Genomic DNA, 53,657 nt, shown 5'->3' on the forward strand with positions numbered 1-53,657 from the left:
CTCTCCACGGGGGGCGAGTCGAACGAGGCCGCCATCCGCCTCGCGAAGCTCGTCACCGGCCGGCACGAGATCGTGGCCTTCTCGCGCTCCTGGCATGGCGTGACCGGGGCCGCCGCCTCGGCCACCTACAGCAATGCCCGGCGCGGCTATGGCCCGGCCCATGTCGGGGCCTATGCCATCCCGGCGCCGCATGCCTACCGGCCGCGCTTCACCCATGCCGATGGCAGCCTCGACTGGCAGACCGAGCTCGACGACGCCTTCGAGCTGGTCGACGCCCAGTCCACCGGCTCGCTCGCCGCCTTCATCGCCGAGCCGATCCTCTCCTCCGGCGGCATCATCGAGCTGCCCGTGGGCTACCCCGCCGCGCTGAAGCGCAAGTGCGAGGAGCGCGGCATGCTGCTCATCCTCGACGAGGCGCAGACCGGCATGGGCCGCACCGGCCAGATGTTCGCCTTCCAGCGCGACGGCGTGACCCCGGACATCCTCACCCTGTCCAAGACCCTCGGCGCCGGGCTGCCGCTGGCCGCCGTGCTCACCAGCACCGACATCGAGGAGACGGCGCACCACCGCGGCTTCACCTTCCTCACCACCCATGTCTCCGACCCGCTGCCGGCGGCGGTGGGCCTCACCGTGATGGACGTGCTGGAGCGCGACGGCCTCACCGAGCGGGCCCGGGTGGCGGGCGCCCGGCTGCGCGCGGGGCTGGAGGCGCTGAAACAGCGTTTCGACTGCGTGGGCGACGTGCGGGGCGCCGGCCTGCTGCTGGGCCTCGAGATCGTGACCGACCGCGCCAGCCGGCGCCCCGACCTCGTGACGGGCGACCGCATCGGCGCGGAGGCGATGGCCCGGGGCCTGAGCATGAACATCGTGAAGCTGCCGGCCATGGGCGCGGTGTTCCGCATCGCCCCGCCGCTCACCGCCAGCGACGCGGAGATCGACGAGGGCCTGCACATCATGGCCGAGGCGATCGAGGCCGCCCGCGGCTGAACGCCCGGCGCGGCGCACCCTGCCTCGCCGCACCGGGGCGCCGCTCCATGGCCCCCCATGAGCGAAATTCATCCTGAATTCACCCGCCGGCGGATTTCGGGTTGAGGATCGGCCGCCGCGATGCCATGCGATGATGCCAGCGGCCCCGCCGCTCCGGGCCCCGCCGGCGCATTCGGGGCGTGTCGCGATGGAGCCGGGCATGGACCGTGAACTGCTGGGAGACCTGGCCACCTTCCTCACCGTGGCCGAGGAGGGGAACTTCACCCGCGCCGGCGTGCGCCTCGGCGTGTCGCAATCCGCCGTGAGCCACACCATCCGCCGGCTGGAAGACCGCATCGGCGTGCGGCTGCTCAACCGCAATTCCCGCCGGGTGACCGCGACGGACGCGGGCGAGCAGCTCCTCGCCTCGCTGCAGCCGAGCTTCCGGCATGTCGGCGCCCGGATCGAGGAGATCCGCACCCTGGGCGAGCGCCCCTCCGGGCTGGTCCGGGTGACCGCGAGCGCGCCGGCCGCGCGGCAGATTCTCTGGCCCGTGGCCCGCGCCCTCGTGCGGGACTACCCGCAGGTGCGCATCGAGATCAGCACGGACGGCCGGCTGACCGACCTCGCGGAGGACCGGTTCGACTGCGCCATCCGCCTCGGCGAGCACCTGAGCCCGGACATGATCGCCGTGCCGGTGGGCCCGCCGCTGGAGATGGCGGCCTTCGCCAGCCCCGACTACCTCGCCCGGCACGGCACCCCCGAGCACCCCGACGATCTCGACGGCCATGCCTGCCTGGTGATGCGGCATCGCATCGACGGCCCGGTCTACGACTGGGAGTTCGAGGCAGAGGGACGGGAGATGGTGAAGAAGCTCACCGGCCCCTTCATCCTCAACGATCCGCTGATGGTGCAGACCGCGGCGCTGGCGGGATGCGGCATCGGCTATCTCACCCTGCCCGAAGTGCAGCCGGAGCTGGAGGACGGCCGGCTGGTGCGGCTGCTCGCCGCCTGGTGCCCGCCCTTCGACGGCTACCACCTGTGCTACTCCGGCCGGCGCAACCTCAGCTCGGCCCTGCGCCTGCTCATCGACCGGCTGCGCTACCGGCCAGCATGAACCTCTCTCATGCTGCCAATGCACGGCGCGGGGCTGATGCCGGGCCGCCTCCTGCCCTAGTCTGGCCCGGCACCCCGACACTGGCTGTCGGAAACCCACCTCTCCCCGCCCGGCGCTGAGCCGCGGCGGGGCGCATCCTTTCGAGATACCAGCATGACATCACATCCCGACCTCGCGCGGGGCGACGCGCCGCCCGCGGCCTGGGGCGCCGTTCTCGCCCTTTCGCTGGGGGCCTTCGCCCTCGTGGCCTCCGAGTTCATGCCCGTGAGCCTGCTCACCCCCATCGCCTCCGACCTCGCGATCAGCGAAGGCCAGGCCGGGCAGGCGCTCGCGGTCTCCGGCGCCTTCGCGGTGCTGAGCAGCCTCTCGCTCGGCGCGGTGACCGGCGGGCTCGATCGCCGGCACGTGCTGCTGGCGCTCATCGCCCTCATGGTGGGCTCGGGCACCGCGGCCGCGCTCGCGCCCGACTTCGGCGTGTTCCTGCTCGGCCGCGCGCTCATCGGGGTGGCCATCGGCGGGTTCTGGTCCCTCTCCGCGGCGGTGGCCATGCGGCTGGTGCCGGCGTCCGACGTGCCGCGCGCCCTGGCCATCTTCAACGGCGGCAACGCGCTCGCCACCGTCATCGCCGCGCCGCTGGGCAGCTTCCTCGGCGGGCTCTTCGGCTGGCGCGCCGCCTTCCTGTGCCTGGTGCCGGTGGCGGCGCTGGCGCTGGCCTGGCTCTGGGCCAGCCTGCCGCGCATGGCGCCGGTGCCGCGCCCCGAGGGCCGCAACCCCTTCGGCCTGCTGCGCCACCCCGTGGTGGCGCTGGGAATGGCGGCAACGGCGCTGTTCTTCATGGGGCAGTTCACGCTGTTCACCTACCTGCGCCCCTTCCTCGAAACCGTGACCGGGCTGGACGTGTCCACCCTCACCGCGATGCTGCTGATGCTGGGCGTGGCGGGCTTCCTGGGCACCGCGCTGATCGGCCGGCCGCTCGCCCGCGGGCTCTACCGCACGCTGGTGCTGCTGCCAGCCCTGCTCGCCGCGGTCGGGCTCGGGTTTCTCGCGCTCGGCCACGACATGGCGGGCACCGGGGCGCTCATGGCCTGCTGGGGGTTCATCGCCACCTCCGCGCCGGTGGGCTACTGGACCTGGCTGGCGAAGACCCTGCCCGGCGATGCCGAGGCCGGGGGCGGGCTCATGGTGGCGATCATCCAGCTCTCTATCACTCTCGGCGCCACGCTGGGCGGGGTGCTCTACGATGCCGGGGGCCCTGTGCCGACCTTCCTTGCCAGCGCCGCCATCCTGCTCGCCTCCGCCGTCGCGGCGGCCCTGGCCGGCACGCGACCGGCCACGCCCGGCTGACGACCCGATGTCCACGCGCCCGGCTGCGGCAGCGCGGCAGCCGGGCGCATGCCCGGCACCGCGAGAGGTGCAACACCGGCCGGACGCCGGGCCTGACAGGATGATGTGGGAAATGTGGTGGGCGAGGAGGGGATCGAACCCTCGGCCAAGTGATTAAGAGTCACCTGCTCTACCGCTGAGCTACCCGCCCCACCGTGGCACCCGCGGTCTCAAACCGGGGAGGGTGCCGACCCCCGGAACTCCGAAATGGCTTCTACGGCGCAACAACCGGTCTCCCGGCGCGCCGCTCACCTGCGGAACGTGTGGGTGTTTACAGGCCGCCAGAGGGAATGTAAAGCCGAAAGCTGCGGCATTTTTTTCCCCTTTATTACAGCAAGATAGGCGAAACCGGGGCAGCCCGGCCCGCCGCGCGCGCCGGCAGCCGGCGAGAATCCCGGGCAGGAGCGCCCTGCGCGCGCCTCCGGTGCGTTGCAGCGATGTCACGATGTGCGCTTGCGGCAGACAGGATGGAACGATGTGACGTCCGTTACAGTTTTCCCTCCGTGCCCGGCGCAGAATGCCCGGGAGAGACACGAACCGACAACCGAAGGTTGGGAGAAAATGTGCAAGATCTCTGACGCCGCAGCGGAACTGACCGACGAGGAAAGAGCCGCGTTGCAGAAGCTGGAAACCGGCAACAGCCTGTCCGCAGCACGGGCATTCGCCCTGCTGGAAAAGGGCATTGCCGACCTCACGCTGGGTGAGCTGCACCTGACCTGGTTCGGCCGACGCGTGGCCGCCCTGCTCGCGTCAGGAACCGGCGCCGCAGCCCCTGCGGCGGCCTGACACCGCGCCGCCGCCGTTCCGGCCGGCCCGTCAGCCCCGGGAGGCCTTCTCCGCAATGCCGGAGGTGCCCTCGCGGCGCTCGAGCTCGGCCAGGACCGCGGAGAGCGGGATATCGCGGGCGGCGAGCATCACCAGCAGGTGATAGAGCACGTCGGCCGCCTCGTAGGTGAGGTTGTCGCGGTCATCCGCCGCGGCGGCAACGATGGCCTCCACCGCTTCCTCGCCGAATTTCTCGGCGCATTTCAGCGGGCCCTTGGCGAAGAGCTTCGCCGTGTGCGAGCTCGCGGGGTCCGCGCCGCGCCGGGCCTCGATGGTGGCGGATAGCCGCTCCAGAACGCTCATCGACATCTCCCTCAGACCAGGCGCACGGGAATGCCCGCCGCCTTCATGTGCGCCTTCGCCTCGCCGATGGTCGCCTCGCCGAAATGGAAGATCGAGGCGGCGAGCACGGCGGAGGCATGGCCGTCGCGCACCCCCTCGACCAGGTGGTCGAGGTTGCCCACGCCGCCCGAGGCGATGACCGGGATCGACACCGCGTCGGCGATGGTGCGGGTGAGCGGGATGTTGAAGCCCGCCCGCGTGCCGTCACGGTCCATCGAGGTGAGCAGGATCTCGCCCGCGCCCTTGGCCTCCATCAGCCTGGCGAATTCCAGCGCGTCGATGCCGGTGCCCTTCGTGCCGCCATGGGTGAAGATCTCCCACTTGCCGGGCGCGACGGTGCGCGCGTCGATGGCCACCACGATGCACTGGCTGCCGAATTTCTCCGCCGAGCGGGCGATCACCTCGGGGTCGGCCACGGCGGCGGAGTTGAAGCTCACCTTGTCCGCGCCGGCCAGCAGCAGGGCGCGCACGTCTTCCGGGCTGCGCACCCCGCCGCCCACTGTGAGCGGCATGAAGCATTGCTGCGCGGTGCGGTGGGCGAGGTCGTAGATGGTGCCGCGGTTTTCGCGCGTGGCGGCGATGTCGAGGAAGCACAGCTCGTCGGCGCCGGCGGCGTCATAGGCGCGGGCCGCCTCCACCGGGTCGCCGGCGTCGATCAGGTCGACGAAGTTGACGCCCTTGACGACACGGCCGTCCTTCACGTCGAGACAGGGGATGATCCGGGTCTTGAGCATCGCGCGCCCTCCAGCAATGACGCCTTCCTCCTAGCGCCTTTCCCGCAGCGCTTCAACGCGCCCCTACCATCCGGCCGCGATCCGTGCTTTCTGAGCCCTGACCGACCGGAGGACCCCGACCATGACCTGCATCTTCGTTCAGCTTCGCTGCCAGCCCGGCAAGACCTACGAGGTCGCCGACGAGATCTACCGCCGCGAGATCGTCTCCGAGCTCTACTCGACCAGCGGCGATTTCGACCTGCTGATGAAGGTCTATCTCGAGGAGAGCGTCGATGTCGGCAAGTGGATCAGCGACAACATCGCCAACATCCCCGGCATCACCCGCTCGCTCACCACGCTGACCTTCCGCGCCTTCTGAGCCTCAGCCGGCCGGGGTGCCGGCGAGGCTGCGCACTTCCCTTTCCAGCGCTTCCAGCTCGGGGTCGGCGATGCCGATGCCGCGCAGGTGCTCGAGGGTGGAGAAGAGATAGTCACGGTTGAGCCCCGCGGGCCCTTCCGAGATCGCGATGATGCGCGCCTGCTCGGCGAGGCTGAGGCCGCCGGCGTATTGCGGGTGGTCGGGCGCGACGGAATAGGCCAGCCCCTCCACGTCGCGGCCATCATGCAGGCGCAGGGGGTGGAGCGATTCGAGATAGGCGCCGGTGACCATCTCGCGCTGGCGCAGGTAGCGGTAGACCTCGGAGGCCACCGAGGCCGACACCCGGTAGGCCATGCCGGTGCACACCGCGTGCTCGTCATGGTCGAGCGCGAGCACAAGGCCCGGGGCCTCCGGCGTGCCGCGGTAGCGGATGGAGCGCAGGCAGAAGCGGCGCTGGTAGCCGTGCAGGTCGGCCACGACACGTTCGACATATTCGAACTCCGGCTTCCACATCAGCGAGCCATAGCCGAAAACCCAGAATTCATCGCGCATCTTCTCGATCCTTTCCCCGGCAGCCTATATGTCGGACAGACGTCATATGTAGAGGCCGGGCATGAAATTTCCCACACCGAGACTGCGCACGCTCCTTGTTGTGATCCTGCTCGTGGCGCTCGGCTGGTCGGGCTGGTGGTTCTTCGCCGCCGGGGCACAGCAAAAGGCCTACGAGGGCTGGCTGGAAGACCGGCGCTCCGAGGGCTGGCTGGCGGAGGCCGGGCGCATTTCCGTCACCGGCTTCCCGTTCCGCTTCGACACTCTGGTGGAGGACCTCTCGCTGGCCGAGCCGCAGGAGGGCTGGGCCTGGCACGCGCCGGAGTTCCAGGTGATGGCGCTGGCCTACCGGCCCAACCACATCATCGCCGCCTGGCCCGGCGAGCAGCGCATCTCCACGCCCGAGCAGACCGTGACGGTGAGCGGCGAGACCCTGCGCGGCTCGGTGCGCTTCCGGCCCTCGACCGACCTCGACCTGGAGGGCAGCACCATCGAGATGGACGGGGTGTCGGCCCGCTCCTCCCTCGGCTGGGAGGCGCGGCTGCAGCACGGGGTGCTGGCGGTGCGCCGCGCGGCCGACGGCAGTGCGCCGGAGAATTCCTACGATGTCTCGCTGGAGGCCCGGCGGCTGGAGGTGCCGGACATGCTGCGCGGGCTGATCGAGGGGCAGGGGGTGCTCGCCCCGCTGCTGGACCATGTCTCGCTCGACACCACGCTCGCCTTCGACAGCCCGTGGAACCGCCGCTCGGTGGAGGGGCGCAAGCCGGTGCTGAGCGCGATGGCGCTGCGCAAGGCCGACATCCTGTGGGGAGACCTGCGCTTCTCGGCCCGCGGCCGGCTGCGGGTGAACCAGCTCGGCCAGCCGGAGGGCGAGCTGGAGATCACCGCGCAGAACTGGAAGCGCATGCTGCAGACCGCGGTGGAGGCCGGGCTGGTGCCGCGCGACCTCTACGGCACGCTGGAAGCCGGCCTCGGCGTGGTCGCCATGCTCTCGGGCGACCCCGACACGCTGCGCGCGCCGCTCACCTTCTCCGGCGGGCAGGTGCGCATCGGCCCGGTGCCACTGGGCGAGACACCGGTGCTCGACGTGCCGAACGCCGGCTGAGCCTCAGCAAAGATCGGTCAGCAAAGATCGGGGGGCGTCTTCCCGGCAAAGAAGGCGTCGAGATTGTCGACCACCTTCATGCCCATGGCGTGGCGCGTCTCGTCGGTGGCCGAGCCGAGATGCGGCAGCAGGCTCACCATCGGCAGGCCGGCGAGCTCGGGGTGCAGCTTCGGCTCGTTCTCGAACACGTCGAGCCCGGCCCCGGCCAGCGCGCCCGCCTTCAGCGCCGCCACCAGCGCCGCCTCGTCCACCACCTCGCCGCGGGCGGTGTTGATGAGATGCGCGGTGGGCTTCATCTTCGAGAGCGCCGCGGCGTCGATCAGGTGGCGGTTTTCCGCGCCGCCGGGCAGGTGGAGCGAGAGGAAATCGGCCGCGGCCAGCACCTCCTCCAGCGGCAGCTGCCGCGCGCCGGGAATGCCGGTCTCCGCCACTTTCGAGCGGTTGTGGAACACCACGTCCATGCCGAAGCCGTAATGCGCCCGCCGGGCCATGGCGATGCCGATGCGCCCCATGCCGACGATGCCGATGGTCTTGCCCGTCACGTGGCTGCCGATGAGCTGGGTGGGGGTCCAGCCCTGCCACTTGCCGGCCCGCACCAGCGCCTCGCCCTCCGAGGCGCGGCGGGCGGACATCAGCAGCAGGGTCATGCCGATATCGGCGGTGGCATCGGTGAGCACGCCGGGGGTGTTGACCACCGAAAGCCCGGCCGCCTTCGCCGCCGCGAGGTCGATATGCGAGATGCCGACGCCGAAATTCCCGAGGATCTTCGCGCGGATGCCGGGCTTGAGCACCCCGGCGTCGAGCTTGTCGGTCACCGTGGTGAGGACGGCGTCGGCCCCCTCCAGCGCGGCGCGCAGCTCGGGCGCGGAGAGCGGCCGGTCATCGGGGTTGAGGACGGCGTCGTAGCGCTCGGAGAGAACGGCTTCGACGGTGGCGGGCCAGCGGCGGGTGAGGACGATGCGTTTCATGCCCGCCACTCTTCCCCGGCCGCCCCGCACCCGTCAAGCGCGCGCCGGCGTGACGGTGCCCGAGCCCGGGGGCCCGGGGGTGTCCGCCGGGCCGGCACCGCGCCAGGGCCCGGGCGCCTCAGGCCTTCCAGGAGGGCTTGCGCCGCGCGAGGAAGGCGCCCACGCCCTCCTGCGCCTCGGCACCTTCCCAGGTGTCGGCCAGGCGGCGGATGGTATCGTCGATCACCGCGTCGTCGATCACCGGGCCCAGCGAGCGGGCCAGCGCCTTGGAGGCGGCCACCGCCTCGGGCGCCACGGAGAGATAGGGCGCCACCTCGGCCTCGATCGCGGCGTCCAGATCGGGGGCGGGCACCACGCGGCCCACCAGCCCCAGCGCCACCGCCTCCTCCGGGCCGAAGATGCGCGAGGACATGAACACCTGCCGCGCCCGGCCCTCGCCCATGCGGGCGATCACGTAGGGCGAGATGGTGGCCGGGATCAGCCCCAGCCGGGTCTCGGTGAAGCCGAAGCGCGCCTCCTCGGCCGCCACCACCATGTCGCAGACCGAGATCAGCCCCAGCCCGCCGCCATAGGCCGCGCCGTGCACCCGGGCGATGAGCGGCTTGGGCAGGTCGTTGAACGCGCCGAAGGTGCGGGCGAGGCGCCGGCCCTCCTTCTCGCGCTGCTTGCGCGAGGCGGCGAACTGCTCCTTCATCCAGGTGAGGTCGCCGCCGGCGCAGAAGCTCGCGCCCTCGCCGGCCAGCACCACCACGCGCACCGCGCTGTCCATGCCGAGGCTCTCGGCGGCGGAGGCGAGATCGGACATCATTTCCGCCGAGATGGCGTTGTGCTTGTCGGGCCGGGTGAGGGTGAGGGTGGCGACCCCGCGCGCATCGGTCTCGATGCGGATCGTGCTCATGCGCGCGCCTCCTCGCTGCGCAGGGAGCGGGCGAATTGCGCCGCTTCCCCAAGCCGTTGCGCGTCGAGCCCGGTGGAGAGGCCGAGGCTTTCCATCAGGCCCTGCACCGCCTCGGTGGCCACATTGCCGCGCGCGCCGGGGGCATAGGGGCAGCCGCCCAGGCCACCCACCGCGGCGTCGAACACGCGCAGGCCGCGCTCCAGGCTCACGCGGATGTTGTCGAGCGCGCGGCCCTTGGTGTCATGGTAATGGCCGGCGAGGCGCTCGGCCGGCAGCACGGCGAGCACGGCGTCGAGCATGGCGCCGATGCTCTCGGGCGTGCCGTGGCCGATGGTATCGCCCAGGCTCACCTCGTAGCAGCCCATCTCGGCCAGCGCTCCGGCCACGCGGGCCACGGCGGCGGGGGCCACCGGGCCGTCATAGGGGCAGTCGGTCACGCAGGAGACATAGCCGCGCACCGGCACGCCGGCGGCCAGTGCTGCCTCGGCCACCGGGCGGAAGCGCTCCAGGCTTTCCTCGACCGAGCAGTTGATGTTGGCGCGCGAGAACCCCTCGGAGGCGGCGCCGAACACCGCCACCTCGTCGGCCTTCGCCGCGAGCGCGCCCTCGAGCCCGCGCAGGTTGGGGGTGAGCACGGTGTAGGCCACGCCGGGGCGGCGGGCGATGGCGGCCATCACCTCGGCCGCGTCGGCCATCTGCGGCACCCATTTCGGCGAGACGAAGCTGGTGACCTCGATCTTGGCGAAGCCGCAGGCGCTCAGCATGTCGACCAGCGCCACCTTGTCGGCGGTGGCGATGGGGCGTTTCTCGTTCTGCAGCCCGTCGCGCGGGCCCATCTCGAACAGGGTGACGTCGCGGCTCATGCCTCGGGCTCCAGCCGCATCAGCAGGGCGCCGTCGGCCACCTGCGCGCCTTCGGCGACCAGCACCTCGGCGATGATGCCGTCGCGCGGCGCGGTGAGGGTGTGTTCCATCTTCATTGCCTCCAGAATGGCGAGCGGCCGGCCCTTCTCGACCGTGGCGCCGGCGCGCACGCCCACATGTTTCACAAGGCCGGGCATCGGGGCCAGCACGGAATCGCCTCCCGCGCCGGCCTCCGCCGCGGCGGTGAGCGGGTCGGGCAGGGCAGCGTAGCAGGCGCGCCCGCCGCTCCACACGCTCACGCCCCCGGCATGGCGCAGGATGCGCACCGCCCGGCGGTGGCCGTCGATCTCGGCCTGGTCCGGGCCGGGCAGGGCGATGGCAAGGCGGTGGCCCGCCACCTCTGCCGTGAAGCGTCCCGGGCCCTCCACCTCGATGATGACCTCCACGGGCTCCGCGTCAACTATCAGCGCGACGCTGCGGCGCAGCGGCCCCCAGAGGGTGAAGCCCTGCCGGGGGGCGGGCGCCTCGAGCCCGGCGGCGCCGATGGCGGCGAGGGCGAGCAGCCAGGCCGGCGGCGGCCCCTCGGGCGGCAGCAGGGCGGCGAGATCGCGCTCGATGAGCCCGGTGTCGACCGCGCCGCGCCCGAAGCCTTCGTGGCGGGCGAGGGCGGCGAGGAAGGCGATGTTGGTCACCGTGCCGGCCACTTCCGTGGCGTCGAGCGCGCGGGCGAGGGCGGTGAGCGCGGTTTCCCGCGTCGGGCCGTGCACCACCAGCTTGGCGATCATCGGGTCATACCAGGGGCTGATCTCGTCGCCCGCGCGCACCCCGGTGTCGGCGCGCACGCCGGGCGGGAAGCGCAGGTGGGCGAGGCGGCCGGTGGCGGGCAGGAAGCCGCGGCCCGCGTCCTCGGCATAGAGCCGGGCCTCGAAGGCATGGCCGGTGAGGGTGATCTCGCCTTGCTCACGCGGCAGCGCCTCGCCGGAGGCGACGCGGATCTGCCATTCCACCAGGTCGAGCCCGGTCACCGCCTCGGTCACCGGGTGTTCCACCTGCAGGCGGGTGTTCATCTCCATGAACCAGAACCGGTCCGGGCGCAGGCCCTCGGAGCCGTCGACGATGAACTCGATGGTGCCGGCGCCGGAATAGCCGATGGCCTGTGCGGCGCGCACGGCGGCGGCGCCCATCGCCTCGCGCATCTCGGGGGTCATGCCGGGGGCGGGGGCCTCCTCGATCACCTTCTGGTGGCGGCGCTGCAGCGAACAGTCCCGCTCGCCGAGGTGCACCGCGTTGCCATGGCTGTCGCCGAAGACCTGGATCTCGATGTGCCGCGGGGCGGTGACGTATTTCTCTATCAGCACCGCGGGGTCGCCGAAGGCGGCACTCGCCTCGCGCTGCGCGCCCTCGAGCGCGGCGGCGAAACCCTCGGGCGCGTCGACGCGGCGCATGCCCTTGCCGCCACCGCCGGCGCGCGCCTTCACCAGCACCGGGAAGCCGATGCGGGCGGCCTCGGCGGCGAGGAACTCCGGCTCCTGCCGTTCGCCGTGATAGCCGGGAACCACGGGCACGCCCGCCTCCTCCATCAGCCGCTTGGCGGCGTCCTTCAGCCCCATGGCGCGGATGGCCGCCGCCGAGGGGCCGATGAAGGTGAGGCCGGCCGCCTCCACCGCCTCCACGAAGCCGGGGTTTTCCGAGAGGAAGCCGTAGCCGGGGTGGATGGCATCCGCCCCCGCCGCCCGCGCCGCGGCGATCACGAGGTCGCCGCGCAGGTAGCTCTCGGCGGCGGGCGCGGGCCCGAGGCGCAGCGCCTCGTCGGCCATCTCCACGTGCAGGGCGGCCGCGTCGGCGTCCGAGTAGACCGCCACGGTGGCGATGCCGAGCCGGCGGGCGGTGGCGATGACACGGGTGGCAATCTCGCCGCGGTTGGCGATGAGGATCTTGCGGATCATGACGGCAACCTCACATGCGGAACACGCCGAAGCGCGTCTCTTCGATGGGGGCGTTCAGCGCGGCGGAGAGCGAGAGGGCCAGCACGTCGCGGCTGCGGCGCGGGTCGATGATGCCATCGTCCCAGAGCCGAGCCGAGGCGTAGAGCGGGTGGGACTGGCGGGCGAACATCTCCAGCGTCGGGGCCTTGAAGGCGGCCTCCTCCTCGGCCGACCAGGTGCCGCCCTTGCGCTCGATCCCCTCGCGGCGGACGGTGGCGAGCACGCCGGCCGCCTGCTCGCCGCCCATCACCGAGATGCGGCTGGTGGGCCAGGTCCACAGGAAGCGCGGCTGGTAGGCCCGGCCGGCCATGCCGTAGTTTCCCGCACCGAAGGAGCCGCCGACCAGCAGGGTGATCTTCGGCACCGCGGTGGTGGCGACGGCGGTGACCAGCTTGGCGCCGTGGCGGGCGATGCCCTCGGCCTCGTATTTCCGGCCCACCATGAAGCCGGTGATGTTCTGCAGGAACACCAGCGGGACATGCCGCTGCGAGCAGAGTTCGACGAAATGCGCCCCCTTCACCGCGCTCTCGGAGAACAGCACGCCGTTGTTGGCGATGATGCCCACCGGGCAGCCCTCGACATGGGCGAAACCGCAGACCAGCGTGGTGCCGAAGCGCGCCTTGAACTCGTCGAAGCGCGAGCCGTCGACCAGCCGGGCGATCACCTCGCGGATGTCGTAGGGGGTGCGCAGGTCGGCGGGCACCACGTCGAAGATCTCCGCCGGGTCGTAGAGCGGCGGCTCGGGCGCCTGCAGGGCGATGCGCGCGCCGGCCCCGGCGCCGAGGTTCGACACCGCCTGCCGGGCGAGGGCGAGGGCATGGGCATCGTCCTCGGCGAGGTAGTCGGCCACGCCGGAGAGCCGGGTGTGCACGTCGCCGCCGCCGAGATCCTCGGCGGTCACCACCTCTCCCGTTGCGGCCTTCACCAGCGGCGGGCCGGCGAGGAAGATGGTGCCCTGCTCGCGCACGATGATTGTGACGTCGGACATGGCGGGCACATAGGCGCCGCCGGCGGTGCAGGAGCCCATGACCACGGCGATCTGGGCGATGCCGGCGGCCGACATGCGGGCCTGGTTGTAGAAGATGCGGCCGAAATGGTCGCGGTCGGGGAAGACCTCGTCCTGGTTGGGCAGGTTGGCGCCGCCGGAATCCACCAGGTAGACGCAGGGCAGGCGGTTCTCGGCGGCGATCTCCTGCGCGCGCAGGTGTTTCTTCACCGAGAGCGGGTAGTAGGTGCCGCCCTTCACCGTGGCGTCGTTGCACAGCACCATCACCTCGCGGCCCGAGACCCGGCCGATGCCGGCGATGAGCCCGGCGCAGGGGGCGGCGCCGTCGTAGAGCCCGTGCGCCGCGGTGGCGCCGATCTCGAGGAAAGGGGAGCCGGGGTCGAGCAGGTTTGCCACGCGCTCGCGCGGGGGCATCTTGCCGCGCGCGACATGGCGGGCGCGCGGGCCCTCGCCGCCGCCCTCGGCCGCGAGGCGGGCGGCCTCGGCCACCTCGGCCAGCGCGGCCTCATGGGCGGCGCGGTTGGCCCGGGCGGCTTCCGAGCCCGGGGCAAAGGCGCTCTGCAGGACCGCCATCAGGAGGTGATCCGCATCAGCTCGCGGCCGCAGAGCATGCGGCGGATCTCCGAGGTGCCGGCGCCGATCTCCATCAGCTTCGCGTCGCGCATCAGCCGCGAGACCGGGCTTTCGTTCATGAAGCCGGCGCCGCCCATGGCCTGCACCGCCTGCACGGCCTGTTCCATCGCTCGCTCGGAGGCGTAGAGCACGCAGGCGGCGGCGTCCTGCCGGGTCACCTGCCCGCGGTCGCAGGCGCCGGCCACGGCATAGACATAGGCGCGGGAGGTGTTCATGGCGGTGTACATGTCGGCGATCTTGGCTTGCATGAGCTGGAAATCGCCGATCTTCTGGCCGAACTGCTTGCGCTCATGCATGTAGGGCATCACGTGGTCCATGCAGGCGGCCATGATCCCGCAGCCGATGCCCGAGAGCACCACGCGCTCGTAGTCGAGCCCGGACATCAGCACGTTCACGCCGCGCCCCTCCTCGCCCAGCACGTTCTCGAAGGGGATCTCCACATCCTCGAAGATCAGCTCGGCGGTGTTGGAGCCGCGCATGCCCAGCTTGTCGAAATGCGGGCTGGTGGAGAAACCCTTCATGGTCTTCTCGACGATGAAGGCGGTGAGGCCGCGGGCGCCGGCCTCGGGGTCGGTCTTGGCGTAGACCACGAGCGTGTCGGCGTCCGGGCCGTTGGTGATCCAGTATTTCGTGCCGTTGAGCACGTAGCGGTCGTTCCGGCGCTCGGCGCGCAGGCGCATGGAGACCACGTCGGAGCCGGCACCGGCCTCGGACATCGCCAGCGCGCCCACGTGCTCGCCCGAGATCAGCCCCGGCAGGTATTTCCGCTTCTGCTCCTCCGAGCCGTTGAGGCGGATCTGGTTCACGCAGAGGTTGGAGTGCGCGCCGTAGGAGAGCGAGACCGAGGCCGAGGCGCGGGCGATCTCCTCCACCACCACCGTGTGGGCGAGATAGCCCATGCCGGCGCCGCCGTAGGCCTCGTCCACCGTCACGCCGAGGATGCCGAGCGCGCCCATCTCCTCCCACAGCTCGGGGGGAAAGGCGTTCGAGCGGTCGATCTCGGCGGCCATCGGCGCCACGCGCTCCTGCGCCCAGCGGTGCACGAGTTCGCGCAGGGCGGCGATGTCCTCGCCGAGGTCGAAGCTCATCGATGCGGTGAACACGGCATTCCTCCCCATGATTCGTTTTGTGTAAAAGTGAACGCGTGTTCAGTTATACGCAAACGAAAACCGCCCTCAGCCCACCACGCGGCAGGTGAGGTTGATGCGCCCCGGGGCGGGCAGGAGGGTGGAGCTGCCGGGCAGGATGCGCGAGATGCCGTGATGGGCGAGGCGCGAGGGGCCGGTGAGCAGCAGCGCGTCGCCGCTGGCGAGGTCGATACGGTCGGTCCGGCCACCGCGGGTCTCGGCGCCGATGCGGAACACGCCGGTGTCGCCGAGCGAGAGCGACAGCACGGGGGCGGAGAAATCCGCCTCGTCGCGGTCCTGGTGCAGGCCCATGCGGGCGCCGGGGTCGTACCAGTTCACCAGGCAGCAGTCCGGCGGGGCGGGCCAGCCGGAGATCGCCTCCCAGGCGGCGGCGACGGTGGGGGGCAGCGGCGGCCAGGGCATGCCGTCGGGGTGGCGGGGCTCGTAGCGGTAGCCGCGCCGGTCCGACACCCAGCCGCAGCGGCCGGCCGAGGTCATGCGCACCGACAGCGGCAGGCCCCGGCGGGTGACCGGGGTGAACAGCGGCGCCGCGGCCACCACGGCGCGGATCTCCTCCACCAGCCGCTCCTGCGCCTCGCGGCTGAGGAAGCCGCGGAACCAGAGCGCGCCGCGGACGGAGATCGGGCTCACAACTCCAGCTCCATCCCGTCGCGCGCGAACTGCCAGCGCACCGGTGCGGCGGCGAGGGCGAGGGCGGCGGCATCCAGCATCTCGTCGGTGGAATGGGGGGAGTGGTGGACGAGCAGGGTCTGCTTCACGGCGGCGGCCTCGGCCACCTTCAGCCCGACTTCCCAGGTGGAATGGCCCCAGCCGCGGCGCAGCGGGTACTCGGCGTTGGAATAGGCGGCATCGTAGAGCATCAGGTCGGCGCCGCGGGCCATGGCGATGACCTGGGCGTCGATCTCCGGCACGCCGTGCTCATGGTCGGTGACCGAGACGATCACCCGCCCGCCGAGCTCGATGCGGAAGCCGGTGCAGCCGCCGGGGTGGTTGAGCGGGAAGGTCTGCACCCGGGCGCCGCCGATCTCGGAGCGCGGCTCGAGCTGGCACAGCGGCAGGCGGTACTTGTCGGGGATGCGGATGGGCCAGAGCGGCGGGCCATAGAGCCGCTCCAGCGCCTCGCGCACCGTGCCGGGCTCCTGGCCGGTCCAGATGGTCACCTCGGACTGGCCGGTGACCAGCGGCATGAAGAAGCCCAGGCCGATCAGGTGGTCGAAATGGCTGTGGCTTAGCAGGATGTCGGTGCGCGCCTTCGGGGCGGAAAGCATGGACTGGCCGAGCCCGCGCAGGCCCGAGCCGCAGTCGATCACCAGTCCCTTGCCCTCCGGCCCGACGAGCTCGAAGCAGGTCGTGTCGCCGCCGTAGCGGCGCATCGCGGGGTCGGGCACGGGCAGGGAGCCGCGGCAACCCCAGACCCGCAGGCGCACCGGGCCCGGCTTCGACTGTCCGCTGGTTCCGGCGCTTTCCTGGCTCATGCCGGAGACCCGGAGCTGCCCGAGGCGGCGCAGGCGAGGGCGGCGCGGGCGTTGGCGAGCTCGGCCGTGGTGTGTTCCAGCCGGTCTGTCATCACCCGCAGCAGCTCCAGCCCCATTTCCGGGAACTGCTTGAGCAGCTTGAGGAAGGTGGTGCGGTCGATGCGCAGGGCCTGCACGGTGCCGAGCGCGCGCACCGTGGCGCTGCGCGGCCCCTCGGTGAGCAGGGCCATCTCGCCCACCACCTCATGGGCGCCCACCCGGGCCACGGCCGTGTCCTTGCCATGCGCCTCGACCAGGATCTCGGCGTCGCCGTTGAGCAGCACGAAGGCGGCGTTGCCGTCCTCGCCCTGGCGCATCAGGCACTCGCCGTCATGGAAGGTGCGGTTCTCCGCCATGAGCACCAGCAGCTTGAGCTGGGCAAGGTCCACCCCGGCGAAGAGGGGTGAGTGCCGCAGTATCTCGCATTCCCGGGACAGGCTCATGCTGAACAACCTCCTGTACTCATGCCGCGTCGTCCGACGCGAAGATTTCCGACGGTGGCCCGGAGGCCACGACCTTGCCCCGGGACAGGCGGACCACAAGGTCCGCCTCGCGCGCCAGGGCCTCGTTCTGGGTGCCGAAGACACGGGTGCCCCCGGGCTGGATCTTCTCCATCGCCTCGCGCAGGGCGCGATGGTTGTCCGAACTGTCGTCCGCCACGCCGTCGAGCACCAGCAGGGCCGGCTTGGCCGCCAGCGCCCGGGCCAGCGCCACCCGGCGCGCCTGCGAGGGCGAGAGCGTGCTGCCCGCCAGCCCAACTTCCGTGCGCAGCCCGGCCGCGATCACGAACTGGTGGATGTCATGGCTCAGCATCGCCTGGCCCAGCCGCTGCTCCACGGGCGGCTGCGCGTCGCGGCGGTCGATGCGGGGGCGGCCGCCGAGCACGTTCTCGATCAGCGGCAGGCCGGGCAGGTAGCCCGTGTCGTCGAAGTAGTGCAGCCAGCCCTCGGCGTCGATGCGCGCGCGCAGCGGCCGGCGGGCCTTCACGATGCGCTCGCGCCGCTCCGGGCTGTCGAGCACGCCGAGCCGGTGGCGCAGCGGCACGATCTCGAAGGCGAGGCGCATCAGCATCACCTTGTCGCCCCGCGACAGCCAGCGCAGCGAGCGCCGGCGCTGCGCGGCCACGATGCGGGCGTAATCCTCGATCTCGGCGTGCTCGATGAGCCCGAGCTGCTCGACCAGCGCACCGTCGCGCCCGAGCGAGCCCAGCAGCTCGACCAGCATTTCCGCCGCCTCGAGGCCGATGCGCAGCACCTCCTCCTCCATGCCCGTCGCCACCAGCGCCTTGCGGACATCGGTCCGCCGGGCCAGGGTCGCCGAGCGCATCTTCGGGGAATCCGGAACCCCGAAGAACAGGTTTTCGGCCAGCGTCGCATTTTCCAGATAGGCATCGCGCTGCCAGCGTTCAACGAGCCCGCTGAGGCCGGCATCCGCGTCCCGCGTCACGAGCTGGCGCGCCGCCATCGCCTGCTCGGCGAGCTGCGGCTCGCGCCGGGGGTCGAGCCGGGTCCAGAGCCCGCGGATGAACAGCTCGCGGGTGAGGCCGAGCGCGCCGAGGATCTCGAGCACGTAGGCGTCGAAGGCCTCGGCGTCGCGGATGCCGATGCGCTCGTAGTCCACCCAGTCCATCTCGGGGTTCTCCGGCGTGGCGCCGGTGAGCCGCGCCTCGCGCTCGCGGCGGGCCCAGTCCTCCGGCTTCTCGCCATGGCCCTGCTGGCCGAGCAGCGAATAGGCCACGTTCTCGCGGAAGGTGCCGGAGAGGATGTGCGGCGCCCGGGTGACATGCGCGAGGTCGCGGTAGGCGCGGGTGAGCACGTCGCGCCCGCGCTCCGAGCCCACGCGCACCGTGCCGCGCGCCGGCAGGGCCAGCCCGGCGATGAGCTTGAGCAGCACGGTGCGGCCGCCCTCCTCCTCGCCCAGCACCACCACGGTCTGGCCCGGGCGGATGGTGAGGGAGACCTCCTCCACCCCGCCGGCCTCCAGCGGCACGTCGGAGCCGATGTTGTCCAGCACGATCTCCTCGCCCTGCAGCCGCACCGGCTCGGGCCGGCCCACCAGGCGCTCGCGGCCGTAGGCGTCGTAGACGGCGTCGTAGCGGGCGGAGATATCGGAGTAGGACTGGTAGTAGTTCAGCAGCTCGCGCCAGGGCGAGGCGATGTCCTTGTAGGCGGCGAGGATGGCCACCAGCGCGCCCAGCTCCATCCGGCCCTGGATCACCAGGTAGCCGCCGAAGGAGTAGAAGAAGAACGGCGTGATGTTGTTGATCACGTTGTTCGCGAACTTGATGGCGTATTTGAGCAGGAAGATGCGGTAGCGGATGCGGAAGTTGGTGTAGAGCCGCTCCGACATGCGCGCCAGGTGCCATTCCCGGGCGTCGTTGATGCGCATCGCCTCCATGCCGCCGACGGCCTCGTTGATCTCGGCGGTCATCGAGCGCACGTTGCGGATGCGCTTCTGCACCAGCCGCACCACGATGCGCTGCACCTTGGGCACCACGTAGGCCTGCACGGGGAAGAGGAAGATGGCAGCAAGGCCGAGGAACGGGTCCTGCGCCAGGATGAAGCCGATGTAGACCAGCAGCTGGCCACCCTGGTAGACCGGTGTCGCCACCATCTCGCCGGCGAAACCGCCGATGGGCTCCACCTCGGCGGCGACGATCTGCACCACCTCGCCGGGCGAGGTGTTGCGCAGCCGGGGCAGGGGGAAGAGCGTCACCCGCTCGAACACCACGTAGCGCAGCCGGCGCAGCAGGCGCTCGCCCGTGAGCCCCTTCTGCACGTTGATGAAGTACTTCACCCCGTTGTTGACGATGATCAGCGCCAGCAGCGAGGCGCAGAGCGCGATCAGGAAATCGAGCTGTTCCAGCTCCATGCCCAGGTAGGACTTGGGGAAGTTCTCGCCGCGCAGGGCCTCGTCGACGATCAGCTTCGGGATGTAGAGCGTCGCGAGGATGATCGGGAAGGAGACGAGCGAGGCGATGACGATGATCAGCTGATCCCGCCAGGAGCTCTTCCACACGAATTGCAGCAGGGTGCGGTCCATTCACTCCCGTCCGGTTTGCGCCACCTCGGTGGGGGATCGTAGACCGGCGCATGCGCGCTGTGCAAACGCCCTTTCCGATACGAGTGTGATCCGCGTCACAGACAGCGGTGCCGAAATCGGGCAGACCGCCTGCCGCGGCACGATCAGAGACCGGGTTTCAGAGGCCCGGGCCGTCGGCGCCGGGGCGCAGGTCGAGGGCGAAGCAGATCACGTTGCCGTCGCGGTCGGTCACCTCGACCTCGCGGGTGCCGTAGGGGCGGGCCTCGGGGCCGGACACGGCGAAACCGCCGGCGCGGCCGAGATCGGCGATCGCCTCCACGTCATCGACATAGACATAGGCGGCCCAGCCCGGCGCGGGGGCCACCGCCTCGACCCGGCGCAGGCCCAGCGTCACCAGCCCGAGCCGCAGGATGGAGAACTGCGCCGCGCCGTCATCCCCGCGCCAGAACCCGGCCGCCTCGAAGCCGAAGCCGCGGGCAAGCGCATCGGCACTGGCCTCGACATCGGTGACCGAGAGCATCGGCATGGCGCGCAGGCCTGTGGGCATGGCAAGTCTCCCTTCGCAACGGAACGCCCTGCGCATAGCACGGGCCGCCCGCGGGGCGGGAGTTATTTCTCGGTGCGAGAGAGTCCGGCCCCGGCCGGTTCAGGTTCAGGTTCAGCTTTCGGGGGGCGTCGCGCGGGAGCGGACCTGTCCCGGGCGGGGAACCCGGATCACCCCCGGCCGGCGTGGGCCGCCCGGAGATGCACCGCCCGGGGGCGCGGGATCACGCCTCCGGCGGGGCAGGCGCCGGCCCCGGGGTGCTCCGCCGCGGCCGGTCGCTCGGGATGGCGCCGCCCGGGCGGGGCGGCGCCGGAGGGGCTCAGCCCTCGGCCCGGGCCTCGGCGGGCAGGGCGGCGGCGACACCCACCTGGGCGGGGCGCAGCAGGCGGTCGGAGATGGTGAAGCCCTCGACCATCACCTGGATGACCGAGCCGGGCTCGGCGCCGGGCACCGGGGCCTCGAACATCGCCTGGTGCAGCTTGGGATCGAACTTCTCGCCCACGGCGGGGCTGATCTTCTCGATCTTGTGCTTGGCGAAGGTGGAGACCAGCTCGCGCTGGGTGAGCTCGAGCCCCTCGACCACGGCGCTGAGCTTCTCGCGCATCTCGTCGTCGATCATGCCGAGGGCACGGCCGAGGTTGTCATGCACCGAGAGCAGGTCGCGGGCGAGCTTGGTGCCGCCGTAGGCCTCGGCGTCGCGGCGGTCACGCTCGGCGCGCTTGCGGATGTTCTCGTTCTCGGCGAGCGCGCGCAGCAGCCGGTCCTTCAGCTCGTCACGCTCGGTGGTCACGGCGAGGAGCTCTGCCTCGCGCGGGTCGAGCGCGTCTTCCTGCTCGGCCGCAGTCGCTTCGGCGGGCTGCTGCTCGACGTCGTCGCGCATGTCGTCCTGAGGATTGGTCGTCATGTTTGCGTTCATCCCGTGTTTGTCCGACCGGACATCAGCCGGCCCACGAGCCGGGCCGTATAATCCACGATCGGAACGATCCGTCCATAGTTGAGCCGGGTGGGGCCGATCACGCCGACGGCCCCGATGATCCGGCGGTCGGCGTTCATATAAGGAGAAATAACCAGAGAGGAACCGGAAAGTGAGAAGAGTTTGTTCTCCGATCCGATGAAAACCCGCACACCGTCGCCCTCCTGCGCGAGGTCGAGCAGCTGGGTGATGTCCTGCTTGCGCTCCAGATCGTCGAAGAGCTGGCGGATGCGGTCGAGGTCGCCGGCGGCGACATTGTCGAGCAGGTTGGAGCGGCCGCGCACGATCAGCCGGTCGGGCGTGGGGCTGCCCTGGCCGTCCCAGATCGCGAGGCCCTGCTCGACGAGGCTCTGGGCCAGGGTGTCGAGCTCCTGCCGGCGCTCGGCGATCTGCCGGGCGATGACGGTCTTGACCTCGGCCAGCGTGTGGCCGCGCAGCACGGCGTTGAGGAAGTTCGACGCCGCCTGCATCGCCGAGGGGGTCATGCCCGGCGGCGGGTTCATCAGCCGGTTCTCGACATGCCCGTCCTCCATCACCAGCACGGCGAGCGCGTTGTCCCCCGAGAGGGGCACGAACTCGATATGCTTGATCGGCGCCTCGTATTTAGGCGCCAGCACCAGGCTCGCGCCATGGGTGAGGCCGGAGAGCAGGGCGCCGGCACGGTCGAGCACGCCGGCCATGTCGGGCTCGGGCTGGCCGAGGTTGCGCTCGATCTCGCTGCGCTCCTCGCCGGTCACGTCGCCGATCTCGAGCAGGCCGTCGACGAAGAGGCGCAGGCCGGAATGGGTGGGGATGCGCCCGGCCGAGACATGCGGGCTGTCGAGCAGGCCGAGTTCCTCCAGGTCCTGCATCACGTTGCGGATCGAGGCGGGGGAGAGCGACTCCGCCAGGCTGCGCGACAGGGTGCGCGAGCCCACGGGCTCGCCGGTCTCGAGGTAGGTCTCCACGAGCTGGCGGAACACCGCGCGGCTGCGCTCGTTGAGGCTGGCGAGAGTGGAATTGTCCTTGTTCATCCGATCCGTCCGAGGGTGGGCCCCAAGGATACCGTGCGGGCACGTGCGGTCAATGGCGGCTGGTGGCCTTTCCGGGCGTTTCGCCGGCCTCCATGCGCCGCACCATGCCGTCGTAATCCGGGTGGACGGTGCCCAGCAGCCGGTCCCAGATGGAGAAGATGTTGCCGAAATTGTAGCGGAACTGCGAGTGGTGCAGGTCGTGGAAGGTGGAGCAGATCATCGGCGAGGGCGCGCGGGAGGAGGAGCCGGCGAAATACTCGAACCCGGCGTGGCCGATCATCCCCGAGATCTGGTCGAACAGCCGCAGCGCGAACACCGAGAGCGCGGGCACCGGCAGCACGAACCACACCACGAGGTAGAACCCGTGCTCGATGAGCGTGTCGACGAGGCCCGAGCTGTCGTTGCTCCACACCGTGGGCGCCACCGATTTGTGGTGCAGGGCGTGGAACCGGTAGAAGGGCTTCCAGTGCAGCAGGCGGTGGCCGAAGTAGAACCAGGCGTCGAAGATCACCAGCGACACCACGAAGCCCAGCGGGAAGGACCACCAGGACAGCTCCAGCGGCGCCGGTGTCCAGCCCTGGCCTTGCGCGAAATACCCGGTGGCGAGCAGCAGCGAGGACAGCGCGAGCGCGGCGAGTGAATGGCGGATCTCCTCCACCATGCGCTTCTCGCCGCGGCGGTTTTCCTGGATGCGCCGGTCGGGGTGGCGGGCGTTCCACCAGGTGAGCGCGAGGCCGGTGGCGAAATAGACCGCCACCATGGCGATGTAGGCGACACCCCATGTGGCGAGGAACTCGAGCAGCATACGTGATCTCCTGTGCCCTGCGGGCCTGTGGCGAACATGGGCCCGTGCGGGCCCGGGGGCAATGGTGCATCGGGCCGCGGACCCCCCGCGGCTGGACGCGGGCACGGCCGCTCTGATATGCGGAACCCGAGAAAACACAGGAGTTCCCATGCGCCCTTCCGGCAGAGCGGCCGACGCTCTTCGTCCCGTCAGCATCGAGACCGGCGTCTCGCTTCACGCGGAAGGCTCCTGCCTGATCCGCTGCGGCAACACGCAGGTGCTGTGCACCGCCTCGCTGGAGCCCCGGGTGCCGCCCTTCCTGCGCAACACCGGGCTGGGCTGGGTGACGGCCGAATACGGCATGTTGCCCCGGGCCACCACCAGCCGCAACCAGCGCGAGGCGAAAAAGGGCCAGACCGGCCGCACGCAGGAGATCCAGCGGCTGATCGGCCGCGCCCTGCGCGCCGGGCTCGACCGCGCCGCCCTCGGCGAGCGGCAGATCACCATCGACTGCGACGTGCTGCAGGCCGACGGCGGCACCCGCTGCGCCTCGATCACCGGCGGCTGGGTGGCGCTGCGCCTCGCGGTGAACCGGCTGATGAAGTCCGGCGAGGTGAAGATGGACCCGCTGACCGACCATGTCGCGGCCGTGTCCTGCGGCATCTTCGGCGGCATGCCGCTGCTCGACCTCGACTATGCCGAGGACAGCGAGGCCGGCACCGACGCGAACTTCGTGATGACCGGCCGCGGTGGGCTGGTGGAGATCCAGGCCTCGGCCGAGGGCGCCACCTTCAGCCGCGCCGAGCTCGACGCCATGATGGCGCTGGCCGAGGCCGGCACCGCGCAGCTGGTGGAGGCCCAGAAGGCCGCCATCGCCGGCTGAACCCTTCCTGAAGGGCCCCCGCGCCCGACCCTTCCGGGCCCCGCGACGGCGGCCCGGAGCCCCCCTTCCGGGCCGCCCCCGCTCTCCCCGAGTTGCCGCGCGGCCGCATGCCCCCCACATTCCCGGTAACGCAGAGCCACACGAGGACAGGATGCGGAAATTCACTGAGACACGGCTGGTCATCGCCTCGCACAACGCCGGCAAGGTGGACGAGATCGGCGCGCTGCTCGCCCCCTTCGGCGTGGAGGTGGTCTCGGCCGGCGCGCTCGGCCTGCCCGAGCCCGAGGAGACCGAGGACAATTTCGCCGGCAACGCCCGGCTGAAGGCGCATGCGGCGGCGAAGGCCACCGGCCTGCCCGCGCTCTCCGACGATTCCGGCATGGAGGTCGACGTGCTCGACGGCGCGCCGGGTGTCTATACCGCCAACTGGGCCGAAACGCCGGAGGGCCGCGACTTCACCATGGCGATGCACAAGGTGCACGACGAGATCGCCGCCCGCGGCGCCGCGGAGCCTGCCACCGGGCGCTTCGTGTGCACGCTCTGCCTCGCCTGGCCCGACGGGCATGACGAGATCTTCCGCGGCGAGGCCGAGGGCCATGTCATCTGGCCGATGCGCGGCCACATGGGCCACGGCTTCGACCCCGTGTTCCGCCCGCTCGGCCAGGACCTGACCTTCGCGGAGATGGACCCGGTGCGCAAGAACGCCATCAGCCACCGCGCCGACGCTTTCGCAAAGCTCGTCGCCGGCCCCTTCGCGAAGGAATGACCATGGCCTCCGAACGCCGCCTGATCTCCACCGGCTCGCCCATGGAGCGCGACATCGGCTATTCCCGCGCCGTGGTGCAGGGCGACTGGTGCTTCGTCTCCGGTGTCACCGGCTACGACTATGCCACGATGACCATGCCCGAGGGCGTGGCCGCACAGGCGCGCAACTGCATGGCCACCATCGCCTCGGTGCTGGCCGAGGCGGGCTTCGGGATGGAGAACATCGCCCGGGTGCAGTACACGGTGACCGACCGCGCGCTGGTGCCCGAACTTACCCCGGTGCTTGGCGAGGCGCTGGGGGAGATCCGCCCCGCGGCCACCATGGTGATCGCGGAGCTGATCCGGCCGGAAATGCTGGTGGAGATCGAAGTCACGGCGTTCCGGGGGTGAGCATGGACTGGCAGCAGGGCGGCTTCGGCGTCTACGTGCACTGGCCGTTCTGCCTGGCCAAGTGCCCCTATTGCGACTTCAACAGCCATGTGCGCGCGGGCGTCGACCAGGCCGCCTGGCGCAGGGCCCTCACCGCCGAGATCGCCCGCGTGGCGGCCGAAACTCCCGACCGGCAGGTCGACACGGTGTTCTTCGGCGGCGGCACCCCGAGCCTGATGGAGCCGGAGACCGTGGCAGCGGTGATCGAGGCCATCGGCACGCACTGGCGCCTCGCCTCCGGGGCGGAGATCAGCCTCGAGGCCAACCCCACCTCGGTGGAGGCCGGGCGCTTCCGCGGCTACCGCGACGCGGGCGTGAACCGCATCTCGATGGGCATCCAGTCGCTCGACGACCGGGCGCTGAAGGCACTCGGCCGCATGCACTCCGCCGCCGAAGCCCGCGCCGCCTTCGACGTGGCCCGTGGCCTGTTCGACCGCGTGAGCTTCGACCTGATCCACGCCCGGCAGGGCCAGGAGCTCGACGCCTGGCGCGCCGAACTCTCCGAGGCGCTCTCCATGGCGGTGGACCACCTGTCGCTCTACCAGCTCACCATCGAGCCGGGCACGCGCTTTCACGACCTGTTCGAGCGCGGCCGCCTGAAGGGCCTGCCCGAGCCCGACCTCGCCGCCGACATGTACGAGCTCACCCAGGAACTCTGCGAGGCCGCGGGCTATCCCGGCTACGAGATCTCCAACCACGCCCGCCCCGGCGCCGAGAGCCGCCACAACCGGATCTACTGGCGCTACGGCGACTATGCCGGCATCGGCCCCGGCGCGCATGGCCGCCTCACGCTGCAGGACGGCCGCACAGCCACGGAGACGCTCCGTGAGCCCATGTCCTGGCTTTCCGCGGTCACGGAGCAGGGCAGCGGCGAAAGCCTGCGAGAGAGCGTCTCCGCCGCCGACCAGGCCACCGAATACATGCTGATGTCGCTTCGGCTCGCCGAGGGCAGCGACCTCGCCCGCTACGCCGCGCTCGGCGGCACGGCGGTGAGCCCCGACACCGTGGCGGGGCTGGAGGAGGCCGGGCTGTTGTGGCAGCGCGGCAGCCGCATCGGCGCCACCCGCACCGGCCGTCCGCTGCTCAACGCCATCCTGCGCGAACTGCTGGCCTGAGCCCCGGTCGAGGAGACCCCCATGCGCCTGTTCTGGCTGTCACTCGGATTGCTGAGCTTGCTCGCGGGCATCGCCGGCGCGGTGCTGCCGCTGCTGCCCACCGTGCCCTTCCTGCTGCTGGCGGCCTTCTGCTTCAGCCGCTCCTCCGAGCGGCTGCACGTCTGGCTCACCACGCATCCGCGCCTCGGCCCGCCGATCACCGACTGGCAGCGCCACGGCGCCATCCGGCGGCGGGTGAAGCTGATCGCGACGGCCACCATCGCGGCCGCCTTCCTGCTGTCCCTCGCGCTCGGCGTGCCCGGCTACGTGCTGGGCATCCAGGCGGTGGTGCTGTCGCTGGTGCTGGTGTTCCTCTGGACCCGGCCGGAAGGGCCGCGGACACCCGGCTGAGCGCCCGCGTACCCGGGCCTCAGTCGGCCCGGGAGAGGAGCTGGCAGAGCCCGTCGAGCTCCTCGAGATTGCGATAGGCGATCTTCACCTCGCCACCACCCGCCTCGGACTTGTGCGCGATGCTCACCTTGAGTCCGATCTGGGCGGTGAGATCGGACTCGAGCAGGCGCGTGTCGGCGTCCTTCTCCAGCCCGGCGGGCTTCTTCGGCCGCTCCGGCACGGGGTTCGCGGCGGCCTTGGCCAGCCGCTCGGTCTCGCGCACCGACAGACCCTTGCGGATCACCTCCGCCGCCAGGGCGGAGGGGTCGGGGCAGGGGATCAGCGCCCGCGCATGGCCGGCGGAGAGCTTGCCCTCGCGCAGCCAGCGCAGCACGTCCTCGGGCAGGTTGAGCAGGCGCAGCAGGTTCGCGATATGGCTGCGGCTCTTGCCCATCGCCTCGGACAGCTTCTCCTGCGTGTGGCCGAACCGGTCCATCAGCTGGCGATAGCCCATGGCCTCTTCGACCGGGTTCAGGTCTGCCCGCTGGATGTTCTCGATGATGCCGAACTCGAGCACCTCATTGTCCGACAGCGGCCGGACGAGGGCGGGGATCTCGTGGATCTGCGCCCGCTGCGCCGCCCGCCAGCGCCGCTCGCCGGCCACGATCTGGAAATGTCCGTCCTTCTCCGGGTCGGGCCGGACGATGATGGGCTGCAGAACGCCCTTCTCGCGGATGGAGGCGGCGAGCTCGGCAAGCTCGGTCTCGCCGAAATCGCGGCGCGGCTGATCCGGGTTCGGCCGGATACGGTCCACCGGCAGGCTCGCCTCGGCAGACTTCGGCGCCGCGGGCGAGGGCGTGCCCTCGGTCGCATTCACATCGGCCAGCAGGGCAGACAGGCCGCGCCCAAGCGCTCTCTTTTCCGGCTTCTTCACGATTTCTTCTTTCATATCAATATCTTAAGCTCCAGCGCGGAGGGCATCATGCTCCCGCGTGAGCAGCTCGGCGGCCAATTTCTGATAGGCGATACTGCCGGCGCAGGTGTGGTCGTAGATCAGCGCCGGAATGGCGTGAGAGGGCGCCTCCGACAGGCGCACGTTCCGCGGGATGACCGTATCGTAGATCATGTCCTGCAGGTTTTCCCGCACATCTGCCTCGACCTGGGCGGAGAGATTGTTGCGCCGGTCGTACATCGTGAGAACCACCCCCTGAACGCGCAACTCCGGGTTCTGCGCCTGGCGGATCTCGCGAATGGTGACAAGCAGCTGGCTCAGCCCCTCCAGCGCGAAGAACTCGCACTGCAGCGGCACGAGCACCGAATCCGCCGCCACCATGGCGTTCACCGTAAGCAGGTTGAGCGAGGGCGGGCAGTCGATCAGCACGTAGTCATAGCTCTCGAGCATGCGCCGGTCGTCCGCGCCGCGCAGCGCCTCGCGCAGGCGGCGCGTGCGGTTGGAATCGCGGTACAATTCAACATCGATCGAGCTCAGGTCGGTGGTCGCCGGCGCTATATCGAGATTGGGAATACCGGTAGGCGTGCGCACATCGGCCAGCCCCGCCTCCCCCATCAGCAGATCGAAGGTGTTCATGTCACGCTTCTCGCCCGTGATGCCCAGACCGGTCGAAGCATTGCCCTGCGGATCGAGATCGACCAGCAGCACCTTGCGCCCCACGGCCGCCAACGCCGTCCCCAGATTGATGGTGGTGGTGGTTTTCCCCACGCCTCCCTTCTGGTTGGCAATCGCGATGATCTGGCCGCGGTCGGACCGGTCAGAAGACTCAATGGACACGGTGAACCTCCGAAATGGATAGGATCCGAGCGGCCGGGTCGGTCAGACTCTCGATCTGCTCGACCTCAATATGCCAATCAGCTGCGGCCGAGGTCAATTCCGATTCGACCCTTTCCCCCTTCAGAAAGAGACATTTTCCTCCCGGAGCGAGGTGAGGTGCGGCATATGCGAGCAGGAGCGGCAACGCCGCCAGCGCCCGGGCGGAAACGACATCATGCGGTGCAGGGGGCAGCGCCTCGATACGCATGTTCCGGACATTCACCGAAACGCCGACCTGCCTCGCGACTTCCTGCAGGAACACGCATTTGCGGATGTCGCTTTCCACCATCGTAACCCGCAATCCGGAATTCAGCTCTCGGGCCATGATCGCAACGACCAGGCCGGGCAGGCCCCCGCCGGATCCAAGATCCAGCCAACTTGTCGCCCCTTGCGGCGCATGGGCGAAAACTTGCGCCGAGTCGAGGAAGTGCCGCTCCCAGACGGTAGCAAGCGTGGATCTCGCAACCAGATTGATGCTCGGTGACCACTTCTGGAGCAGAGTCTCGTAGGTCGTCAGCGCGTCCAGTGTTTCACGTGAAACATTGAACCGGGCCGCGAAGCTGTCGCGCAGGGCAGTGGTCATGCCGATCGACGTCCTTCCAGATGCCGGATACGCGCCAGAAGCAAGGTCAGAGCCGCGGGCGTCATACCTTCGATCCGCGCAGCCTGACCCAGTGTCTCGGGCCGAATCGTAGAAAGCTTCACCTTCTGCTCTGTCGTGAGGCCGACGACCTCCGAATAGTCGAGCGCCTCGGGCAATTGCAACGCCTCATCCCTCTGCATACGCGCCACATCACGCTCCTGCCGCGCAACATATTGTGCATAAAGCGCGTCCCGACCCAACTGGATGCGAATCTCCGGCGCGATGCCGTTGAGCTCCGGCCAGATGGCAGCAAGGCTTGCCATGTCGACATCAGGGAAGGTCAGGAGCTCCAGGGCAGTTCTGGTGGGCCCATCCGTATTCACGGGCAGTCCTGCAGCCGCAGCGTCACGCGCCTTGATCCGCAGACCGCCGAGCGTGGCCTTCCCGGTCGCGAGCTGGTCCGACTTATCAGAAAACGCGCGAGCCCGCGCGGGCGAGACACATCCCAGTGCAATCCCCAGTGGGGTGAGGCGCTGATCCGCATTGTCCGCGCGCAGCGACAGCCTGAACTCGGCGCGCGAAGTAAACATCCTGTATGGTTCACTCACCCCGCGAGTGATGAGATCGTCGATCATCACCCCGATATAGCTCCCGGTGCGCTCAAACCGGGCCGGCTCGCGCCCGAGAGCCTCGGCTGCGGCGTTCAATCCGGCCACGAGGCCCTGGGCAGCGGCCTCTTCATAGCCGGTGGTGCCATTGATCTGGCCAGCAAGATAGAGGCCTGGCTGAACTCGGGTTTCGAGCGTGGCGCGCAGAGCGCGGGGGTCGACATAGTCGTATTCGATCGCATAGCCCGGCTGAAGGATCTGAGCCCGCTCCAGCCCGCGGATCGAGCGCACGTATCTCTCCTGCACGTCCGCCGGAAGCGAAGTCGAGATCCCGTTCGGGTAGACCGTGTTGTCGTCAAGTCCTTCAGGTTCAAGGAAAATCTGGTGCGATTCCTTGTCGGCAAACCTCACGATCTTGTCTTCGATGGAGGGGCAATAGCGCGGCCCGACTCCCCGGATATGCCCACCGTACATCGCTGAACGGTCGAGGTTCTCGCGGATGATCTCGTGGGTACGTTCGTTGGTATGGGTGATACCGCAGGCAATCTGCCGCGCGCTTGGCGCGGTCGACAGGAAGGAGAACAGGACGGGTTCCTCGTCTGCCTCCTGCATCTCGAGCACAGACCAGTCGATGCTGCGCGAGTCGAGTCGGGGAGGGGTGCCGGTCTTGAGGCGGCCGAGCGGCAACTCCATGGCTTCGATCCGCTGCGCCAGTGCCACTGACGACGCATCCCCCCAACGCCCGCCCTCGCGCCGGACGTCACCGATGTGAATCACCCCGCGCAGGAAGGTTCCGGCCGTGAGAATCGCGGATCGGCAGGGGATGACGCTGCCGTCGGCCAGGACCACGCCGGAAACCCGGCCCTCACTCACTCGAATATCAGCAACTTCGGCCTCGAGCACGCTGAGCCCGCACTGTTCCGTGGTCACACGCTGCATCGCCTTGCGGTAGAGCGCTCGGTCTGCCTGGGTGCGAGGCCCCTGAACTGCCGGACCCTTGCGACGGTTGAGCAAGCGGAACTGAATGCCCGCCTCATCCGCAATGCGCCCCATAACCCCGTCCAGGGCATCGATCTCGCGCACCAGATGACCCTTGCCGAGCCCGCCAATGGCCGGATTGCACGACATTTCGCCAATGCGCGCGGCATTCTGGGTTACCAGCAGGGTAGGCACCCCCATGCGCGCGGAAGCGTGGGCGGCCTCCGTGCCGGCGTGGCCGCCACCGATGACGACGACGTCGAAGTGGTCATGTTTCACGTGAAACATTTCTCATTTCCCAAGGCAGAAGTTCGCGAAGATATCGTCGAGCACATGCTCAATATCTACCTTTCCGACCAGAAGGTCCACCGCGTGTGTGGCTGCGCGGATCTCCTCCGCCGCAAGATCATCGCTGCCCGCCTCTACATGAGAACGAGCGGTAAGCAGGCCTGTGACAGCGGCCTCAAGCGCCAGCCTGTGCCGCTGCCGGATGAGCGTGGAGGCGGAAGCGTAGCGGCCGGAGAGATCCGCGGCGAGCAGGTCCAGAAGCTGCGGAACGCCGGCGCCAGTTCTGGCCGAGATCGCATTGGCCGCCTCGGTGTCCAGAAGATCGGATTTCGTCGCGAGCACGATATCTCCGGGAGCGCGCAATGCTTCCAGGTCGCCGAGACTGTCCCCCGGGGCTACCAGGAACAGTCGCAGGTCGGCGTCCAGGGCGCGCTGGCGTGCGCGCTCGACCCCGATGGCCTCCACCTCGTCGGTGGTCTGCCTTACGCCGGCCATGTCGAGCAACGTCACGGGCAGCCCCTTGAGGTCCATGCGGACCTCGATAACGTCGCGGGTCGTTCCGGCGACGGCGGAGGTAATCGCAGCCTCGCGACCGGCAAGCAAGTTGAGAAGCGTGGACTTTCCCGCATTCGGTCGCCCGACAAGCGCGATCTCGAAGCCCTCGCGTATCCGCTCGGCCATCATGGCGCCGTCAAGCTGGGCTTTCATGCCGGAGATCGTTTCAAGGAGCAGCGCCGAAACCTCCGGAGTCACCTGTTCCGGCACATCCTCATCGGCGAAATCGATGGTTGCTTCGAGAAGGGCGCGCGCTCGGATCAGCTTGCTGCGCCACTCGCCGGAGAGGGTGGAGAGTTCTCCGCGCATCACTCTCATGGCCTGCCGGCGTTGGGCTTCTGTCTCGGAGGCGATCAGGTCGCCGAGCCCCTCGACCTGCGCGAGATCGAGCCGGCCATTGGACAGTGCGCGCCGCGTGAACTCTCCCGGGTCGGCCAGTCGGGCCTCCGGCTGCCGGGTAAGCCAGGCCGTGACAGCATCGACCACCGCCATCGCGCCATGCAGGTGAAGTTCGACGACAGGTTCGCCGGTGAAGCTGGCCTCGGCTTCGAAGGCGAGCACGAGAGCCTCATCGATGATTTCGCCCTCGTCATCGCGAAGCTGTCGCAGGCCGGCGTGGCGCGGCGCGGGCAGGGGGGTGAGACGCGCGGCAACGGGCCAAGCGTCCGGCCCGGATATCCGCATGACCGCGATGCCGGCCTTGCCCCGGGCACTGGCGAGGGCGAATATCGTCTCTGTCATATCAACCTTCTGATATGAAACGGAAAAGCCCGAAACCTCGGTTCCGGGCTCTCCGCGTGACTGTCGGCCTGATCAGGCGTTCATCGAGTCGAAGAACTCTCCGTTGGTCTTCGTCTGCTTCAGCTTGCCCAACAGGAACTCGACGGCATCCGTGGTGCCCATCGGGTTGAGGATGCGGCGCAGCACGAACATCTTCGTGAGGTCGGCCTTCTGAACCAGCAGCTCTTCCTTGCGGGTGCCGGACTTGAGGATGTCGATCGCCGGGAACACGCGCTTGTCGGCCACCTTGCGGTCGAGCACGAGCTCGGAGTTGCCGGTGCCCTTGAACTCTTCGAAGATGACTTCGTCCATACGGGAACCCGTATCGATCAGCGCAGTGGCGATGATGGTGAGCGAGCCGCCTTCCTCGATGTTGCGCGCGGCGCCGAAGAAGCGCTTCGGGCGCTGCAGGGCGTTCGCGTCGACACCGCCTGTCAGCACCTTGCCGGAGGAGGGTACCACGGTGTTGTAGGCGCGCCCGAGGCGGGTGATCGAGTCGAGCAGGATGACTACGTCGCGGCCGTGCTCCACGAGGCGCTTGGCCTTCTCGATGACCATCTCGCTCACGGCGACGTGTCGCGTGGCGGGCTCGTCGAAGGTGGAGGAGACCACCTCGCCGTTCACCGAGCGCTGCATGTCGGTCACCTCTTCGGGGCGCTCGTCGATGAGCAGCACGATGAGATAGCACTCGGGGTGGTTGCGCTCGATGGAATGGGCGATGTTCTGCAGCAGCACCGTCTTTCCGGTGCGGGGAGGCGCGACGATGAGGGCGCGCTGGCCCTTGCCGAGGGGCGCCACCAGGTCGATCACGCGCGCGGAGCGGTCACGGATCGTGGGATCCTCGATCTCCATCTTCAGGCGCTCGTCGGGGTAGAGCGGCGTGAGGTTGTCGAAATGGACCTTGTGGCGGGCCTTGTCGGGCTCCTCGAAGTTGATCTTCGAGACCTTCACGATGGCGAAATAGCGTTCGCCTTCCTTCGGGGCCCGGATCACGCCTTCGACCGTATCGCCGGTGCGCAGGGAGAATTTGCGGATCTGGTTCGGGCTCACGTAGATGTCGTCGGGGCCCGGGAGGTAGTTCGCCTCGGGCGAGCGCAGGAAGCCGAAGCCGTCCTGGAGCACCTCGAGCACCCCGTCGCCGGAGATTTCCACGTCCCGGTCCGCCATCTCCTTGAGAATGGCGAACATCATCTCCTGTTTGCGCATCGATGAGGCGTTTTCGAGCTCGAGCTCCTCTGCCATCTGCAGCAGGTCGGCCGGGCTCTTAGCCTTGAGATCCGCGAGCGAGATCTCGTTGATGTCTTGGAGAGTATCCATTCTGAATCCGGTACAATGGGACTTTTGGGCATGGGGGGAGGCGCCACCGGCCCGCGGCCAGTCAGCTTGAGGTGGCGACTAGATAGGTAAAAACGAGACGCTTGTCAAACAAATCGGCTCAGAATGGGCGTAAGACCACCAGCAGCACGATTCCGATCATCAGCAGGGTCGGGGCTTCGTTCCATATCCGGTAAAATCGCCCGTTGCGGGTGTTCGCGTCACGCGCGAACTGCTTGCGCCAGCGGCCGAGCGCATGGTGGTAGGCGGTCATCAGCACCACGAGCAGCAGTTTCATGTGAAACCAGCCGTCGGAGGCCCAGTCGACGATCCCCGGGGTGAAGGCGAGCAGCGCTCCGAACACCCAGGTGGCGATCATCGCAGGGTTCATGATCAGCCTCAGGAGCTTCCTCTCCATCTCCTGGAAGGTGGAGGACATGTCCGAGCCCGGAGGGGCCTTCTCGGCGTGATACACGAAGAGTCTGGGCAGGTAGAAGATGCCCGCCATCCAGGTGATCAGCGAGATGATGTGGAACGCCTTCGTCCAGGGGTACAGGGCGGTGAGGATGTCGGCGATCATGGCGTGTCTCCGGTTTGCGGGGCCCTCCTATCAAAGAGAAAGACTCTTTTAAAAGGTTGGTGTTGTTGTAGGGCGCTGAATCATGGGGATTAACGCATTCATAAAGCCGTCCACACAGTTATCCACATTGCCCACAGGCGTTTTCGGGGCATTTCGCCGTCTCGTGTGGTTACCCTAACCGTTTGCAAAAATAGGCGAAAATGCGATTCGCAAGCCTCGGTGTGCCGCGGGCAGGCAGAGCAGGGCCGAATAATTTTCAACATCGGTCGATTTTAACCATTAACAGCTGGAAGACTCCCCCGCTTTCCACGGGCAAACGCTTCCTCGCAAAAATCACACACATTGCTCCTCGATTCCCCAACCGGGTTACCCACCCCTTTTTCCACAGGCGCGTTCGTGCACTATGGCGGCAGCATGCAGGAAGACCCGATGGAAGAAGAGCCGATCACGCTTCACATCCACCTCGTCTCGGATTCCACGGGAGAGACGGTCTCGGCGGTTCTGGAGGCGGCCTCGAGCATGTTTCCGGTTCTGGAGCCGCAGACCCATCTGCACCCGTTCGTGCGCACGCGCGCTGCCCTCGACGAGGTGATCGCCGCGCTGGAGGCGGAGCCGGGCCCGGTGTTCTGTTCCATCGCCGACACCTCGGTGAGCTCCGAGCTGTCCGAGCGGGCCGCGCGGCTGCAACTCGAGGTGGTGGACGTGCTCGCGCCGGTCGTCTCGGCGCTGAGCCGGGTCGGCGGATCACGCCGGGTGGAGCGGCCCGGGAGCCAGTATCGCGTGGATGCGGGGTATCTCGAGCGGGTGGCCGCGCTGGATTACGCGATCAGCCATGATGACGGGCTGAGCCCGGATTACCTGCTGCAGGCGGACGTGATTCTCGTCGGGGTGAGTCGGACCTCCAAGACCCCCACCTGCATCTACCTCGCCTACCAGGGCATCCGGGCGGCGAACGTGCCGCTGGTGCATGGCGAGGCGCCGCCCGAGGGGCTGTTCGAGGCGCAGCGCGCCGGGCTGCCGGTGATCGGGCTCACCGCCTCGCCGCAGCGCCTGGCGCAGATCCGCCGGCACCGGCTCTCCAATATGGAGATCATCGGGGAAAACCCCTATGCAGACATTCATCACATTCGCGACGAGGTGACCGATGCACGCCTGTTCTTCGAGAAACACGGTATCCCGATGATCGATGTCACCCGCCGCTCGATCGAGGAAACCGCGGCCGCCGTGCGCGTGCTGCTGCGCAGGAGCAGGGTGCCGAGTTGAGCCAGGTCATTCTTGCCTCCCGTTCGGCGGCGCGCGTGCAGATGCTGCGCGATGCCGGTGTCTCTTTCGAGGCGGTGGGTGCCGCCGTGGACGAGGACGCGATGAAGGCCGCGTTGCGGGCGGAAGACCTGCGGCCGCGTGACATCGCCGATGCCCTGGCCGAGGCGAAGGCGCTGAAGATCTCCCGCCGCCACCCGGAGGCGCTGGTGATCGGCGCCGACCAGGTGCTGGAGCTCGACGGCGAGATGTTCGACAAGCCCGGCACGGTGGCCCAGGCACGCGCGCATCTGCTGGCGCTGCGCGGCAAGGCACACCTGCTGCATTCCGCCGCGGTGATCGCGCGCGGGGGGGCGCCGCTGTGGCGGCATGTCGGGCGCGCGCGCCTCACCGTGCGGCCGTTTTCCGACGCGTTTCTCGACGATTACCTCGACCTCGAGGGCGAGGCGGTGCTCGGCTGTGTCGGGGCCTACCGGCTGGAAGGCCCGGGCGTGCAACTCTTTTCCAGGGTGGAGGGCGACCATTTCACCGTGCTCGGCCTGCCCCTGTTCGAAACACTGGACTATCTCAGGACAACGGGAGCGCTTCTTTCATGACGCATGAGACCCCCGCCCTCGCTGCCGTGATCGGCTGGCCGGTCGGTCACACGAAATCGCCGATGCTGCATGGCTACTGGCTGCGGAAATACGGGATTCGCGGGCACTACATTCCCATCGCCCTGCGGCCGGAGAACTTCGAATCCGGCATCCGCGCGCTGCCCAAGCTGGGCTTCGGCGGGGCGAACATCACCATCCCCTACAAGGAGACGGTGCTGCACATGGCAAGCTCGGTGAGCGACCGCGCGGCGCTGATCGGGGCGGCGAACACCATCTCCTTCCGCCCCGACGGCTCGATCCACGCCGACAACACCGATGGCTACGGCTTCATCGAGAACCTGCGCCAGACCGTGCCGGACTGGGAGCCCCGCTCCGGCCCCGCGCTGGTGGTGGGCGCGGGCGGTGCGGCGAAGGCGGTGATGAGTGCGCTGCTCTCGGCCGGGGTGCCGGAGCTGCGGGTGGCCAACCGCACCCGGGCCCGGGCGCAGAACCTCGCCGACACCTACGGCGCCAAGGTGGTGGTGGTGGACTGGTATCACCTGAGCGAGGCGGTGGCCGGCGCGAAGACCATCGTGAACACCACCTCGCTGGGCATGGTGGGCCAGCCGGCGCTCAACATCAGCCTGAACGCCGCCCCGTCGGACGCGCTGGTGACCGATATCGTCTACGTGCCGCTCATCACCCCGCTGCTGGAGCAGGCCCAGGCGCGCGGGCTGCGCACGGTCGACGGGCTGGGAATGCTGCTGCACCAGGCGGTGCCCGGCTTCCAGCACTGGTTCGGCATCCGCCCCGAGGTGGACGAGGAGCTGCGCCAGTACATGCAGAGCCTCGCCTGAGGCGGCCGCGATGAAGATCCTCGGGCTCACCGGCTCCATCGGCATGGGCAAGTCGACCACGGCGGGGTTTTTCCGCGCCGCCGGCGTGCCGGTGTGGGATGCGGATGAGGCGGTGCACCGGGTCTATGCCCCCGGTGGGGCCGCGGTGGCGGCGGTGACCGCGCTGGTGCCGGCGGCGCTGAAGGACGGCGGGGTGGACCGCGGCGCGCTGCGCGAGGCGATCCTGGCCGACAAGGGCCTGCTGGCGCGCATCGAGGCGGCGGTGCACCCGGTGGTGGGGCGGGACCGGGCTGAGTTTCTCGCGCGCAGCCGCGCGGCGGGCGTGCCGCTGGTGGTGTGCGACATTCCGCTGCTCTACGAGAGCGGCGATGTCTCCTGGCTCGACGCGGTGCTTGTGGTCACCGCGCCGGCCGAGGTACAGCGGGCCCGGGTGATGGAGCGGCCGGGGATGACCGAGGCGGCCTTCGCCGCCATCCTCGCCCGGCAGGTGCCCGACGCCGAGAAGCGCGCGCGGGCGGATTACATCATCGACACCTCGCAGGGGCTGGCGGCGGCAGAGGCCGCGGTGCGCCGGGTGATCGACAGCATGGGAGACGGCGATGCGTGAGATCGTGCTCGATACCGAGACCACCGGCTTCAACCCGTTCGAGGGCGACCGGCTGGTGGAAATCGGCGCGGTGGAACTGCTAAACCACCTGCCCACCGGCAACGTGTATCACCAGTACATCAACCCCGAGCGCGACATGCCGGCGGATGCCTTCGCGGTGCACGGGCTGTCGGAGGAATTCCTCTCCGACAAGCCGGTGTTCGCCGCGGTGGCCGATGCCTTCCTCGAGTTCGTGGGCGACGCGAAACTGGTGATCCACAACGCCAGCTTCGACATGCGCTTCCTCAACGCCGAGCTGGGCTGGGCGAAGCGCCCGGCGCTTCCCAACGATCGGGCGGTGGACACGCTGGAGATAGCGCGGCGGCGCTTTCCCGGCGCGCAGAACTCGCTCGACGCGCTGTGCCGGCGCTTCGGCATCGACAATTCCGCCCGCACGCTGCACGGCGCGCTGCTCGACAGCGAGATCCTGGCGGAAGTGTACCTGGAGCTGATCGGCGGGCGGCAGCCCGACCTGGTGCTCGCGCCCGCGGGGGCCGTGGCCCGCTCCGGCGGCGGCGAGAGCGTCGCGGGGGCCGACTGGCGGCCCCCCGCCCGGCCGCAGCCCCTGCCGCCCCGGATCACCGCGGCGGAGGAGGCGGCCCATGCGGAGTTCGTCGCCGGTCTCGGCGGAACCCCGCTCTGGCAGAAGGCCTGACTCAGGAGAGCGTGGTCGGCGCCTCGCTCTGGGCGGCGGCGCGGCGGCGCTCCACCTCCTGGCGGTACAGGTTCACGAAGTCGATGTTGTCGACGTTCAGAGGCGGGTAGCCGCCGTCACGCGTGACGTCGCCGATGATGCGGCGCACGTAGGGGAAGATCATCCGCGGGCACTCGATGAGCAGGAACGGGTGAAGCTGGGCCTCCGGCACGTTCTGCACCACGAAGCGGCCGGCGTATTCCATCTCCAGCACGAAGATCTTGTTGCCCTCCGCGGTGGCGTCGATGTTCACCTTCATCTTGACCTCGTAGAGGTCGTCGCCGAGCTTCCCGGCGTCGAGCCCGACATTCACGGTGATCTCGGGCTTGGCCTCGCTGGCGTTGAGGCTCTTCTGGGCGGCGACATTCTCGAAGGAGAGGTCGCGGATAAACTGCGAAACAACCTGCAGGCGCGGCTGCACTGGGGTGTCGTTCTCGGCCATTATGCCCTCCGGCAACATGCGTTCAAATTTCGTGTGGGGGTGGTAACACGCATTCCCCGGCCAAACAATCGGCCGGCCGGGAAAGCCGTGCACCCGCATGAGGCGAGGGTTAGCGCAGTGTCCCTCACGCCCGGTTAATCGCGGGAGGGGAGCATGCACGGCTGATCGCGCGCGGCCGGGTGCGCGCGATCGGTCACCGCGCGGTCATTCGCGCTCGGGCGGCAGGCGCGGGTCGTCGCGGCCGGGTCGGGGCTCGTCGGTGTCCTGCACCTCGTACTCGCCGTCGATCACGTCACCGCCCGGGCCGCGCCGCCAGCCGGGGCCGGCGGGCCCGCCGGGGCCGAAGCCGCCGCCGGTGGTGTAGGTGGTGGTGTGCACCCGCCGGGCCAGCGCCGGGCCGAGCTTGCGCAGCAGGCCCGTGCGCACCGCCGGGATCATCAGCAGGATGCCCAGCGTGTCGGTGAAGAAGCCGGGCGTGAGCAGCAGCATGCCGGCAACGAGCACCAGCGCGCCGTGGGCCATGGGGCTGGCCGGGTTCTCGCCGGTGGCGAGGGCGTTCTGGATCTGCATCATCGCCCGCACCCCCTCCGACCGCATGAGCGTGGAGCCGATCACCGCCGTGACGAGCACGATCAGGATCGTCGGCCACAGACCGATGGCCCCGCCCACGGTGACGAAGAGCGAGATTTCGATGACGGGGACGGCGATGAAGAGCAGAAAAAACCACATGCGAGGACGCGGACCTCCCTTTCCGATGGCTCGAGTTTCGCGGGCTGGGCAATGGACTCGCGGCCAGCCCCACCTTACATATGGTTCTGACCGGACCATTGCCATGCGGCAGGGTCACAGGCCGACAAGGTAAGGGATCCATGAACTCGGAGATCATACAGGTTCTCGTTCTCGCGGCAATCGCGCTGTTCCTCGTGCTGAGGCTGCGCAGCGTGCTCGGAACACGCAGCGGATTCGAGAAGCCCGATGGTGCCCCGACCCCGGGGCAGATGCGCCCCGCGCCAAAGAAAGCAGCGCCTTACGAGGTGGTTGAGGGGGGTGACGCCGACATCGCCGCCCATGCCGAGCCGGGCAGCGCCACGGCGAAGGCGCTGATGGCGATGAAGGACGTGGAGCCGAATTTCAACGTGTCCGAGTTCATGGGCGGCGCGCGCCAGGCCTACGAGATGATCGTGACCGGCTTCGAGAAGGGTGACCTTTCCGGGCTCGAGCGACTGCTCTCGCCCGAGGTGCGCGGCGGCTTCGAGGAGGTCATCGCCCAGCGGAAGGCCGCCGGGCTGACCGTGGAAGCCAACTTCGTGGGCGTGCGCTCGGCGCGGCTCGTTGCCGCAGAGTTCGACCCGAAGACCTCCGTGGCGGAGCTCACGCTCGAGCTGGTGGGCGAGCTTTTCGTGGTGGTGCGCAACGAGGCCGGCGAGGTGGTGGAGGGCGACCCCAACCACCCGCACCAGCAGACCGACATGTTCACCTTCGAGCGCCGGCTCGGCCAGTCTGACCCGAACTGGGTGCTCGTCGCCACGGGCGAATGAGGCGGCGCGGGCGCTCTCTCCTCGCGGCCGCGACCGTCGCGGCCGGCTTGGCGGGAGCAGCCGCGGCTCACGACATGCGCACCATCGGTTTCGGCGAACTCAAGGGCTGGATGCATGACGACCATGCCGCCGGGCTCGCCACTTTCCTCACCAGTTGCGATCTGCTGCGCCCCGTCCCGCCGGAAACGGCGGAGGACTGGCAGGCGGTCTGCGCCGAGGCGCGCGGCATAGAACCGGAGGACGCCAAGGCCTTCTTCGAGCGCGCCTTCGTGCCGATGGTGGACGGGCGGCGGCCGGAGAGCCTGTTCACCGGATATTTCGAGCCTGAGCTGGAAGGCGCGCGGGAGCGCAGCGAAAGCTTCGCCTGGCCGCTCTACGCCCTGCCGGAGGACGCGCCGAAATCCGACCCCTGGTTCACCCGCGCCGAGATCGAGGCCGGGGCGCTGGCGGGCCGGGGGCTCGAGCTCGTCTGGCTGCGAGACCCGGTTGCGGCCTTCTTCCTGCATGTGCAGGGCTCGGGCCGGGTGCGGCTGCAAAACGGCCACACCATCCGGCTGGGCTATGCCGGGCGCAACAACCAGCCCTACCGCTCCATCGGCCGCTACCTGCTCGACAACGGGCTGATGAAGCGCGGCTCGATCAGCGCGCAGGGCATTGCCGACTGGGTGAAGGCCGACCCGGACAGCCGGCTGAAGGTGCTCAACGAGAACCCCAGCTTCATTTTCTTCCAGGAGCGCGAGATCGACCCCGCCTTCGGCCCCGTGGGCGCGCTCGGCGTGCCGCTGACGCCCGAGCGCTCGGTGGCGGTGGACCCGGAGCGCGTGGCGCTGGGAAGCCCGGTCTGGGTGGAGACGGCCGGGCGCATGGGCCCGATCCGCAAGCTGATGGTGGCGCAGGACCGCGGCGCGGCGGTGACCGGCGCACAGCGCGCCGACATCTTCTTCGGCTGGGGGCTCGACGCGTTCCGCAGCGCCTCGGTGCAGAATTCGCGCGGGCGGCTGGTGCGGCTGGTGCCGCGCGCCGCCGCCGCCCGGCTGGAGCGCTGAGCCATGGCGCGCAAGCCGCGAAAGCTGGGCGAGGAGGATGCCGCGCTGTGGTCGGCCGTGGCACGCACCACCAACCCGCTGCGCGGCAAGGCTGCCCAGAGCACCGGGCCGGGCGAGGCCGAGGCCGTCACCCCGCGCCCGATGCGCGTGCCCGAGCGCACCGAGCCGATGATGCTGACCCGGCCGATCCTGCCGGCAGCGCCCCGCACGGAATGGGTGGTGGCCGACGAGCCGGTGCGCGAGCTCGGCCCCTCCACCCCCGGGCTCGACCGGCGCACGGCCGAGCGGCTGCGCCGCGGCCGCACCCCGCCCGAGGCGCGCATCGACCTGCATGGCCACACGCTGGAGCGCGCGCATGGCGTTCTGGCGGGGTTCATCGCCGGGTCGCATGCCCGGGGCCTGCGCTGCGTGCTGGTGATCACCGGAAAGGGTCGCCCGCGCGAGGAGGCCTTCCACCACTCGCGCAACGGCATCCTGAAGGACAGCGTGCCGCGCTGGCTGTCGCTGCCGCCGCTGGGCCCGCTGGTGGTGGGGGTGTACCCCGCGCACCGCAAGCATGGCGGCGGCGGGGCATTCTACGTGTACCTGCGGCGGGCGCGCTGAGGCGCTACAGGATGTAGCGCCCGAGGTCGGCGTTGCGGGCCAGCTCGCCCACGTTGCGTTCCACGAAATCGGCGTCGACGGTGACCGTCTCGCCGCCGCGGTCGGGCGCGGTGAAGCTCAGTTCCTCGAACACCCGTTCCAGCACCGTGTGCAGGCGGCGCGCACCGATGTTCTCCACCGTGCGGTTCACGTCGGCCGCGATGCGGGCGAGGGCGGCGGTGCCTTCCTCGGTGAACTCCACCGTGATGCTCTCGGTCTGCATCAGCGCCATGTACTGGCGGGTGAGGGAATTGTCGGTCTCCGACAGGATGCGGACGAAATCCTCCTCCGACAGCGCGCGCAGCTCCACCCGGATGGGCAGGCGGCCCTGCAACTCGGGCAGCAGGTCGGACGGCTTGGCGATGTGGAAGGCGCCGGAGGCGATGAACAGGATGTGGTCGGTCTTCACCGGCCCGTACTTGGTCGAGACGGTGGTGCCCTCGATAAGCGGCAGCAGGTCGCGCTGCACGCCCTCGCGGGAGACATCGCCGCCGCGTGCCTCGGCACGGGCACAGACCTTGTCGATCTCGTCGATGAAGACGATGCCGCTCTGTTCCACCGTCTCCAGCGCCTCGCGGGTGACGGTTTCCTGGTCGACCAGCTTGTCGGCCTCCTCGGCCAGCAGGATGGCATGGCTCTGGGCCACGGTGAGCTTGCGCTTCTGCTTGCGGCCGCCGCCGAGCGCCTTGCCGAAGATATCGCCGAGATTCATCATGCCGGCGCCGCCGCCGCCCATGCCGGGTTGGCCGGGGATTTCCAGCATCGAGAGCGGGTTGGACGTGTCGGCCACCTCGATCTCGATCTCGGTATCGTCGAGCTCGCCGGAGCGCAGCTTGCGGCGGAACATGTCGCGGGTGCTGTCACGCGCGTCCGCCCCGCAGAGGGCGGCGAGCACGCGCTCCTCGGCGGCGTGATGGGCCTGGGCCTCCACCGTCTCGCGCTTCTGCTCGCGCACCATGATGATGGCGCTTTCCACCAGGTCGCGGATGATCTGCTCCACGTCGCGGCCCACGTAGCCCACCTCGGTGAACTTGGTGGCCTCCACCTTGATGAAGGGCGCGCGGGCGAGCTTTGCCAGCCGGCGGGAGATCTCGGTCTTGCCGACGCCGGTGGGGCCGATCATCAGGATGTTCTTCGGGTAGACCTCCTCGCGGATCTCGTCGGGCAGCTGCTTGCGGCGCCAGCGGTTGCGCAGGGCCACGGCCACGGCGCGCTTGGCCTCCGACTGTCCGATGATGAAACGGTCGAGCTCGGAGACGATCTCCCTCGGGGTCAGGTCCGTCATGTGTCCTCCGTGAGTATGTGGCCGGGGCGGGCGCGCCTGTGCGGGCGCCGCGTGCCCCGGGAAGCCGGGTCAGCCGATGGTCTCGACCGTGAGGTTTCCGTTGGTGTAGACGCAGATGTCCGCCGCGATGGCCATGGCCCGGCGGGCGATCTCCTCCGCGTCGCGGTCGCTGTCCATCATGCCGCGCGCGGCGGCGAGGGCGAAGTTGCCGCCCGAGCCGATGGCGGCCACGTCATGCTCGGGGGCGAGCACGTCTCCCGCGCCGGTGACCACGAGAAGCTCGGTGCCGTCGGTGACGATCAGCATCGCCTCGAGCTTCTGGAGGTACTTGTCGGTGCGCCAGTCCTTCGCGAGCTCGACGCAGGCGCGCAGCAGCTGGCCGGGTGCCGCCTCCAGCTTGGTCTCGAGCCGCTCGAGCAGGGTGAAGGCATCGGCGGTGGAGCCGGCGAAGCCGCAGACCACGTCACGCCCGCCGGGCGACAGCCGGCGCACCTTGCGCGCGGTGCCCTTGATCACGGTCTGCCCGAGGCTGACCTGCCCGTCGCCCGCCACCACGACCTTGCCGCCCTTGCGGACGCCGATGATGGTGGTTCCGTGCCATGCTTCCATTGCCTGCCTCCTTCTTTCAGGGGGCCATATAGGGCGACGAGGTGCTTTGCACCAGCCCGCCCCCCGCGCTATAGGAAGCGCGAGCATGAGGAGAGCCCGATGCGCAAGGCCGAGATCGCCCGCAAGACCGCCGAAACCGATATCCGCGTCGAGATCGAGCTCGACGGCAGCGGCAAGTACGACAATGACACCGGCGTGGGTTTCTTCGACCACATGCTGGACCAGCTTGCCCGCCACGCCCTGATCGACATGCGGGTGCGCGCCAGCGGCGACCAGCATATCGACGACCACCACACGGTGGAGGACGTGGGCATCGCGCTCGGCCGCGCTCTGGCCGAGGCGGTGGGCTCGAAGCGCGGCATCACCCGCTACGGCTCCTGCATGCTGGTGATGGACGAGGCGCTGATCCGCGCGGCGCTCGACATCTCGGGCCGGCCCTTCCTGGTGTGGAAGGTGGAATTCCCGACCGAGAAGATCGGCACCTTCGACACCCAGCTGGTGCGCGAGTTCTTCACCGCCTTCGCGATGAATTCCGGCATCACCCTGCATGTCGAGCGGCTGGACGGGTTCAACAGCCACCATATCGCCGAGGCCGCCTTCAAGGCCGTGGCCCGCGCGCTGCGCATGGCGCTGGAGACCGACCCGCGCCGCGCCGACGCGGTGCCCTCCACCAAGGGGACGCTGAGCGAATGAAGACCGTCATCGTCGATTACGGCTCCGGCAACCTCGCCTCGGCCGAGAAGAGCTTCCAGCGCATGGCGGCCGAGACCGGGGGCGGGCTGGTGCTTGTCTCCGGCAAGGCCGAGGACGTGCTGGCGGCCGACCGCATCGTGCTGCCGGGCGTCGGCGCCTTTGCCGATTGCCGGGCCGGGCTGATGGCCGTGGAGGGGATGTTCGAGGCGATCTCCGAGCGGGTGAAGCAGGGCACGCCCTTCATGGGCATCTGCGTGGGCATGCAGCTCATGGCCACCCGCGGGCTGGAGCATGGCGAGACCCCGGGGTTCGACTGGATCCACGGCGACGTGGTGCGCATGGTGCCCAACGACCCGGAGCTGAAGATCCCGCACATGGGCTGGAACGAGCTGATGATCGACCGGCCGCACCCGGTGTTCGAGGGCGTGGAGCCGGGCGACCACGCCTATTTCGTGCATTCCTACCACCTGACGCCGCGCGAGCCCTCGCACCGCATCGCCCACGTGGCCTACGGCGAGTTCATCACCGCCGCGGTGGCGCGGGGCAATATCGTGGGCACCCAGTTTCACCCGGAGAAGAGCCAGAAGACCGGCCTGCGCGTGATCGCCAATTTCCTGAAGTGGAAGCCCTGAGGCCGGCGCTCAGCCGCTGATGCGCCCCGGCCTGGCGGAGATGAGCCCGACGAGCTCGGGCTCCATGTAGCCATACCTGTCCGGGATATCGAGGCAGACCAGCCGCTTGCCCTTCAGGCAGTGCCCGAGCTGACGCTTCAGCCGGGAGAGCTGCGCGCGCTCCATCACCACCACCACATCGGCCCAGGCGAGGTGCTCGGGCGTCACGCGCTCGTCCGCATCGGCACTCAGCCCGGCGCAATCGGTGGGCAGGCCCAGCCGTTCGGCCGCCACGGCCGCGGCCGTGGGGCTGCGCCGGCGGGCCTTGCCGCAGATGAAGAGCAGGTTGGTCATCGGCGCAGTAGCGCCGTGCAGGCGCGTGGCGTCAAGCCGGGCCGGGATTTTTCATTGCCTGCCGGGGGCGGGCTCGCTAAGGATTTTATAAAATCCAATCGCGGGCCGGGCGGCCCGCCCGAGACGGGGACGACGGGCGATGAAACTGGTGACCTATCGCAGGCATGTGGAGGCGGAGGCGCGGCTGGGCGCGCTGGTCGACGGGCTGGTGGTCGATATCGCGATGCTGGGGGCCGCGGCGGGGGTGGAGCTGCCCGCGCGCATGCTCGACTTCATCGCCGCCGGGCCGGCGGCGCTCAGGGCGGCGAACCGGCTCATCGAGGCAGGCATCGACAGCTGGCCGGTGCCCGGCGTGCTGCCGGCGGCGAACGTGACCCTGCTGGCGCCGATCCCGCGGCCGGCGAAGAACATCTTCGGCATCGGGCTCAACTACGTGGAGCACGTGGAGGAATCGGCCCGCACGCTCGACACGTCGCGCGACCTGCCCAAGCAGCCGGTGATCTTCTCCAAGCCGCCCACGGCGGTGATCGGGCCGGGCGAGCCGGTGCGCCACAATGGCGCGCTGACCCAGCAGCTCGACTGGGAAGTGGAGCTCGCCGCCATCATCGGCACGCGCGCGCACAGGGTGAGCAAGGCCGACGCGATGGCGCATGTCTTCGGCTATTCGGTGATGATCGACATCTCCGCGCGCGACAACCGCCGCTCGGGGCAGTGGATCGTCTCGAAGGGGCAGGACACGTTCGCGCCCTTCGGCCCCTGCATCGTGACGGCCGACGAGATCGGCGACCCGCAGGGGCTCGACCTCTGGCTCACGGTGAACGGGGTGGAGAAGCAGCGCTCCAACACCCGCCACATGCTGTTCAGGATCGACACGCTGGTCTCCGACATCTCGTCGTGCATGACGCTGGAGCCGGGCGACATCATCGCCACCGGCACGCCCGAGGGGGTGGGCGCCGGGCGCGACCCGCAGGAATGGCTCTGGCCGGGCGACGAGATCGAGTGTGGCGTCGAAGGCATCGGCACCCTGCGCCACTCGGTGATCAGGGCGTGACGGTGATCAGGGCGTGACGGGCTCCGGGGCGGCGCGGGCCAGCGCCGCCTCGATGAACTCGCCGGTGCGGGTGTAGTGGCGGGCGAGCAGGTCGCAGGCCAGGCCCGCGTCGCGCGCAAGGGCGGCATCGCGCAGGGCGCCGTGTTCGGCGATCACGGTCTCGGCGCTGTCGGCCATCAGGTGCGGCCGGCGGTAGCGCTCGGTCTGCAGGTAGAGCTGCCGGGCGAGGCGCAGCAGCGAGGGGGAGCCGCAGGCCTCGATGAGCGTGCCGTGAAAGACCGCGTGGTAATGCTCGAAGACGGCGCGGCTCTCCTCGTCGGCCGGGCCGGGGGCGGTGACGCAGTGCGAGAAGGCGGCGAGGGTCGCCTGCACGCGGGCCTCCCAGGCGGCGTCTCCCTTGTCGATCGCGAGGCGCAGGGCCTCGCCTTCGATGAGGATGCGGGTGCGCAGGATGTCCCACATCTCGGCCAGCGAGAACTCGGCCACGCGGAAGCCGCGCAGGCTGGACTGGCTGACGAGACGGTCGGCCGCGAGGCGGGTCAGCGCCTCGCGCAGGGGTGAGAAGCTGTAGCCGTAGCGGGCGCGCAGCGGCTCCAGCCGCAAGGGCTGGCCCGGGGCGAAGCCACCGCCCAGGATGTCCGAGCGGAGCCGGGAATAGGCGCGGTCGGCCAGGCTCTCCGCGGGCTGGGGTTTGCTGATCTGGTTCATGCGTGCGGCCTCTGCCCCCTGCGATCCCTGATGCGGTTTTATAGGATGGTGCGTCGCGGGAAAAGCGTGCGGTTCGACACATCCCGGGATTTTATAAAATCATTGACTGACTCCGCGCAGTGTCTAACCTCGGGTAAGCTTGAGAGCCTGCGACCGGAGGACAGGGCATGGACACCGACTACGACAGCCATCGCGAGGACGTGGCAGGCCGCGCGAACGTGGAAACCACGCCCGAGCTGCGCGCCTATTACGAGGAGCTGGCGGGCGCCGAGGCCGGCGCGCTCTGGACCGTGGCCAACAAGATCGAGCCCTGGGAGCCTGTGTCGGCCTCGCTTCCCGTGCTGTGGCGCTACGAGGCGCTGCGCGACAAGGTGCTGAAATCGCTCGACCTGGTGACGCCGGAGCAGGCGGGGCGGCGGGTGATCTACCTCAGCAACCCCGGGCGGCGCGACGTGGTGGCGGCGGTGGGCTGGCTCTATTCCGGCCTGCAGGTGATGCGGGCGGGGGAGCGGGCCTCGGCGCATATCCACACCGCCTCGGCGCTGCGCTTCATCATCGAGGGGCAGGGCGCCTACACGGTGGTGGACGGCCACAAGATGACCCTCGGGCCCAATGATTTCGTGCTCACCCCCAACGGCACCTGGCACGAGCATGCCGTGGCCGAGGAGGGCACGGACTGCATCTGGCAGGACGGGCTGGACATCCCGCTCACCAACGCGATGGAGGCGAATTCCTACGCGGTGCACGAGGATCTCACCCAGGCGGTGACCTACCCGGTGGATGCTTCTTCCGGGGTGTGGGCGGCGCCGGGGCTGGTGCCCACCGGGCATCGCTGGAACAAGGGCTACTCGCCGCTGCTGAAATACCAGTGGGAGGCGACCTACGAGGCGCTGCAACGCCATGCGAAGGTTTCCGACGGCTCCGAGTTCGACGGCATCATGATGACCTTCGTGAACCCGGCCACCGGCGGCCACGTGATGCAGACCATCGGTGCCAGCATGCAGATGCTGCGGCCGGGCGAGCGCACCAAGGCGCACCGGCACACGGGCAGCTTCCTCTATCACTGCGCGAAGGGCGCGGGACATTCCATCATCAACGGCAAGCGCTTCGACTGGAAGGAGCACGACATCTTCTGCGTGCCCTCCTGGGCCTGGCACGAGCATGCCAATGCCTCCGACACCGAGGATGCCTGCCTGTTCTGCTTCAACGACCTGCCGGTGATGGAGAAGCTGGGCTACTGGCGCGAGGAGGCCTTCGGCGACAATGGCGGCCGCCAGCCCGTGCTGGCCTGAAGGCGCCCGCGCGGCTTTGCATTCGCCGGGCGAACCGGCTATGGGCTGGGGCGCAATCTCACGGGAGCCCCGCCATGATCCTCTACCCCGCGATCGACCTGAAGGACGGCCAGTGCGTGCGCCTCTACAAGGGCGAGATGGACCAGGCCACCGTGTTCAGCGACGACCCGGCGGCGCAGGCGAAGCTGTTCGAGGACGCGGGTTGCGAGTGGCTGCACCTGGTCGATCTCAACGGGGCTTTCGCCGGCGAGCCGGTGAATGCCGCGGCGGTGGAGGGCATCCTCGAGCGCTGCCGCGTGCCGGCGCAACTCGGCGGCGGCATCCGCGACATGGCCACCATCGAGCGCTGGCTCGACAAGGGCCTCGCGCGGGTGATCCTCGGTACCGTGGCGGTGCGCGACCCCGGGCTGGTGAAGCAGGCGGCGAAGGCCTTCCCCGGCAAGGTCGCCGTGGGGATCGACGCGCGTGACGGGCTGGTGGCCGTGCAGGGCTGGGCGGAGGCGACCGACATCCTGGCCGTCGACCTCGCGCGGCAGTTCGAGGACGCGGGCGTGGCGGCGATCATCTACACCGACATCGACCGCGACGGCGCGATGGGCGGCCCGAACGTGGGCGCCACCGCGGCGCTGGCGCAGGCGGTCTCCATCCCGGTGATCGCCTCGGGCGGGGTGTCCTCGCTCGACGACCTGCGGGCGCTGAAGGACTGCGGCGCGCCGCTCGACGGCGCCATCTCGGGCCGCGCGCTCTACGACGGCAAGATCGACCTCGCCGAGGCCGTGGCGCTGCTGAAGGGCTGATCCGCCCCAGCGGGACGCTCCGGGGCCGGCCTGCGCAACGCCCCCCGGCCTTCGTGTATCACCTTCCCGGACGACCGGCTCCGTACCCGCCGGCATTCGTGGAAGGAGATTGTTGTGAAGGACATTTTCGCGAACCAGACCTCGAGCCTCACGTCCCCCTTCGGATATGCCGAAGTGGTGATCACGAGCGACTCGCTGGACCTGCCCTACGCCTCGCGCGCGCTCTACATCGGCGTGACCGGCGACATCAAGGTGACGACGCTCGGCGGAACGGTGGTGACCTTCCGCAACCACCCGGTGGGCTACCTGCCGGCGCGCGTCTCGCGGGTGCACAGCACCGGTACCACCGCGGCCGAAATCATCGCCGTCTGGTAAGACATGATCTCGCTCGGTCTCGACCCCATCGCGCTTGCCGTGCTCTACGGCAGCCGCGAACCGCCGCTGCCGCCGGTGAACACGGCTGCGCCGACGATCGCGGGCACGCCGCAGATCGGCAGCAGCCTCACCGGCACGACGGGCAGCTGGGACAACATCACCGACCAGAACCTCGTCTGGTCCTGGCAGCTCAACAACGCCGACATCCCGGCGCAGAACGGCACCGGCGCGCTGGTGGAGCCGCTGCTGCTGGAGGCATCCTACCTGCTGGGTGCCGTGCGGCTGCGCGTGACGGCCACCACCGGCGGCGGGCGCGTGACCAGCGTCTCGGCGCCGCTCACCGTGGTGCACGTGCCGCCGGTGGCCAAGACCGGCACGCCGGTGATCTCGTTCCGGATCGACGATCCGGGGCTGACGCAATCCGTGAGCTCGGGTTTCACCGGCGAGGGGCTGAGCTATGCGCTGGCGCCCGGCTCGCCCGCGCTGCCGGCCGGTCTCTCGCTCTCGGCCTCGGGGGCGATCACCGGCACGGCCACGGGGCCTGCGGGAGACACCACGATCACGGTGCGGGCCACCAACACCGGCGGCTTTGCCGACCGGAACTGGGTGGTGCGCATCGCGACGCCGGCGTTTCTCGCGGATTACGAGACCGGCAGCTACTCGGCCACCGGCATTCCCGGCGCCGGGTTCGACGACCTGCACGCCTTCTCCCGGGCCTCGACCGCGTCCTACACCAACGCGAGCGGGCTGGTGGCCTTCGCGGCGGCAAACGAGCCACGCCTGCAGCACAACGCAGCCGGCGCGCCGCTGGGGCTGCTGGTGGAACCGGCGGCGACGAACATCTTCGTGCATTCCGAGGATTTCACCCATTCCGGCCTGCAGCTCGGCGGGTTCACCGCGACGGCAGATGCCGCCGTGGCGCCCGACGGCACCATGACGGCGGATTTCCTGGACGCCACCGGCAGCTATCCCGCGGTGCGACGGCAGGTGTCCTGCATTCCGGGAGTGACCTATCGCTTCTCGATCTGGATGCGGCTGCCGTCCGGGTCCTTCGCCATTCCGCTGCGGCTGCGCAGGGCGGCGGGGGGCATCTTCGCCGAGAAGTTCGTGCAGGTCACCACGAGCTGGCAACGCTTCGAGGTGACCGGAACCGTGCCGAGCGGGGAGACCGCGATGAAGGCCGCCATCGGCGGCGAGGCGTCCTTCCCGCCGGGTGAGTCGATCTACCTGTGGGGCGCGCAGGTGGAGGAGGTCGCCGGGCCCTCCAGCACCTACGTGCGTGCCGGCGCCTCGCCGGGCATGCGCGCGGCGGACATGATCGCCCTCGACGTGCTCGCCCCCGGCATCCACGACATCACCACCATCGACACCGACAACACCCGGCGCGTGCAGTTCGGCGTCGTGGTGTCCGGCCCCTACTGGCCGGCCCATGTTCAGATGCCGCGGCGCATCTTCGGCTACCCCTCGGCCTTCGAGGGGCTGACCCTGCCGGACGGCAGCTTCCTGCAGACCGAATCCGGACTGGCCCTCACACTGGAGACCCGCTCATGACCACGCTTTCCCAGATCGCCAAACACGTGAGCCAGCCGGAGGCGACCGACAGGCTCTACGTGCTCGACGTGTCCGACACCACCGAAGGCCCGGGCGGCAGCAGCGGCTACACCACGCCGGGCGACCTGCTGGCCCCGGTGCGCTACGGCTTCCAGACCCGCGCGCTGGCCCAGACCACCGCCGTGCCGGCGGGGGCGAATTTCATCAGCGTCGCCGGCCTGCACTACAAGGTGGACAACAACGGCACCGCGCTCACCACGCTCGACGGGCGGAAATGGTCGCCCGACGGCACGGCGACCTACGAGCATTGGGGCGCCACCGCGAGCGATGCCAGCGACGACACGGTGGCCCTGCGCGCCGCGCACGACTGGGCGATGAAGAACAACGTGCCCCTGCGCCCGCAGGCCGGCGTGTACCGCGTGAGCGGCACGATCATCGACTACGACGTCCAGCGCGACGGCACCAACTGCAGCCTCAACCTGGTGGGCGACGGTATCGAGCGCACCAAGATCCGCGTGATCGGCGCGCCCGGCGACTACCTGATCAAGATCGTCGGCGACACCTCGGCCTACGGGCTGCCGCATGCGAAGTTCTTCAACATCGAGAACCTCAGCATCGAGGGCGACGGCGCCTCGACCTGCGACGTGTTCTACATCGTCTGTGCGGGAAAGGTGCACCTGAAACGGATCAACGTGTTCAACTGCCGCGGCTACGTGGTGCGCGCGCTGGAATGGTGGGACAGCGAGTTCGACCTCTCCTGCACCCGCTGCGGCGACGACGGGCTGGGCGCGAACAGCGGCTCCAACGGCGTGCAGGTGCGCCCGGCTTTCCAGAAGCCGGCGGTCTACTTCAACTACTGGTTCGCCTCGGCGGTGGCGAACTCGGCCTGCAACAACATCTACATGCCCAAGACCTTCCAGATCGAGAGCTCGCGGCACACCGCGATGTACTGGGGCCCGGGCACGCGCAAATGCGCGCTCTACGGCAAGATCCACGGCTATCCGCCGCAGGAGATCCACTTTCCGCACCTGATCATGGACGGCGCCCGGCAGAACTTCATCATCGGCGCCAACCTCACCGAGTGCAACGGCATCGCCATCCGGATCATCAACGACAATGCCTACATCCCCACCGAGAACATGATCGTGGGCTCCTACATCGACGCGGATTCGGGCAATTGCGTGGAGATCAACGGCGGGCGGCGCAACATCGTGGTGGGGAACTGCTTCGATACCACCGGCATCGCCGTGAACGTGCTGAGCGGGCTCGACAACGTGGTGCATTCGAACCTGAATTCCGGTGGCGCGGTGGTGGCCTCGGCCACGGACCTCTCGGCGCTCGAGCCGTTCCACGTGCTCACGGATTTCGAGATGACCACGGCGGGGGCTGCCGTGGTGCTCACCGCGGGCAACGGCACCAAGCACCGGCTCACGGTGTCGAACGCCGGCCAGCTGCTGATCAACGGCACCAGGGTGTGACGCGCCGCCCCCGCGGGCGCCGGCCGCTCACCCGGTGAGCCGGTCGGCGCTCGCGGCGAAGAGCTCGCGGGTATACTCCGCCTGCATCGTGCCACCCGCAAGGGCGGCGCGATCGAGCTGTTCCACCGCCCGGCCCTCCTTCATCACCAGCAGGCGGTCACACATGTGGTCGACCACGGCGAGGTCGTGGCTCACCATCAGGAAGGTGAGGCCGCGCTCCTCGCGCAGGCGCGAGAGCAGGTTGAGCGCCTCGGCCTGCACCGAGGCGTCGAGCGCGGAGGTGGGCTCGTCGAGCAGCAGGATCTCGGGCTCGAGCATCAACGCGCGCGCGATGGCCACGCGCTGGCGCTGCCCGCCGGAAAGCTGGTGCGGGAAGCGGAAGCGGAAGCCGCGGCCGAGGCCCACGTCCTCCAGTGCCTGGTTCACCTTCGCGTCACGGTCGCCGATGCCGTGTATGGCCAGCGGCTCGGAGAGCGTGCGGTCGATGGTGTGGCGCGGGTGGAGCGAGGCGAACGGGTCCTGGAACACCATCTGCACCCGGCGGGTGAAGGCGCGGCCGTGGCGCACCCGCTCGCCGGCGATGCGGATGCTGCCGGCGGTGACCGGGGCCATGCCGCAGATGGCGCGCAGGATGGTGCTCTTGCCAGAGCCGCTCTCGCCCACCAGGCCGAAGCTCTCGTGGCGTTCGACCGACAGGCTGACGCCGCGCACGGCATGCACCAGCCGGCCCTTGGCGCGGAAGGTGACCTCGAGGTCGTCTATCTCGATGAAGGACATGGCTTACTCCGCCCAGGCTGCGTCGCGCTGCAGGGTGGGCAGCGGCCCGCGGTCGCCGCCGATGCGCGGCAGGCAGTTGAGCAGGCCGCGGGTGTAGGGATGCCGGGCGGCGTCGAGGCCGGTGGCGTCGAGCTCCTCCACCACCCGGCCGCGGTACATCACCAGCACCCGGTCGCAGAAGCGGCTCACGAGGCGCAGGTCGTGGCTGATGAAGATCAGCCCCATGCCGCGCTCGCGCACCAGCCCGTCGAGGATGCGCAGAACCTCGGCCTGCACGGTGACGTCGAGCGCCGAGGTGGGCTCGTCGGCGATCAGCAGGGCGGGGTCGGGGATCAGCATCATCGCGATCATCACCCGCTGGCCCATGCCGCCGGAGAGCTCGTGCGGGTAGGCGTGGAACACCCGCTCGGGGTCGCGGATCTGCACTGCTTCGAGGGCGGCGAGGGCGCGGCGCTTCGCCTCGGCGCGGCTCACCCGCTCGCGCCGGCGCAGGCCCTCGGTGAGCTGCTCGCCCACCTTCATCACCGGGTTGAGCGAGTATTTCGGGTCCT

Annotated in this window: 59 protein-coding genes and 1 tRNA gene (2 of these 60 running past the window's edge); 27 read left to right on the forward strand and 33 right to left on the reverse strand. The window is 69.6% G+C overall.

Annotated elements, in window-relative coordinates; translation table 11 throughout:
• The 3 genes from D3P35_RS07810 to D3P35_RS07820 form a co-directional block, all read left to right on the forward strand.
• Positions 1-987 carry the 3' portion of an aspartate aminotransferase family protein gene (locus D3P35_RS07810; RefSeq protein ID WP_118134153.1) on the forward strand. The gene continues 333 nt to the left of window position 1, outside the view, so only the last 987 of its 1,320 coding nucleotides appear in the window; its start codon lies beyond the left edge, outside the window; it ends in the stop codon at positions 985-987.
• A gap of 199 nt (positions 988-1,186) precedes the next feature.
• On the forward strand, positions 1,187-2,083 hold the full coding sequence (locus tag D3P35_RS07815) for a LysR family transcriptional regulator (protein ID WP_118134154.1): 897 nt from the start codon (positions 1,187-1,189) through the stop codon (positions 2,081-2,083).
• Positions 2,084-2,236: 153 nt separating this feature from the next.
• Positions 2,237-3,427 (forward strand): MFS transporter, encoded by a 1,191-nt coding sequence (locus tag D3P35_RS07820; protein ID WP_118134155.1) that lies wholly within the window; start codon positions 2,237-2,239, stop codon positions 3,425-3,427.
• A gap of 115 nt (positions 3,428-3,542) precedes the next feature.
• Here D3P35_RS07820 and D3P35_RS07825 read toward each other — a convergent pair.
• Positions 3,543-3,617 (reverse strand) — tRNA-Lys (locus D3P35_RS07825).
• Positions 3,618-4,027: 410 nt separating this feature from the next.
• On the opposite strand from D3P35_RS07825, the gene D3P35_RS07830 reads away from it, so the two are divergent.
• Complete coding sequence (locus tag D3P35_RS07830) at positions 4,028-4,252, forward strand: hypothetical protein (RefSeq protein WP_118134156.1); 225 nt, start codon at positions 4,028-4,030, stop codon at positions 4,250-4,252.
• A 30-nt stretch (positions 4,253-4,282) separates the two neighbouring features.
• Here D3P35_RS07830 and D3P35_RS07835 read toward each other — a convergent pair whose 3' ends face one another.
• Positions 4,283-4,594, reverse strand: coding sequence for a phosphoribosyl-ATP diphosphatase (locus tag D3P35_RS07835; protein ID WP_118134157.1), 312 nt, complete (start codon positions 4,592-4,594; stop codon positions 4,283-4,285).
• 11 nt (positions 4,595-4,605) lie between these two features.
• A complete protein-coding gene (gene hisF / locus D3P35_RS07840; protein ID WP_118134158.1) occupies positions 4,606-5,367 on the reverse strand; it encodes an imidazole glycerol phosphate synthase subunit HisF in 762 nt (253 codons plus the stop codon).
• 121 nt (positions 5,368-5,488) lie between these two features.
• Here hisF and D3P35_RS07845 point away from each other — a divergent pair, with 121 nt between their 5' ends.
• A complete protein-coding gene (locus tag D3P35_RS07845) occupies positions 5,489-5,725 on the forward strand; it encodes an Lrp/AsnC ligand binding domain-containing protein (protein WP_118134159.1) in 237 nt (78 codons plus the stop codon).
• 3 nt (positions 5,726-5,728) lie between these two features.
• Here the strand turns inward: D3P35_RS07845 and D3P35_RS07850 are convergent, their stop codons facing one another.
• Complete coding sequence (locus D3P35_RS07850; RefSeq protein ID WP_118134160.1) at positions 5,729-6,277, reverse strand: gamma-glutamylcyclotransferase; 549 nt, start codon at positions 6,275-6,277, stop codon at positions 5,729-5,731.
• Between the two features lie 61 nt (positions 6,278-6,338).
• Here D3P35_RS07850 and D3P35_RS07855 point away from each other — a divergent pair, with 61 nt between their 5' ends.
• Positions 6,339-7,379 (forward strand): DUF2125 domain-containing protein, encoded by a 1,041-nt coding sequence (locus D3P35_RS07855; protein ID WP_118134161.1) that lies wholly within the window; start codon positions 6,339-6,341, stop codon positions 7,377-7,379.
• A gap of 17 nt (positions 7,380-7,396) precedes the next feature.
• Here D3P35_RS07855 and D3P35_RS07860 read toward each other — a convergent pair whose 3' ends face one another.
• From D3P35_RS07860 to D3P35_RS07925, 14 genes are all read right to left on the reverse strand, one after another.
• Positions 7,397-8,347: a D-glycerate dehydrogenase gene (locus D3P35_RS07860; protein WP_118134162.1), complete on the reverse strand. Its 951-nt coding sequence runs from the start codon at positions 8,345-8,347 to the stop codon at positions 7,397-7,399.
• A gap of 118 nt (positions 8,348-8,465) precedes the next feature.
• The gene (locus D3P35_RS07865) at positions 8,466-9,245 is read right to left on the reverse strand and encodes a crotonase/enoyl-CoA hydratase family protein (RefSeq protein WP_118134163.1); all 780 of its coding nucleotides are present in this window, start codon (positions 9,243-9,245) and stop codon (positions 8,466-8,468) included.
• Positions 9,242-10,108 (reverse strand): hydroxymethylglutaryl-CoA lyase, encoded by an 867-nt coding sequence (locus D3P35_RS07870; RefSeq protein ID WP_118134164.1) that lies wholly within the window; start codon positions 10,106-10,108, stop codon positions 9,242-9,244. Before D3P35_RS07870 ends, D3P35_RS07865 begins: the two co-directional genes overlap by 4 nt.
• Positions 10,105-12,054 (reverse strand): acetyl/propionyl/methylcrotonyl-CoA carboxylase subunit alpha, encoded by a 1,950-nt coding sequence (locus tag D3P35_RS07875; RefSeq protein ID WP_118134165.1) that lies wholly within the window; start codon positions 12,052-12,054, stop codon positions 10,105-10,107. The genes D3P35_RS07870 and D3P35_RS07875 overlap by 4 nt, the downstream gene beginning before the upstream one ends.
• Positions 12,055-12,064: 10 nt before the next feature.
• The gene (locus D3P35_RS07880) at positions 12,065-13,672 is read right to left on the reverse strand and encodes a carboxyl transferase domain-containing protein (protein ID WP_118134166.1); all 1,608 of its coding nucleotides are present in this window, start codon (positions 13,670-13,672) and stop codon (positions 12,065-12,067) included.
• On the reverse strand, positions 13,672-14,835 hold the full coding sequence (locus D3P35_RS07885; RefSeq protein ID WP_118134167.1) for an isovaleryl-CoA dehydrogenase: 1,164 nt from the start codon (positions 14,833-14,835) through the stop codon (positions 13,672-13,674). The genes D3P35_RS07880 and D3P35_RS07885 overlap by 1 nt, the downstream gene beginning before the upstream one ends.
• A 72-nt stretch (positions 14,836-14,907) precedes the next feature.
• The gene (locus tag D3P35_RS07890; protein ID WP_118134168.1) at positions 14,908-15,510 is read right to left on the reverse strand and encodes an alpha-ketoglutarate-dependent dioxygenase AlkB; all 603 of its coding nucleotides are present in this window, start codon (positions 15,508-15,510) and stop codon (positions 14,908-14,910) included.
• Complete coding sequence (locus D3P35_RS07895) at positions 15,507-16,355, reverse strand: MBL fold metallo-hydrolase (protein WP_118134169.1); 849 nt, start codon at positions 16,353-16,355, stop codon at positions 15,507-15,509. Before D3P35_RS07895 ends, D3P35_RS07890 begins: the two co-directional genes overlap by 4 nt.
• The gene (locus tag D3P35_RS07900; protein ID WP_118134170.1) at positions 16,352-16,837 is read right to left on the reverse strand and encodes a cyclic nucleotide-binding domain-containing protein; all 486 of its coding nucleotides are present in this window, start codon (positions 16,835-16,837) and stop codon (positions 16,352-16,354) included. The genes D3P35_RS07895 and D3P35_RS07900 overlap by 4 nt, the downstream gene beginning before the upstream one ends.
• A 19-nt stretch (positions 16,838-16,856) precedes the next feature.
• Entirely contained in the window at positions 16,857-19,436 is a 2,580-nt protein-coding gene (locus tag D3P35_RS07905; RefSeq protein ID WP_118134171.1) for an ABC transporter ATP-binding protein, read from the reverse strand.
• A 157-nt stretch (positions 19,437-19,593) separates the two neighbouring features.
• Positions 19,594-19,983, reverse strand: a complete 390-nt coding sequence (locus D3P35_RS07910; protein WP_118134172.1) for a VOC family protein — start codon at positions 19,981-19,983, stop codon at positions 19,594-19,596.
• Positions 19,984-20,299: 316 nt separating this feature from the next.
• Complete coding sequence (locus D3P35_RS07915) at positions 20,300-20,884, reverse strand: nucleotide exchange factor GrpE (protein WP_118134288.1); 585 nt, start codon at positions 20,882-20,884, stop codon at positions 20,300-20,302.
• An 8-nt stretch (positions 20,885-20,892) separates the two neighbouring features.
• Complete coding sequence (hrcA, locus tag D3P35_RS07920) at positions 20,893-21,966, reverse strand: heat-inducible transcriptional repressor HrcA (protein ID WP_118134173.1); 1,074 nt, start codon at positions 21,964-21,966, stop codon at positions 20,893-20,895.
• Between the two features lie 49 nt (positions 21,967-22,015).
• Entirely contained in the window at positions 22,016-22,771 is a 756-nt protein-coding gene (locus D3P35_RS07925) for a sterol desaturase family protein (RefSeq protein WP_118134174.1), read from the reverse strand.
• 148 nt (positions 22,772-22,919) lie between these two features.
• Here D3P35_RS07925 and rph point away from each other — a divergent pair, with 148 nt between their 5' ends.
• From rph to D3P35_RS07950, 5 genes are all read left to right on the forward strand, one after another.
• Positions 22,920-23,633 carry a ribonuclease PH gene (gene rph, locus D3P35_RS07930; protein WP_118134175.1) on the forward strand — a complete coding sequence of 238 codons (714 nt, stop codon included), beginning with the start codon at positions 22,920-22,922 and terminating at the stop codon, positions 23,631-23,633.
• A 151-nt stretch (positions 23,634-23,784) separates the two neighbouring features.
• Positions 23,785-24,399 carry a non-canonical purine NTP pyrophosphatase gene (locus tag D3P35_RS07935; protein WP_118134176.1) on the forward strand — a complete coding sequence of 205 codons (615 nt, stop codon included), beginning with the start codon at positions 23,785-23,787 and terminating at the stop codon, positions 24,397-24,399.
• A 2-nt stretch (positions 24,400-24,401) separates the two neighbouring features.
• Positions 24,402-24,788, forward strand: coding sequence for a RidA family protein (locus D3P35_RS07940; protein ID WP_118134177.1), 387 nt, complete (start codon positions 24,402-24,404; stop codon positions 24,786-24,788).
• Between the two features lie 2 nt (positions 24,789-24,790).
• Positions 24,791-25,942 (forward strand): radical SAM family heme chaperone HemW, encoded by a 1,152-nt coding sequence (hemW, locus tag D3P35_RS07945; protein ID WP_118134178.1) that lies wholly within the window; start codon positions 24,791-24,793, stop codon positions 25,940-25,942.
• A 21-nt stretch (positions 25,943-25,963) separates the two neighbouring features.
• Complete coding sequence (locus D3P35_RS07950; RefSeq protein ID WP_118134179.1) at positions 25,964-26,332, forward strand: YbaN family protein; 369 nt, start codon at positions 25,964-25,966, stop codon at positions 26,330-26,332.
• A gap of 19 nt (positions 26,333-26,351) precedes the next feature.
• On the opposite strand, the gene D3P35_RS07955 is transcribed toward D3P35_RS07950, so the two are convergent.
• The 7 genes from D3P35_RS07955 to hemJ form a co-directional block, all read right to left on the reverse strand.
• Entirely contained in the window at positions 26,352-27,260 is a 909-nt protein-coding gene (locus D3P35_RS07955; protein ID WP_118134180.1) for a ParB/RepB/Spo0J family partition protein, read from the reverse strand.
• A gap of 9 nt (positions 27,261-27,269) precedes the next feature.
• Positions 27,270-28,094 (reverse strand): AAA family ATPase, encoded by an 825-nt coding sequence (locus D3P35_RS07960; RefSeq protein WP_198670511.1) that lies wholly within the window; start codon positions 28,092-28,094, stop codon positions 27,270-27,272.
• On the reverse strand, positions 28,090-28,722 hold the full coding sequence (gene rsmG, locus D3P35_RS07965; protein WP_118134182.1) for a 16S rRNA (guanine(527)-N(7))-methyltransferase RsmG: 633 nt from the start codon (positions 28,720-28,722) through the stop codon (positions 28,090-28,092). The genes D3P35_RS07960 and rsmG overlap by 5 nt, the downstream gene beginning before the upstream one ends.
• The gene (mnmG, locus tag D3P35_RS07970; protein ID WP_118134183.1) at positions 28,719-30,596 is read right to left on the reverse strand and encodes a tRNA uridine-5-carboxymethylaminomethyl(34) synthesis enzyme MnmG; all 1,878 of its coding nucleotides are present in this window, start codon (positions 30,594-30,596) and stop codon (positions 28,719-28,721) included. Before mnmG ends, rsmG begins: the two co-directional genes overlap by 4 nt.
• Positions 30,597-30,599: 3 nt before the next feature.
• Positions 30,600-31,892, reverse strand: a complete 1,293-nt coding sequence (gene mnmE / locus D3P35_RS07975) for a tRNA uridine-5-carboxymethylaminomethyl(34) synthesis GTPase MnmE (RefSeq protein WP_118134184.1) — start codon at positions 31,890-31,892, stop codon at positions 30,600-30,602.
• A 72-nt stretch (positions 31,893-31,964) separates the two neighbouring features.
• On the reverse strand, positions 31,965-33,248 hold the full coding sequence (gene rho / locus D3P35_RS07980; protein WP_118134185.1) for a transcription termination factor Rho: 1,284 nt from the start codon (positions 33,246-33,248) through the stop codon (positions 31,965-31,967).
• Positions 33,249-33,366: 118 nt separating this feature from the next.
• Positions 33,367-33,825 carry a protoporphyrinogen oxidase HemJ gene (gene hemJ, locus D3P35_RS07985; protein ID WP_118134186.1) on the reverse strand — a complete coding sequence of 153 codons (459 nt, stop codon included), beginning with the start codon at positions 33,823-33,825 and terminating at the stop codon, positions 33,367-33,369.
• Positions 33,826-34,254: 429 nt separating this feature from the next.
• Here hemJ and D3P35_RS07990 point away from each other — a divergent pair, with 429 nt between their 5' ends.
• The 5 genes from D3P35_RS07990 to dnaQ are packed head-to-tail and all read left to right on the forward strand — an operon-like array spanning position 34,255 to position 37,818.
• The gene (locus D3P35_RS07990) at positions 34,255-35,088 is read left to right on the forward strand and encodes a pyruvate, water dikinase regulatory protein (RefSeq protein WP_157982066.1); all 834 of its coding nucleotides are present in this window, start codon (positions 34,255-34,257) and stop codon (positions 35,086-35,088) included.
• On the forward strand, positions 35,085-35,681 hold the full coding sequence (locus tag D3P35_RS07995) for a nucleoside triphosphate pyrophosphatase (protein ID WP_118134188.1): 597 nt from the start codon (positions 35,085-35,087) through the stop codon (positions 35,679-35,681). Before D3P35_RS07990 ends, D3P35_RS07995 begins: the two co-directional genes overlap by 4 nt.
• Entirely contained in the window at positions 35,678-36,517 is an 840-nt protein-coding gene (locus D3P35_RS08000) for a shikimate dehydrogenase (protein WP_118134189.1), read from the forward strand. The genes D3P35_RS07995 and D3P35_RS08000 overlap by 4 nt, the downstream gene beginning before the upstream one ends.
• Positions 36,518-36,527: 10 nt before the next feature.
• Positions 36,528-37,124, forward strand: coding sequence for a dephospho-CoA kinase (gene coaE, locus D3P35_RS08005; RefSeq protein ID WP_118134190.1), 597 nt, complete (start codon positions 36,528-36,530; stop codon positions 37,122-37,124).
• Positions 37,117-37,818, forward strand: coding sequence for a DNA polymerase III subunit epsilon (gene dnaQ / locus D3P35_RS08010; RefSeq protein ID WP_118134191.1), 702 nt, complete (start codon positions 37,117-37,119; stop codon positions 37,816-37,818). The genes coaE and dnaQ overlap by 8 nt, the downstream gene beginning before the upstream one ends.
• A gap of 1 nt (position 37,819) precedes the next feature.
• Here the strand turns inward: dnaQ and secB are convergent, their stop codons facing one another.
• The gene (gene secB, locus D3P35_RS08015) at positions 37,820-38,299 is read right to left on the reverse strand and encodes a protein-export chaperone SecB (protein ID WP_118134192.1); all 480 of its coding nucleotides are present in this window, start codon (positions 38,297-38,299) and stop codon (positions 37,820-37,822) included.
• Between the two features lie 204 nt (positions 38,300-38,503).
• On the reverse strand, positions 38,504-39,028 hold the full coding sequence (locus D3P35_RS08020; protein WP_118134193.1) for an FxsA family protein: 525 nt from the start codon (positions 39,026-39,028) through the stop codon (positions 38,504-38,506).
• A 140-nt stretch (positions 39,029-39,168) separates the two neighbouring features.
• On the opposite strand from D3P35_RS08020, the gene D3P35_RS08025 reads away from it, so the two are divergent.
• From D3P35_RS08025 to D3P35_RS08035, 3 genes are all read left to right on the forward strand, one after another.
• Positions 39,169-39,837 carry a Tim44/TimA family putative adaptor protein gene (locus D3P35_RS08025; RefSeq protein WP_118134194.1) on the forward strand — a complete coding sequence of 223 codons (669 nt, stop codon included), beginning with the start codon at positions 39,169-39,171 and terminating at the stop codon, positions 39,835-39,837.
• A gap of 74 nt (positions 39,838-39,911) precedes the next feature.
• On the forward strand, positions 39,912-40,883 hold the full coding sequence (locus D3P35_RS08030; protein ID WP_232830421.1) for a murein transglycosylase A: 972 nt from the start codon (positions 39,912-39,914) through the stop codon (positions 40,881-40,883).
• Positions 40,884-40,886: 3 nt separating this feature from the next.
• Complete coding sequence (locus tag D3P35_RS08035) at positions 40,887-41,486, forward strand: Smr/MutS family protein (protein ID WP_118134196.1); 600 nt, start codon at positions 40,887-40,889, stop codon at positions 41,484-41,486.
• Between the two features lie 4 nt (positions 41,487-41,490).
• On the opposite strand, the gene hslU is transcribed toward D3P35_RS08035, so the two are convergent.
• Together hslU and hslV are read right to left on the reverse strand one after the other, a co-directional pair.
• Positions 41,491-42,810: an ATP-dependent protease ATPase subunit HslU gene (hslU, locus tag D3P35_RS08040; RefSeq protein ID WP_118134197.1), complete on the reverse strand. Its 1,320-nt coding sequence runs from the start codon at positions 42,808-42,810 to the stop codon at positions 41,491-41,493.
• Positions 42,811-42,879: 69 nt separating this feature from the next.
• On the reverse strand, positions 42,880-43,419 hold the full coding sequence (gene hslV, locus D3P35_RS08045; protein ID WP_118134198.1) for an ATP-dependent protease subunit HslV: 540 nt from the start codon (positions 43,417-43,419) through the stop codon (positions 42,880-42,882).
• A gap of 99 nt (positions 43,420-43,518) precedes the next feature.
• Here hslV and hisB point away from each other — a divergent pair, with 99 nt between their 5' ends.
• Complete coding sequence (gene hisB, locus D3P35_RS08050; RefSeq protein ID WP_118134199.1) at positions 43,519-44,112, forward strand: imidazoleglycerol-phosphate dehydratase HisB; 594 nt, start codon at positions 43,519-43,521, stop codon at positions 44,110-44,112.
• Positions 44,109-44,744, forward strand: coding sequence for an imidazole glycerol phosphate synthase subunit HisH (gene hisH / locus D3P35_RS08055; protein ID WP_118134200.1), 636 nt, complete (start codon positions 44,109-44,111; stop codon positions 44,742-44,744). Before hisB ends, hisH begins: the two co-directional genes overlap by 4 nt.
• Positions 44,745-44,753: 9 nt before the next feature.
• Here hisH and D3P35_RS08060 read toward each other — a convergent pair whose 3' ends face one another.
• Positions 44,754-45,077: a low molecular weight protein tyrosine phosphatase family protein gene (locus D3P35_RS08060; RefSeq protein ID WP_118134201.1), complete on the reverse strand. Its 324-nt coding sequence runs from the start codon at positions 45,075-45,077 to the stop codon at positions 44,754-44,756.
• Between the two features lie 139 nt (positions 45,078-45,216).
• Here D3P35_RS08060 and D3P35_RS08065 point away from each other — a divergent pair, with 139 nt between their 5' ends.
• Positions 45,217-46,128 carry a fumarylacetoacetate hydrolase family protein gene (locus tag D3P35_RS08065; protein WP_118134202.1) on the forward strand — a complete coding sequence of 304 codons (912 nt, stop codon included), beginning with the start codon at positions 45,217-45,219 and terminating at the stop codon, positions 46,126-46,128.
• Positions 46,129-46,134: 6 nt separating this feature from the next.
• Here the strand turns inward: D3P35_RS08065 and D3P35_RS08070 are convergent, their stop codons facing one another.
• A complete protein-coding gene (locus D3P35_RS08070) occupies positions 46,135-46,836 on the reverse strand; it encodes a GntR family transcriptional regulator (RefSeq protein WP_118134203.1) in 702 nt (233 codons plus the stop codon).
• Between the two features lie 167 nt (positions 46,837-47,003).
• Here D3P35_RS08070 and D3P35_RS08075 point away from each other — a divergent pair, with 167 nt between their 5' ends.
• From D3P35_RS08075 to D3P35_RS08095, 5 genes are all read left to right on the forward strand, one after another.
• The gene (locus D3P35_RS08075; RefSeq protein ID WP_118134204.1) at positions 47,004-48,128 is read left to right on the forward strand and encodes a cupin domain-containing protein; all 1,125 of its coding nucleotides are present in this window, start codon (positions 47,004-47,006) and stop codon (positions 48,126-48,128) included.
• A gap of 74 nt (positions 48,129-48,202) precedes the next feature.
• Positions 48,203-48,925: a 1-(5-phosphoribosyl)-5-[(5-phosphoribosylamino)methylideneamino]imidazole-4-carboxamide isomerase gene (gene hisA, locus D3P35_RS08080; RefSeq protein ID WP_118134205.1), complete on the forward strand. Its 723-nt coding sequence runs from the start codon at positions 48,203-48,205 to the stop codon at positions 48,923-48,925.
• A 114-nt stretch (positions 48,926-49,039) separates the two neighbouring features.
• The gene (locus D3P35_RS08085; protein WP_118134206.1) at positions 49,040-49,300 is read left to right on the forward strand and encodes a hypothetical protein; all 261 of its coding nucleotides are present in this window, start codon (positions 49,040-49,042) and stop codon (positions 49,298-49,300) included.
• A 3-nt stretch (positions 49,301-49,303) separates the two neighbouring features.
• A complete protein-coding gene (locus tag D3P35_RS08090) occupies positions 49,304-50,851 on the forward strand; it encodes a putative Ig domain-containing protein (RefSeq protein WP_118134207.1) in 1,548 nt (515 codons plus the stop codon).
• A complete protein-coding gene (locus D3P35_RS08095) occupies positions 50,848-52,329 on the forward strand; it encodes a hypothetical protein (protein WP_118134208.1) in 1,482 nt (493 codons plus the stop codon). The genes D3P35_RS08090 and D3P35_RS08095 overlap by 4 nt, the downstream gene beginning before the upstream one ends.
• 27 nt (positions 52,330-52,356) lie before the next feature.
• On the opposite strand, the gene D3P35_RS08100 is transcribed toward D3P35_RS08095, so the two are convergent.
• Together D3P35_RS08100 and D3P35_RS08105 are read right to left on the reverse strand one after the other, a co-directional pair.
• Positions 52,357-53,106: an ABC transporter ATP-binding protein gene (locus D3P35_RS08100; RefSeq protein WP_118134209.1), complete on the reverse strand. Its 750-nt coding sequence runs from the start codon at positions 53,104-53,106 to the stop codon at positions 52,357-52,359.
• Between the two features lie 3 nt (positions 53,107-53,109).
• Positions 53,110-53,657 carry the 3' portion of an ABC transporter ATP-binding protein gene (locus D3P35_RS08105; RefSeq protein WP_118134210.1) on the reverse strand. Its footprint extends 289 nt past the window's final position, so only the last 548 of its 837 coding nucleotides appear in the window; its start codon lies beyond the right edge, outside the window — the gene reads right to left on this strand; it ends in the stop codon at positions 53,110-53,112.

The organism is Oceanicella sp. SM1341, from assembly GCF_003448965.1.
Lineage (GTDB): Bacteria > Pseudomonadota > Alphaproteobacteria > Rhodobacterales > Rhodobacteraceae > Paroceanicella.

Coding starts and splice junctions, on each gene's coding strand:
- D3P35_RS07815 (WP_118134154.1), top strand. CDS start 1,187: ATGGACCGTGAACTGCTGGGAGACCTGGCCACCTTCCTCACCGTGGCC.
- D3P35_RS07820 (WP_118134155.1), top strand. CDS start 2,237: ATGACATCACATCCCGACCTCGCGCGGGGCGACGCGCCGCCCGCGGCC.
- D3P35_RS07830 (WP_118134156.1), top strand. CDS start 4,028: ATGTGCAAGATCTCTGACGCCGCAGCGGAACTGACCGACGAGGAAAGA.
- D3P35_RS07835 (WP_118134157.1), bottom strand. CDS start 4,594: ATGAGCGTTCTGGAGCGGCTATCCGCCACCATCGAGGCCCGGCGCGGC.
- hisF (WP_118134158.1), bottom strand. CDS start 5,367: ATGCTCAAGACCCGGATCATCCCCTGTCTCGACGTGAAGGACGGCCGT.
- D3P35_RS07845 (WP_118134159.1), top strand. CDS start 5,489: ATGACCTGCATCTTCGTTCAGCTTCGCTGCCAGCCCGGCAAGACCTAC.
- D3P35_RS07850 (WP_118134160.1), bottom strand. CDS start 6,277: ATGCGCGATGAATTCTGGGTTTTCGGCTATGGCTCGCTGATGTGGAAG.
- D3P35_RS07855 (WP_118134161.1), top strand. CDS start 6,339: ATGAAATTTCCCACACCGAGACTGCGCACGCTCCTTGTTGTGATCCTG.
- D3P35_RS07860 (WP_118134162.1), bottom strand. CDS start 8,347: ATGAAACGCATCGTCCTCACCCGCCGCTGGCCCGCCACCGTCGAAGCC.
- D3P35_RS07865 (WP_118134163.1), bottom strand. CDS start 9,245: ATGAGCACGATCCGCATCGAGACCGATGCGCGCGGGGTCGCCACCCTC.
- D3P35_RS07870 (WP_118134164.1), bottom strand. CDS start 10,108: ATGAGCCGCGACGTCACCCTGTTCGAGATGGGCCCGCGCGACGGGCTG.
- D3P35_RS07875 (WP_118134165.1), bottom strand. CDS start 12,054: ATGATCCGCAAGATCCTCATCGCCAACCGCGGCGAGATTGCCACCCGT.
- D3P35_RS07880 (WP_118134166.1), bottom strand. CDS start 13,672: ATGGCGGTCCTGCAGAGCGCCTTTGCCCCGGGCTCGGAAGCCGCCCGG.
- D3P35_RS07895 (WP_118134169.1), bottom strand. CDS start 16,355: ATGAGCCAGGAAAGCGCCGGAACCAGCGGACAGTCGAAGCCGGGCCCG.
- D3P35_RS07900 (WP_118134170.1), bottom strand. CDS start 16,837: ATGAGCCTGTCCCGGGAATGCGAGATACTGCGGCACTCACCCCTCTTC.
- D3P35_RS07905 (WP_118134171.1), bottom strand. CDS start 19,436: ATGGACCGCACCCTGCTGCAATTCGTGTGGAAGAGCTCCTGGCGGGAT.
- D3P35_RS07910 (WP_118134172.1), bottom strand. CDS start 19,983: ATGCCCACAGGCCTGCGCGCCATGCCGATGCTCTCGGTCACCGATGTC.
- D3P35_RS07915 (WP_118134288.1), bottom strand. CDS start 20,884: ATGACGACCAATCCTCAGGACGACATGCGCGACGACGTCGAGCAGCAG.
- hrcA (WP_118134173.1), bottom strand. CDS start 21,966: ATGAACAAGGACAATTCCACTCTCGCCAGCCTCAACGAGCGCAGCCGC.
- D3P35_RS07925 (WP_118134174.1), bottom strand. CDS start 22,771: ATGCTGCTCGAGTTCCTCGCCACATGGGGTGTCGCCTACATCGCCATG.
- rph (WP_118134175.1), top strand. CDS start 22,920: ATGCGCCCTTCCGGCAGAGCGGCCGACGCTCTTCGTCCCGTCAGCATC.
- D3P35_RS07935 (WP_118134176.1), top strand. CDS start 23,785: ATGCGGAAATTCACTGAGACACGGCTGGTCATCGCCTCGCACAACGCC.
- D3P35_RS07940 (WP_118134177.1), top strand. CDS start 24,402: ATGGCCTCCGAACGCCGCCTGATCTCCACCGGCTCGCCCATGGAGCGC.
- hemW (WP_118134178.1), top strand. CDS start 24,791: ATGGACTGGCAGCAGGGCGGCTTCGGCGTCTACGTGCACTGGCCGTTC.
- D3P35_RS07950 (WP_118134179.1), top strand. CDS start 25,964: ATGCGCCTGTTCTGGCTGTCACTCGGATTGCTGAGCTTGCTCGCGGGC.
- D3P35_RS07955 (WP_118134180.1), bottom strand. CDS start 27,260: ATGAAAGAAGAAATCGTGAAGAAGCCGGAAAAGAGAGCGCTTGGGCGC.
- rsmG (WP_118134182.1), bottom strand. CDS start 28,722: ATGACCACTGCCCTGCGCGACAGCTTCGCGGCCCGGTTCAATGTTTCA.
- mnmG (WP_118134183.1), bottom strand. CDS start 30,596: ATGTTTCACGTGAAACATGACCACTTCGACGTCGTCGTCATCGGTGGC.
- mnmE (WP_118134184.1), bottom strand. CDS start 31,892: ATGACAGAGACGATATTCGCCCTCGCCAGTGCCCGGGGCAAGGCCGGC.
- rho (WP_118134185.1), bottom strand. CDS start 33,248: ATGGATACTCTCCAAGACATCAACGAGATCTCGCTCGCGGATCTCAAG.
- hemJ (WP_118134186.1), bottom strand. CDS start 33,825: ATGATCGCCGACATCCTCACCGCCCTGTACCCCTGGACGAAGGCGTTC.
- D3P35_RS07990 (WP_157982066.1), top strand. CDS start 34,255: ATGGAAGAAGAGCCGATCACGCTTCACATCCACCTCGTCTCGGATTCC.
- D3P35_RS08000 (WP_118134189.1), top strand. CDS start 35,678: ATGACGCATGAGACCCCCGCCCTCGCTGCCGTGATCGGCTGGCCGGTC.
- coaE (WP_118134190.1), top strand. CDS start 36,528: ATGAAGATCCTCGGGCTCACCGGCTCCATCGGCATGGGCAAGTCGACC.
- dnaQ (WP_118134191.1), top strand. CDS start 37,117: ATGCGTGAGATCGTGCTCGATACCGAGACCACCGGCTTCAACCCGTTC.
- secB (WP_118134192.1), bottom strand. CDS start 38,299: ATGGCCGAGAACGACACCCCAGTGCAGCCGCGCCTGCAGGTTGTTTCG.
- D3P35_RS08020 (WP_118134193.1), bottom strand. CDS start 39,028: ATGTGGTTTTTTCTGCTCTTCATCGCCGTCCCCGTCATCGAAATCTCG.
- D3P35_RS08025 (WP_118134194.1), top strand. CDS start 39,169: ATGAACTCGGAGATCATACAGGTTCTCGTTCTCGCGGCAATCGCGCTG.
- D3P35_RS08030 (WP_232830421.1), top strand. CDS start 39,912: ATGCGCACCATCGGTTTCGGCGAACTCAAGGGCTGGATGCATGACGAC.
- D3P35_RS08035 (WP_118134196.1), top strand. CDS start 40,887: ATGGCGCGCAAGCCGCGAAAGCTGGGCGAGGAGGATGCCGCGCTGTGG.
- hslU (WP_118134197.1), bottom strand. CDS start 42,810: ATGACGGACCTGACCCCGAGGGAGATCGTCTCCGAGCTCGACCGTTTC.
- hslV (WP_118134198.1), bottom strand. CDS start 43,419: ATGGAAGCATGGCACGGAACCACCATCATCGGCGTCCGCAAGGGCGGC.
- hisB (WP_118134199.1), top strand. CDS start 43,519: ATGCGCAAGGCCGAGATCGCCCGCAAGACCGCCGAAACCGATATCCGC.
- hisH (WP_118134200.1), top strand. CDS start 44,109: ATGAAGACCGTCATCGTCGATTACGGCTCCGGCAACCTCGCCTCGGCC.
- D3P35_RS08060 (WP_118134201.1), bottom strand. CDS start 45,077: ATGACCAACCTGCTCTTCATCTGCGGCAAGGCCCGCCGGCGCAGCCCC.
- D3P35_RS08065 (WP_118134202.1), top strand. CDS start 45,217: ATGAAACTGGTGACCTATCGCAGGCATGTGGAGGCGGAGGCGCGGCTG.
- D3P35_RS08070 (WP_118134203.1), bottom strand. CDS start 46,836: ATGAACCAGATCAGCAAACCCCAGCCCGCGGAGAGCCTGGCCGACCGC.
- D3P35_RS08075 (WP_118134204.1), top strand. CDS start 47,004: ATGGACACCGACTACGACAGCCATCGCGAGGACGTGGCAGGCCGCGCG.
- hisA (WP_118134205.1), top strand. CDS start 48,203: ATGATCCTCTACCCCGCGATCGACCTGAAGGACGGCCAGTGCGTGCGC.
- D3P35_RS08090 (WP_118134207.1), top strand. CDS start 49,304: ATGATCTCGCTCGGTCTCGACCCCATCGCGCTTGCCGTGCTCTACGGC.
- D3P35_RS08095 (WP_118134208.1), top strand. CDS start 50,848: ATGACCACGCTTTCCCAGATCGCCAAACACGTGAGCCAGCCGGAGGCG.
- D3P35_RS08100 (WP_118134209.1), bottom strand. CDS start 53,106: ATGTCCTTCATCGAGATAGACGACCTCGAGGTCACCTTCCGCGCCAAG.